The 57,671-nt window shown below is 42.0% G+C and carries 54 protein-coding genes and 2 pseudogenes (1 of these 56 only partly in view); 41 read left to right on the top strand and 15 right to left on the bottom strand.

Annotated features, from left to right (window positions below; all coding sequences use genetic code 11):
- The first annotated feature begins 120 nt into the window (after positions 1–120).
- The 7 genes from ACSAZL_RS03290 to ACSAZL_RS03260 all read left to right on the top strand — a co-directional run bounded on the left by ACSAZL_RS03290 (position 121) and on the right by ACSAZL_RS03260 (position 7,965).
- The gene (locus tag ACSAZL_RS03290) at positions 121–945 is read left to right on the top strand and encodes an ABC transporter ATP-binding protein (RefSeq protein WP_440948773.1); all 825 of its coding nucleotides are present in this window, start codon (positions 121–123) and stop codon (positions 943–945) included.
- A gap of 160 nt (positions 946–1,105) precedes the next feature.
- On the top strand, positions 1,106–1,900 hold the full coding sequence (locus ACSAZL_RS03285; RefSeq protein WP_440947312.1) for a DUF1638 domain-containing protein: 795 nt from the start codon (positions 1,106–1,108) through the stop codon (positions 1,898–1,900).
- Positions 1,901–2,404: 504 nt separating this feature from the next.
- Entirely contained in the window at positions 2,405–3,211 is an 807-nt protein-coding gene (locus ACSAZL_RS03280; RefSeq protein ID WP_440947311.1) for a DUF1638 domain-containing protein, read from the top strand.
- Between the two features lie 368 nt (positions 3,212–3,579).
- On the top strand, positions 3,580–5,373 hold the full coding sequence (locus ACSAZL_RS03275; protein WP_440947310.1) for a glycosyltransferase family 4 protein: 1,794 nt from the start codon (positions 3,580–3,582) through the stop codon (positions 5,371–5,373).
- A gap of 54 nt (positions 5,374–5,427) precedes the next feature.
- Positions 5,428–6,456, top strand: coding sequence for a galactose-1-phosphate uridylyltransferase (locus ACSAZL_RS03270; protein ID WP_440947309.1), 1,029 nt, complete (start codon positions 5,428–5,430; stop codon positions 6,454–6,456).
- A 107-nt stretch (positions 6,457–6,563) separates the two neighbouring features.
- The gene (locus tag ACSAZL_RS03265; RefSeq protein WP_440947308.1) at positions 6,564–6,797 is read left to right on the top strand and encodes a hypothetical protein; all 234 of its coding nucleotides are present in this window, start codon (positions 6,564–6,566) and stop codon (positions 6,795–6,797) included.
- A gap of 4 nt (positions 6,798–6,801) precedes the next feature.
- Entirely contained in the window at positions 6,802–7,965 is a 1,164-nt protein-coding gene (locus ACSAZL_RS03260) for a glycosyltransferase family 4 protein (protein WP_440947307.1), read from the top strand.
- Between the two features lie 130 nt (positions 7,966–8,095).
- Here ACSAZL_RS03260 and ACSAZL_RS03255 read toward each other — a convergent pair whose 3' ends face one another.
- The 3 genes from ACSAZL_RS03255 to ACSAZL_RS03245 all read right to left on the bottom strand — a co-directional run bounded on the left by ACSAZL_RS03255 (position 8,096) and on the right by ACSAZL_RS03245 (position 10,600).
- Complete coding sequence (locus ACSAZL_RS03255; protein WP_440947306.1) at positions 8,096–8,731, bottom strand: DUF2150 family protein; 636 nt, start codon at positions 8,729–8,731, stop codon at positions 8,096–8,098.
- Positions 8,732–8,801: 70 nt separating this feature from the next.
- Entirely contained in the window at positions 8,802–9,251 is a 450-nt protein-coding gene (locus tag ACSAZL_RS03250) for a UPF0179 family protein (RefSeq protein ID WP_440947305.1), read from the bottom strand.
- Positions 9,252–9,529: 278 nt separating this feature from the next.
- Positions 9,530–10,600, bottom strand: coding sequence for an NAD(P)-dependent glycerol-1-phosphate dehydrogenase (locus ACSAZL_RS03245; protein WP_440948772.1), 1,071 nt, complete (start codon positions 10,598–10,600; stop codon positions 9,530–9,532).
- A 756-nt stretch (positions 10,601–11,356) separates the two neighbouring features.
- Between ACSAZL_RS03245 and ACSAZL_RS03240 the strand changes: the two genes are divergently transcribed.
- The 19 genes and pseudogenes from ACSAZL_RS03240 to ACSAZL_RS03150 all read left to right on the top strand — a co-directional run bounded on the left by ACSAZL_RS03240 (position 11,357) and on the right by ACSAZL_RS03150 (position 29,765).
- Entirely contained in the window at positions 11,357–12,226 is an 870-nt protein-coding gene (locus ACSAZL_RS03240; RefSeq protein ID WP_440947304.1) for a DUF63 family protein, read from the top strand.
- A gap of 115 nt (positions 12,227–12,341) precedes the next feature.
- Positions 12,342–13,085, top strand: a complete 744-nt coding sequence (locus tag ACSAZL_RS03235) for a stage II sporulation protein M (protein WP_440947303.1) — start codon at positions 12,342–12,344, stop codon at positions 13,083–13,085.
- A gap of 355 nt (positions 13,086–13,440) precedes the next feature.
- Positions 13,441–14,604 carry a formate--phosphoribosylaminoimidazolecarboxamide ligase family protein gene (locus ACSAZL_RS03230; protein WP_440947302.1) on the top strand — a complete coding sequence of 388 codons (1,164 nt, stop codon included), beginning with the start codon at positions 13,441–13,443 and terminating at the stop codon, positions 14,602–14,604.
- Between the two features lie 374 nt (positions 14,605–14,978).
- A complete protein-coding gene (locus tag ACSAZL_RS03225) occupies positions 14,979–16,205 on the top strand; it encodes a translation initiation factor IF-2 subunit gamma (RefSeq protein WP_440947301.1) in 1,227 nt (408 codons plus the stop codon).
- Entirely contained in the window at positions 16,202–16,567 is a 366-nt protein-coding gene (locus ACSAZL_RS03220) for a PIN domain-containing protein (protein ID WP_440947300.1), read from the top strand. Before ACSAZL_RS03225 ends, ACSAZL_RS03220 begins: the two co-directional genes overlap by 4 nt.
- A 60-nt stretch (positions 16,568–16,627) precedes the next feature.
- On the top strand, positions 16,628–17,212 hold the full coding sequence (locus tag ACSAZL_RS03215; protein WP_440947299.1) for a DNA-directed RNA polymerase: 585 nt from the start codon (positions 16,628–16,630) through the stop codon (positions 17,210–17,212).
- Between the two features lie 31 nt (positions 17,213–17,243).
- Positions 17,244–17,429: a transcription elongation factor subunit Spt4 gene (gene spt4 / locus ACSAZL_RS03210; RefSeq protein ID WP_011023600.1), complete on the top strand. Its 186-nt coding sequence runs from the start codon at positions 17,244–17,246 to the stop codon at positions 17,427–17,429.
- Between the two features lies 1 nt (position 17,430).
- The gene (locus ACSAZL_RS03205) at positions 17,431–18,018 is read left to right on the top strand and encodes a GTP-dependent dephospho-CoA kinase family protein (RefSeq protein WP_440947298.1); all 588 of its coding nucleotides are present in this window, start codon (positions 17,431–17,433) and stop codon (positions 18,016–18,018) included.
- The gene (locus tag ACSAZL_RS03200) at positions 17,999–18,304 is read left to right on the top strand and encodes a 30S ribosomal protein S24e (protein ID WP_440947297.1); all 306 of its coding nucleotides are present in this window, start codon (positions 17,999–18,001) and stop codon (positions 18,302–18,304) included. The genes ACSAZL_RS03205 and ACSAZL_RS03200 overlap by 20 nt, the downstream gene beginning before the upstream one ends.
- Positions 18,305–18,325: 21 nt before the next feature.
- Positions 18,326–18,475 (top strand): 30S ribosomal protein S27ae, encoded by a 150-nt coding sequence (locus ACSAZL_RS03195; protein ID WP_048137678.1) that lies wholly within the window; start codon positions 18,326–18,328, stop codon positions 18,473–18,475.
- Positions 18,476–18,907: 432 nt separating this feature from the next.
- Complete coding sequence (locus ACSAZL_RS03190) at positions 18,908–19,048, top strand: hypothetical protein (RefSeq protein WP_440947296.1); 141 nt, start codon at positions 18,908–18,910, stop codon at positions 19,046–19,048.
- 1 nt (position 19,049) lies between these two features.
- Entirely contained in the window at positions 19,050–19,211 is a 162-nt protein-coding gene (locus tag ACSAZL_RS03185) for a hypothetical protein (protein WP_440947295.1), read from the top strand.
- A gap of 802 nt (positions 19,212–20,013) precedes the next feature.
- On the top strand, positions 20,014–20,274 hold the full coding sequence (locus ACSAZL_RS03180; RefSeq protein ID WP_440947294.1) for a hypothetical protein: 261 nt from the start codon (positions 20,014–20,016) through the stop codon (positions 20,272–20,274).
- A gap of 63 nt (positions 20,275–20,337) precedes the next feature.
- Positions 20,338–21,222, top strand: a pseudogene (locus ACSAZL_RS03175) (tetratricopeptide repeat protein); the annotation flags it as partial.
- 21 nt (positions 21,223–21,243) lie between these two features.
- A complete protein-coding gene (locus tag ACSAZL_RS03170) occupies positions 21,244–22,584 on the top strand; it encodes a tetratricopeptide repeat protein (RefSeq protein ID WP_440948771.1) in 1,341 nt (446 codons plus the stop codon).
- A gap of 48 nt (positions 22,585–22,632) precedes the next feature.
- Entirely contained in the window at positions 22,633–24,237 is a 1,605-nt protein-coding gene (locus tag ACSAZL_RS03165; protein WP_440947293.1) for a tetratricopeptide repeat protein, read from the top strand.
- 107 nt (positions 24,238–24,344) lie between these two features.
- Positions 24,345–27,407, top strand: coding sequence for a tetratricopeptide repeat protein (locus ACSAZL_RS03160; RefSeq protein WP_440947292.1), 3,063 nt, complete (start codon positions 24,345–24,347; stop codon positions 27,405–27,407).
- A 167-nt stretch (positions 27,408–27,574) separates the two neighbouring features.
- Positions 27,575–29,218 carry a bifunctional N(6)-L-threonylcarbamoyladenine synthase/serine/threonine protein kinase gene (locus ACSAZL_RS03155; RefSeq protein ID WP_440947291.1) on the top strand — a complete coding sequence of 548 codons (1,644 nt, stop codon included), beginning with the start codon at positions 27,575–27,577 and terminating at the stop codon, positions 29,216–29,218.
- Complete coding sequence (locus tag ACSAZL_RS03150; RefSeq protein ID WP_440947290.1) at positions 29,211–29,765, top strand: XTP/dITP diphosphatase; 555 nt, start codon at positions 29,211–29,213, stop codon at positions 29,763–29,765. The genes ACSAZL_RS03155 and ACSAZL_RS03150 overlap by 8 nt, the downstream gene beginning before the upstream one ends.
- Before the next feature lie 107 nt (positions 29,766–29,872).
- Here ACSAZL_RS03150 and ACSAZL_RS03145 read toward each other — a convergent pair whose 3' ends face one another.
- Positions 29,873–30,226, bottom strand: a complete 354-nt coding sequence (locus tag ACSAZL_RS03145; protein WP_440947289.1) for a hypothetical protein — start codon at positions 30,224–30,226, stop codon at positions 29,873–29,875.
- Between the two features lie 319 nt (positions 30,227–30,545).
- Here ACSAZL_RS03145 and ACSAZL_RS03140 point away from each other — a divergent pair, with 319 nt between their 5' ends.
- Positions 30,546–31,145, top strand: coding sequence for a hypothetical protein (locus ACSAZL_RS03140; RefSeq protein WP_440947288.1), 600 nt, complete (start codon positions 30,546–30,548; stop codon positions 31,143–31,145).
- Between the two features lie 32 nt (positions 31,146–31,177).
- Here ACSAZL_RS03140 and ACSAZL_RS03135 read toward each other — a convergent pair whose 3' ends face one another.
- Together ACSAZL_RS03135 and ACSAZL_RS03130 are read right to left on the bottom strand one after the other, a co-directional pair.
- Positions 31,178–31,915, bottom strand: a complete 738-nt coding sequence (locus ACSAZL_RS03135) for a cyclase family protein (RefSeq protein WP_440947287.1) — start codon at positions 31,913–31,915, stop codon at positions 31,178–31,180.
- A gap of 162 nt (positions 31,916–32,077) precedes the next feature.
- Complete coding sequence (locus ACSAZL_RS03130) at positions 32,078–32,263, bottom strand: DUF362 domain-containing protein (protein ID WP_440947286.1); 186 nt, start codon at positions 32,261–32,263, stop codon at positions 32,078–32,080.
- A 160-nt stretch (positions 32,264–32,423) separates the two neighbouring features.
- Between ACSAZL_RS03130 and ACSAZL_RS03125 the strand changes: the two genes are divergently transcribed.
- On the top strand, positions 32,424–33,485 hold the full coding sequence (locus tag ACSAZL_RS03125; protein WP_440947285.1) for a radical SAM protein: 1,062 nt from the start codon (positions 32,424–32,426) through the stop codon (positions 33,483–33,485).
- Between the two features lie 272 nt (positions 33,486–33,757).
- A complete protein-coding gene (locus tag ACSAZL_RS03120; protein WP_440947284.1) occupies positions 33,758–34,414 on the top strand; it encodes a metal-dependent hydrolase in 657 nt (218 codons plus the stop codon).
- A 245-nt stretch (positions 34,415–34,659) separates the two neighbouring features.
- Here ACSAZL_RS03120 and ACSAZL_RS03115 read toward each other — a convergent pair whose 3' ends face one another.
- The 7 genes and pseudogenes from ACSAZL_RS03115 to tnpC all read right to left on the bottom strand — a co-directional run.
- A complete protein-coding gene (locus tag ACSAZL_RS03115) occupies positions 34,660–35,793 on the bottom strand; it encodes a DUF362 domain-containing protein (protein WP_440947283.1) in 1,134 nt (377 codons plus the stop codon).
- 216 nt (positions 35,794–36,009) lie between these two features.
- The gene (nadE, locus tag ACSAZL_RS03110; protein WP_440947282.1) at positions 36,010–37,074 is read right to left on the bottom strand and encodes an NAD(+) synthase; all 1,065 of its coding nucleotides are present in this window, start codon (positions 37,072–37,074) and stop codon (positions 36,010–36,012) included.
- A gap of 134 nt (positions 37,075–37,208) precedes the next feature.
- Positions 37,209–38,231, bottom strand: coding sequence for a hypothetical protein (locus tag ACSAZL_RS03105; protein WP_440947281.1), 1,023 nt, complete (start codon positions 38,229–38,231; stop codon positions 37,209–37,211).
- Positions 38,212–39,690 (bottom strand): class I adenylate-forming enzyme family protein, encoded by a 1,479-nt coding sequence (locus ACSAZL_RS03100; protein WP_440947280.1) that lies wholly within the window; start codon positions 39,688–39,690, stop codon positions 38,212–38,214. Before ACSAZL_RS03100 ends, ACSAZL_RS03105 begins: the two co-directional genes overlap by 20 nt.
- A gap of 5 nt (positions 39,691–39,695) precedes the next feature.
- Positions 39,696–39,941 carry an acyl carrier protein gene (locus ACSAZL_RS03095; protein WP_440947279.1) on the bottom strand — a complete coding sequence of 82 codons (246 nt, stop codon included), beginning with the start codon at positions 39,939–39,941 and terminating at the stop codon, positions 39,696–39,698.
- 333 nt (positions 39,942–40,274) lie between these two features.
- The gene (locus tag ACSAZL_RS03090) at positions 40,275–40,955 is read right to left on the bottom strand and encodes a 4'-phosphopantetheinyl transferase family protein (RefSeq protein WP_440947278.1); all 681 of its coding nucleotides are present in this window, start codon (positions 40,953–40,955) and stop codon (positions 40,275–40,277) included.
- A gap of 687 nt (positions 40,956–41,642) precedes the next feature.
- Positions 41,643–42,517, bottom strand: a pseudogene (tnpC, locus tag ACSAZL_RS03085) (IS66 family transposase); the annotation flags it as partial.
- A 77-nt stretch (positions 42,518–42,594) separates the two neighbouring features.
- On the opposite strand from tnpC, the gene ACSAZL_RS03080 reads away from it, so the two are divergent.
- From ACSAZL_RS03080 to ACSAZL_RS03045, 8 genes are all read left to right on the top strand, one after another.
- Positions 42,595–42,861, top strand: a complete 267-nt coding sequence (locus ACSAZL_RS03080; protein ID WP_440947277.1) for a hypothetical protein — start codon at positions 42,595–42,597, stop codon at positions 42,859–42,861.
- A gap of 950 nt (positions 42,862–43,811) precedes the next feature.
- Positions 43,812–44,351 carry a DUF7344 domain-containing protein gene (locus ACSAZL_RS03075; protein WP_440947276.1) on the top strand — a complete coding sequence of 180 codons (540 nt, stop codon included), beginning with the start codon at positions 43,812–43,814 and terminating at the stop codon, positions 44,349–44,351.
- Positions 44,352–45,143: 792 nt separating this feature from the next.
- The gene (locus tag ACSAZL_RS03070; RefSeq protein WP_440947275.1) at positions 45,144–45,749 is read left to right on the top strand and encodes a TasA family protein; all 606 of its coding nucleotides are present in this window, start codon (positions 45,144–45,146) and stop codon (positions 45,747–45,749) included.
- A 275-nt stretch (positions 45,750–46,024) separates the two neighbouring features.
- Complete coding sequence (locus ACSAZL_RS03065; RefSeq protein WP_440947274.1) at positions 46,025–46,525, top strand: signal peptidase I; 501 nt, start codon at positions 46,025–46,027, stop codon at positions 46,523–46,525.
- Entirely contained in the window at positions 46,509–47,201 is a 693-nt protein-coding gene (locus ACSAZL_RS03060) for a hypothetical protein (RefSeq protein WP_440947273.1), read from the top strand. The genes ACSAZL_RS03065 and ACSAZL_RS03060 overlap by 17 nt, the downstream gene beginning before the upstream one ends.
- 147 nt (positions 47,202–47,348) lie before the next feature.
- Positions 47,349–48,380, top strand: coding sequence for a signal peptidase I (locus ACSAZL_RS03055; RefSeq protein ID WP_440947272.1), 1,032 nt, complete (start codon positions 47,349–47,351; stop codon positions 48,378–48,380).
- A 604-nt stretch (positions 48,381–48,984) separates the two neighbouring features.
- The gene (locus ACSAZL_RS03050; protein ID WP_440947271.1) at positions 48,985–50,136 is read left to right on the top strand and encodes a DUF5305 family protein; all 1,152 of its coding nucleotides are present in this window, start codon (positions 48,985–48,987) and stop codon (positions 50,134–50,136) included.
- A gap of 738 nt (positions 50,137–50,874) precedes the next feature.
- The gene (locus ACSAZL_RS03045) at positions 50,875–51,492 is read left to right on the top strand and encodes a TasA family protein (protein ID WP_440947270.1); all 618 of its coding nucleotides are present in this window, start codon (positions 50,875–50,877) and stop codon (positions 51,490–51,492) included.
- A 715-nt stretch (positions 51,493–52,207) separates the two neighbouring features.
- Here ACSAZL_RS03045 and ACSAZL_RS03040 read toward each other — a convergent pair.
- On the bottom strand, positions 52,208–52,402 hold the full coding sequence (locus ACSAZL_RS03040) for a hypothetical protein (protein ID WP_440948770.1): 195 nt from the start codon (positions 52,400–52,402) through the stop codon (positions 52,208–52,210).
- Positions 52,403–53,597: 1,195 nt separating this feature from the next.
- On the opposite strand from ACSAZL_RS03040, the gene ACSAZL_RS03035 reads away from it, so the two are divergent.
- Positions 53,598–53,867 (top strand): DUF2551 domain-containing protein, encoded by a 270-nt coding sequence (locus tag ACSAZL_RS03035; RefSeq protein WP_048173626.1) that lies wholly within the window; start codon positions 53,598–53,600, stop codon positions 53,865–53,867.
- A 506-nt stretch (positions 53,868–54,373) separates the two neighbouring features.
- On the opposite strand, the gene ACSAZL_RS03030 is transcribed toward ACSAZL_RS03035, so the two are convergent.
- Positions 54,374–54,556: a hypothetical protein gene (locus ACSAZL_RS03030; RefSeq protein ID WP_440948956.1), complete on the bottom strand. Its 183-nt coding sequence runs from the start codon at positions 54,554–54,556 to the stop codon at positions 54,374–54,376.
- A 368-nt stretch (positions 54,557–54,924) separates the two neighbouring features.
- Here ACSAZL_RS03030 and uppS point away from each other — a divergent pair, with 368 nt between their 5' ends.
- The 3 genes from uppS to ACSAZL_RS03015 form a co-directional block, all read left to right on the top strand.
- Complete coding sequence (uppS, locus tag ACSAZL_RS03025) at positions 54,925–55,821, top strand: polyprenyl diphosphate synthase (RefSeq protein WP_440948769.1); 897 nt, start codon at positions 54,925–54,927, stop codon at positions 55,819–55,821.
- A 614-nt stretch (positions 55,822–56,435) separates the two neighbouring features.
- A complete protein-coding gene (locus ACSAZL_RS03020; RefSeq protein WP_440947269.1) occupies positions 56,436–56,951 on the top strand; it encodes a rhodanese-like domain-containing protein in 516 nt (171 codons plus the stop codon).
- Between the two features lie 21 nt (positions 56,952–56,972).
- Positions 56,973–57,671: the 5' end (the start) of a thioredoxin domain-containing protein gene (locus ACSAZL_RS03015; RefSeq protein WP_440948768.1), read on the top strand. The gene runs 1,395 nt beyond the window's last position; the window shows 699 of its 2,094 coding nt (coding positions 1–699); it begins with the start codon at positions 56,973–56,975; its stop codon lies off the right edge, out of view.

Below are 57,671 nucleotides of genomic sequence, written 5' to 3'. Positions count from 1 at the left end.
CAAAGGTGATCATAATAAAAGAGATCCAGTAAAAGTGATCCGGTGGAATCCTGAAGTGAGAGCCTTACTGGAGATTCTATTTAATTGATGACTGAAAGTCGGATTTCAAACGAAAAGATGATGCTGATGGCTGAACAATTAGAAAAACCGGAGATGAAGAACTTACCCTCTCTGCTGGAAATGAAAAATGTTACGGTGGTCCGGGGTGGAAAAAAAATCCTTGACTCCGTATCCCTTTCCATCAAGCCCGGAGAACACGTTGCAATTATCGGGCCTAACGGTTCCGGCAAGTCCTCCCTGATAAAGACATTAACAAAAGAGTACCACCCACTTGCAGCAGCCGACGGGCTCGTACTGAAAATCATGGGGAAGGAAACCTGGAACGTATTTGAGCTCAGGAAGCTTCTCGGGATAGTCTCAGGAGAACTCCAGCAGACATGCTGCCGCCAGATCCGGGTCCTTGATGTGGTACTCTCCGGGTTTTTCAGCAGCATAGGTATATATTACAACCACAAAGTAACCCCGGAAATGGAAGCGAGAGCAGAAGAAGTTCTGGACTTCCTTGAGATTCCTCACCTTGCAAAGCGGCTGATGTGCGAGCTTTCCACAGGAGAAGCAAGGAGGGTGCTGATAGGGCGGGCTCTTGTACACGACCCGCGGGCGCTGTTCCTGGACGAACCCGCAAACAGCCTTGACCTAAAAGCCCTTCACGGTTTCCGTGAAAGCGTCCGGAAAATTGCGCTTTCAGGCAAAAGTGTGATTCTTGTCACCCACAACCTGCAGGACGTCATTCCCGAAATCACCCGGGTGATTCTCATAAAGGAAGGGAAAGTCTTCAGGGACGGGAAGAAAGAAGAAATCCTGACAGACGCAAACCTCTCGGAACTTTTCTCCCTCCCGGTAAAAGTCCTGGAAAAAGAAGGTTATTACCAGGCATGGAGCTGAAAAAAGCATATCTCCGGTGCAGCCCTGAAAATCCGCCCCTTTCAGAGCTTACCGGGACGGAGAAAATGGACTCAAAATTAAAAAACCCTCGTTTTCCGCTAAGAGTTATTAGCTCCCCCGATAAGGATATTCTTTAATAGTTCCGGGCAAAGTCTATATCATGACAGTGATGGGCATAATTGGCTGCAGGATATTCGAAGATGAAATTGTCCATGTGCTTGCAAACGACCCTGAAGCGGAAAAAATTTACCTCATAAAAAATGAAGAAAACATAGGGCTCCTACACAAACTTAAATCCCAGGGACTTGATCCGGTAGTCCTTCCTTTTTACGAGTTAAGAACCTACCTGAAGCAAAGTGACGAATTTAGCATTATTGTCCAGCTTCAGGAGATCGGACTCCATACGGACCCGGCCAGGCTAAAAAGTAAAACATATACGAACCTGAACCTGATGTCCAGATTTGCAGACGGAATCCTCCTTTTTTATGGGCTTTGCGGACATGCTTTTTCCCGGATGCAGAAAGATTTTTCATATTTCAGGTGTTCCCTGAAGCTACTTCAGGACAGAAGCGCAGGCGAACCGGCTCAGCCCCTTGAAGACTGCATTGCAGCAGCCCTCGGGGGCAACTCTCGCTACCGGGAGATTTTGAAAAGCAACAGTGATACTTTTTTCCTAACCCCTATGTGGGCTGGAAACTGGAAAACTGCTTTCAGGGCAGATGAGAAATTCTTTCCGGGCTTTGAATTCACCCCTGAAAATCTGAGAGAACTCGGTTATCGAAAAGTTGCAAAGGTCAACACAGGGCTTTCCTATGAACCTGATTTTGAGAAAAAAATTGAAGAATTTGCGCTTAACTTCGGGTTTGAGGTTGTAGAACTTAAAGGCAGTAAGGAAATAGCGCAAGAATCATACATCCTCATGCAAAAAATGCTGCTCAACCCGCTTAAAGCCTGAAAAAGTCCTGTCCAGAAAGAACCTTAAAAGCTTCACTACTTGCGGACTGGCTCAAAATGAGATTGGATCAAAGTGGAATTGATTCAAAATGGGATTGGATCAAAGTGGAATTGATTCAAAATGGGATTGGATCAAAGTGGAATTGATTCAAAATGGGATTGGATCAAAAGGATTAGCTTTTTTGAAATCATCTTGAAGATACCGAAAAATTGTTTTGAAGGCATTAAGTCAAGTTATTGAAGTTATTGAAATGTACCAGATGATTGATGAGTGCATTTTCTTAACGCTCAGATATATAAGGATACACGTAAAATAATAACTTAATATATTTAAATGCCGGGAAATTAAGTTGAATCTTTTTAGGCTTTTTAAAAAATCTGATTTTTAAAGCATATTATTTTTAAAAAACATTCTTCCGGAGATTACATGAAAATCCTTCAGGAGCTGCCCGGTCAGCTTTCAAAATATGGAAAATAATGAGCTGCACATACCAGAGGAGTACAGATGCCGGTAATGACCATAATAGGGTGCAGGATGTTCGAAGACGAAATAATGCACCTCCTTGAAAATGACCCTGAGATCAGAAAAGTGCTCGTAGTGGAAAACGAAGACTGCGGCGGGATCATGAGAAAGATGGCCGAAGCAGGAATTGAACATACAGCGCTCCCCCTTGAAGAGATTCCCGAAAAATCTTCAGGGGAAGCCGAAGGTTTAACCCTGATAATATACATGCTTGAGCTTGCCCTGCACGCAATCCCTGAAAACCTCAAAAAAACCGTTTATTCAAAAGTGGAACTTATGGCCCCCCGCTCGGATGGAGTTCTTCTCTTTTACGGGCTTTGCGGAAACGTGCTCGGGAAAATTGAAGAAGACTTCAAGGCCCTGGACTGCAGGGTCTGTATCCTGAAAGAAGAGAACGGAGAAATCGTGGACGACTGTATAGGGGCCGTACTCGGAGGCAGGGGGCACTACCTGGAAGTCCTGAAGAGCTGTAGGGGCGTAGGGACCTTTTTCCTGACCCCCATGTGGGCCGTGAACTGGAGGGAAATGATCCGGACTGCCGGCCTGAGCCGGAACCCGGATGATATTGAGATGTCGAAATTCGTCTTTGACTATGCGGGCTACAAAAGGGTTGCAAGGGTAAATACAGGCCTTGCCTATGAAAAAGACTTTGATGCCCGGGTAAAGGAGTTCTCTACTCTCTTTGAATTTGAGGTTACGGATCTCGAAGGGACGCTGCAGCTTGTGGAGAATTGTTACGCAAAAACAAAAGCTTCAATGTTCGAGGCTTTCCCTCACTCCCGGGCCTGAAAACCCGGATCCGAATCCTGGTCTGAAAACCGGGGCCTGAAAAGCTTCTATCCTGCTTCATTCCGGTTCCGGAATCATTTTCTATTTTTTTAATTCAATCCTTAAAGGTCGGTCCTGAAAGATAGGTTCTGGAAGACATATTGATACGATTTTCTATCTCACACATATTACTCACACATATTTGTCATATCTTCCAAATATTTGTCGTATTTTACATATCGTTATCACACTTTGCACATATTTATTATGCAGTTCTCTGCTTCACCGTATACATCAGTTTACTTTATAAATTGAGAGGCATTAATATTCATAGACAATAAAAGTTAACACGAAATCTAACGGCAAAAAACATTAGGGGGAATTCAGGAATGGGAAACCATTTCATTCTACTTGCCGGAGAAGAGGCAGGGCCTGCATCAAATAAAATGGGCGGGATCTGGAACGTCATTCATGAAGAGGCACATACCCTTGCGGCTCTTTTTGACTCCGGGAAACTTAAGGCAAAAGAAGACACAGAAATTCTTGTTGCAGGACCATATTTTGGGCACAGGGGTGCTGACTGGAACCGGGGCTTGAACAGAATTACGAATATGAACGGGCTTGCTCCCCTAAGCACTGACGGAGAACTCAAAAAAAGCTTGAAAGCCCTTGAAAACGAGGGCATTAGCGTTTTCACAGGAGAAGAAATGGTCGGGGAAACCAGGATAGGTTACCTGCAATTCCAGACCTCTGATTTTGGAAAAATCCGCTCAACCTATGGGGGGAAAGAGATGACTCTCGAAAGCAGGGTCAAAGCCGAAGCCTACGAACTCCTGGGGCTTGACTCCCTCAGATATGAAAGTATGCCAAATGGCGCGGAATATACTCATTACCTTTCTCTTTCACATTCGATTTCCGAGCTGATCCGGCTTCTTGTAAGTTCGGCTCCCAAAACTTTGGCAGAAGAGAAAGACCAGGGGAAAGAATTGATTCCCTGCCCCGGAGTTTCCCTGCACTGCCATGAATTTGGGGTATTTTATGCTCCTGCAAGACTTCGAAAATTGGGGATCCCGACAAATTCCGTTGCAACCCTGCATGCTACTATCCCCGGCAGAGCTGCCGGATACAACTCAATCCAGAAAAGGAGAAACAATGACAGCACGTGGCCTCCTGGAGTGCCGGAAAACCTTGCCTCCCTCGAAGCCCTTGCCATGTACGCAGACATGGTTACTGCAGTAGGAGAGTCCACGCGCCAGGAAGCCCGACTTTTCTACGGGATCAACGGAATTGTCATTAGAAACGGGATAACAATCGAAACCGAAAAAATAGACTGGCCCCGAAAAGAACTCTGCCTCTCAAAGATCCGGACTTTCCTTTCCGAAAACCTGTACAGATATTACGGAGGGGAAAAGATCGAGCCCGAAAAGATCATCCCCATTTTCACAATCTCCCGTATAGAGGTTGAAAACAAAGGGTACCCCGACCTTCTTGATTCCCTTGTAGCTCTCGAGCATATAATAAGGAACAGTATAATGGAAGGACATATGGAAGAGGGGATAAAGGTAATCTGCTTCCTTGTGGCTACGGAAGGCCCTAAAACCAACCTTCCGGAAGGGTTCCCGGTAAATCTTCCAAAAGATGTGCTTGTGGGAAACGAGCTGAGGCTTCAGCAGATGATAGAAGAGAGAGAGCTTGATTTCCCGAAAATGGTAAGAGGAAAGCGTTCGGTCGCGGCTATGCTCTATCCCCAGATAATCTCAACAGAGGACGGCGGGCTGGGAATGGGGGTCAGGGACTTTATGGCTGGCTGCTGCGCCGGAATTTTTCCCTCCCGCTACGACCCATTCCTGCTAACAGGACTCGAAGCCGGAAGAGAGGGGACCCCAAGCGTGGTAAGCCGGGTCTGCGGTTTCAGTGATGCCATAAAAACTATCGAATCCCTGGTCGAAGGCCTGGGCGGAGTAATAGTGGTAGACAACATAGACCTCTCTTACTACGAGACCGTCCTTGACTACGCCCTTTCGGTCAGTTACTTTACCAGAAATTTCATAGACGACCGGGTGAAATACAAACTTCTCTGCAGGGAGGCGTTTCTCCTTGCAAAGGATATGGGCTGGGAAAAACCCGCAGAACAGTATTATGAACTGATAAGCGGGGCACGCTTTTGTAAAAATAAAAAATGAAGACTCCTAAATGGATAAAAGAGGAAATCAGGAGTAGATTGAGGTTTTCCGAAAATGTCAGAAATCAGAAAGCACTATTTTCTCCCCGAGTACTGCATAATTGCCGAAGGGAGAGCTAAAAGACCTTCGGATTTTGCAGGAACAGCCAAAGATTCCGAAAAAAACCATTCCGAAAGCTGCGTGTTCTGCGGGGGGAATGAAGAAAAGACGCCTTCTGCAACTGCGGTATATAAGAAAGGGGAGATCTTTGCCGATACCGAAGAAAAAAGAATCCGCAACTGGGATTTTCGCTGTTTTCCAAACCTTTATCCTGCACTTTCTCCTGCCCCCCCTCCTCCCGGATTTCACGGAAAAGGGCTTGAAGCTTTTCCGGGGTTCGGTTTCCATGAGGTAATAGTGGAGTCCCCCGTACACGGGAAAAAACTTGGGGACTTTTCCGACACTGAAATATCCGGGCTTATGAAGGTCTATAAGGACAGGGTATGCCATTACGCAGCCCGCAAAAAAGTTCGTTATGTCTCCCTGTTCAAAAACTCCGGAAAAGCCGCAGGCGCTTCACAGAACCATCCGCACAGCCAGCTCCTCGCCCTGCCTGTTTTCCCTCAGGTTCTGGAAAGGGAACTGAAAGCTATCAGGGAAGAAGAAAAGTGCCCGTACTGCGCGCTCCTTGAAAAAGAAAAAGCTTCAACACGCCTTATCCATGAAAATAGCAAATTTGTGGCTTTTGCCCCTTACTATTCAATGGGACCCTTTGAAGTATGGATCCTTCCAAAAGAACATATCAGTTGCCTGGGAGATTTTAGTCCGGAACTCCTTTTTCCCCTTGGGGAAATTTTGAGAGCGGTCCTCAGGAGTTATGAAAAAGTACTCGGGAACCTGCCCTATAACTACATGTTCTACCAGCTTTTTGAAACCCCGGAGTACCACCTGAACCTGAGGCTGCTACCCAGGATCTCCACTGCCGCAGGGTTCGAACTGAATACCGGAATTTACATCAACACGGTTTCTCCTGAAAAGGCAGCCTCATACCTGAGGGGATATAATAATGAGCCGGCTCAGGAGGAAGCCGGGAAAGAGAAATAAACAGCTGGAGTGAAAGTATCCGCTGTAAAACATGGGGAAAAAAACGGAGATATATTTATGTACAATTAAAAAGGATAAAGTTAGGGAAGTATAGAGATGTATCCGTAATGCGAAAATTGCCTCCAGACAAGCAGATCTGGAGAATTCCTGTCCTGAATAGGTACGTGAAGGATTTTAGGGGGAGGCGGACAGAGGAATTGCAGCTAGAAAGGCACAACCCGAGTTTACCAATCTGGAAAACATATATAAGGAAACTGAAGGGTTTTAACAGCACAGGCTGGGGGATGCCTGTAACTTTTAGCAGCCATGATGTCCTTTACTTGACAAAAAGGAATGAGTGAGTCTATGAAAAAGATTCGAGTAGGAATGTTTAGCTGGGAAAGTCTGTATTCGATACGTGTAGGTGGTATTTCACCCCATGTATCCGAACTCTCTGAGGCTCTTGCAGCCGAGGGTCACGATATCCATCTTTTTACCCGAGGCAAAGATAATGGTGATGAAATCATCAAAGGAGTTCACTACCACAGGGTGGCATGCGACCGGTACGGAGGGATAGTGGAACAGATGAACAGGATGTGCGACGCCATGTACTGTCGGTTCCTGGACGTGAGGGAGGAAGTGGGAGAGTTTGATATCCTCCACGGGCACGACTGGCATCCTGTAAATGTCCTCTGCAGGATTAAAGCCCAGTTCGGGCTGCCTTTTGTCCTTACCTTTCACAGTACGGAATGGGGGCGCAATGGAAACCTCCACGGAGACTGGTGGGAAGCAAAGGAGATTTCACACAGGGAATGGCTTGGCGGGTATGAAGCTTCCGATGTAATTGTTACGTCTACGATTTTGAAAGAGGAAGTCAAGCACATTTACAAAATTCCCGATTATAAGCTCTGGGAGATCCCCAATGGGATAAACGTGGGAAAAATAAAGAGGAATGTTGACCCCGGAACAATAAAAAGAAACTACGGTATTCATCCATGCCTTCCCGTGGTGCTCTTCACCGGAAGGATGTCTTACCAGAAGGGCCCGGATTTGCTCGTCGAAGCTGCAGCAAAAGTCCTGAGGAAAAGGGATGCCCAGTTTGTGCTCATAGGAGAAGGAGAGATGCGGGCTCAATGTGAAAACCAGGCTAACAGGCTTGGGATTGGGGACTCCTGCAATTTCCTTGGTTATGCCCCGGACAACACCGTCATAGACTGGTTTAACGCCTGTGACCTTGTATGTGTCCCTAGCCGGAACGAGCCCTTCGGAATAGTCGTGCTTGAAGCATGGGATGCGAGAAAGCCGGTGGTTGCAAGTGATGCAGTCGCTCTTGTTGAGAACTTCAGGACAGGTATCATTGCCCATAAAGAACCCTCTTCCATTGCCTGGGGCCTCAATTACGTATTAGAAGGACTCGGCCGCAACAGGATGGGAGAGAAGGGGTACGACCTCCTGAAAAAGAAGTACAACTGGGAAACGATAGCCGCAAAAACCCTTGAAGTATATAAAAAAGTAATCGAAAAGACCTGAATGCCAGGTAAATAAGATTGCTAGAAAATGAGCTTACTTAAAAATAGGATTTACTTTAAAAATAAGCTTACTTAAAAATAAGATTGCAAAAAAAATCCTGAGTACTTAAAAAAGTTAGGAGAGGAAGATGTTATACGGCGTCTTCCTCGTCATCTTCATCAAATTCTTTGTAACTGTCACTTCCGACCATTGCTGCCGAGATAGAGTCAATCCCGTCAAGCCACTCTGCAACAATGCCGTACGGAAGCTCAGCCATGACCTCTTCAGGCAGGCTCTGTCCTTTGAGCACGATTGCGCCGCACTGTGCAGTGTAATCAAGAGCAAGTTCAAGGTTGTCCGAGGCTTCGGCATCGACTGCTGCTTTTATAAGTTCATCGATATTTGCTCCGTCCTCATAATCACCCATAACATAGCATTCGAAGGCGACAAGCGCCCCCATAAGAGAGGTCTGTACCGAATCGATCATAAGGTCGATATCTTCAGAAATGGGGTCGACCTCGGAAAGCACGATATCCCTTATCTCCTCAAGAATTTGCAGAGCTTTTTCTTTGGAGAGCATGGCTTTTTCAAAGCGAGCGGTTACTTTCAGGCAGGCAAGGATCACGTCGTCAACCATATTGACGAATACAGCGCTTTCCTTCCCGGCTTCTTCTTCTGTTTCCTTTATTTGAAAACCGCTTTCCCTTGCCCGTCCGAGCCAGTTTTCCCAGCGCTTTTGGGTATAAAATTCATAGGGGGGGACCTGGTTCATTTCATGTTCAGGCACTTATAACACCGCTTTATACCTTTTTTATTAATTATCAGTCTTACTATTACTAAAAGGTGTTTGTTTATGTTCACCAGGCAAGTTTCACTTTTTTCAAGGAATTGCCGGCTTCACATTTTGAGTCAAGGCTTTCAAGGACCTCTACGATTTTGCATTTGTCCCCTTTTAAAAGCCCTTCCGGATGGCAGACCTCATAAACGCTGCACTCTCTCTTTCCACATTTAGCGGGCTCATACATAATTTTTGCCCCTTCAACGGCTTTTCTCGATTCCACGGTTGTCAGGATAGGAGCCCTGCTGACGTCCACAGCAAGCACCCCGCCATCGTGCAGGAAACACTCGTGTACGTCTTTACTTTTTATCCTCTCGACTCTATATCTGCGTCCGGGTTCAAGGTTAAGGCAGGTATTCTTCAACCGGCATTTCTTGCATTCAGGCATTTCACCTTTGAATATGAATTCCAGCCCTTCCCTTGCCAGCCGTGATCCTATGAGTGTTATTTTGGTATCGCTTTCTGTCATAATAGTTCTTCCATTTAAATTTATTCCGGCATTTGTTAGTTTTTCGGGATCCTGGAGCTTGTCCCGAAATATTTCGAATTAGTATTGAGATTAGACCTGAAGTCAGGCACTTAAGACGGATTATCCTGAATAAATTGAATTAACTTAAACTCAAATGGGCCGTTAACACTTATCAGATCCGAACCCTGACCTGAAAGATTCTGATATATCATTGTTTATCTTTATGATATTTCAAACAGTTGCTGATTTTTTGCTTCAGCCTGAGTTAGAACAACTTTTCAATTTATGACCTTTGTGATTCTTGCAACTTTCTCGGCTGCCGAGGGAGTAAGCCCGTTTCCGAGAATTGTATAGCGGTCCGGGCGGATACTGTGTGCATGTAACAGGGCTTCGATTATATATTTATCTTCTATGCCCATTTCTTCTGCAGTTGTAGGAGCCCCGATTTTTTTTAAGGCATCCCGGATCTCCTGCCAGTTTCCTCCGTGCAGGTACATCATCATGATCGTACCCACTCCGCACTGTTCACCGTGCAACGCAGGTTTTGGAGCAATCCTGTCAAGGGCGTGGCTGAACATATGTTCCGATCCCGAAGCCGGCCTTGAAGAACCTGCAATGCTCATTGCAACCCCGTTTGAGACCAGGGCTTTTACCACAAGCCTGGCAGAGGATTCATGCTCGGGCTTTATCGAATCGGCATTTTCTATTACCACCCTTGCTGCCATGCGGGAGAGAGCTGCAGCGTATTCCCCGAAGTACTCGTTCCGGAGCCGGCTTGCAAACTCCCAGTCCAGGACTGCCGTGTAATTGGAAATAATGTCTCCACAGCCGGCTGCTAGAAATCGGAAAGGAGCTGCCGAGATGATTTCGGTGTCCGCAACCACGGCAATAGGAGCCTGGGCCTGTACGGAAGCATTTTTTCCGTTGTCAATTATCGAGGCACGGGAAGAAGCAATGCCGTCATGAGAAGCTGCCGTCGGCACACTGATAAAGGGGATTTCAAGCCTCGTGGAAGCAAGTTTTGCAAGGTCGATGGATCTGCCGCTTCCTATCCCAAGAAGAAAAGTCGCCTCTATCTCGAGGGCTTTTTGCATTATTTTCTCGACTTCTTCCATAGTTGCCCTGCAGGTAAGCACCGTTTCTGCGCTGCTCCCTGTGTTTTCCAGGAGTTCACTAACTCTTTTACCCGCAACGCCCCGGGTGGTGTTCCCGGTCACTATCAGCGCATTTCCTTTCAGTTTCAGGTCCCTGCAGACATCTCCGATTTCCTCAAGCACACCATGCCCTACAAGCACGTCCCGCGGAAGCTGCATCCATTTTGCGCTGTTTTTATTGATGGTCAATTTTATACCCGCATGAATTTTTAGTTGTAATATTGAGGTGTAATAAGATATAGCTTAGACTTGACTTAATTAACACGGCAGGCACATGCCATCCGTTATTGAAGCTTACTTACTGAAGATTTACATCTCAACTATCTCTGCAGATATCTCTAGTCATCCGGGTATTTAACACCAGCAGATAAGCATCAGGCATTATGTCGACAGATGATAAGATCTTCAGGAAATTTCGACAACTTATCAAAACAACTTATCAAATATAGGTTTAATAGGAGAACTTAATTCATTAACTTAATTCTCAGACAGGATTAAGAATGCAGTGCTTCTGCCGGTTCATTCCGCACCTTTCTTTCTGGACTTAACTTTTCGCCCGGAAGAATTTCTTTCATCCGGAACAACCTCAGGAATTCCGGGACCTCACTGTGAACTAAATATGGTACTTCCCCAGGGTAATTTACTTAAATCAATTCCTTCTCTTTTGATAGACCTATTGACTCTTACTCATTAACAGATACAATTACATAGGTTAATTATAAAAATATAGTGATATAATACTTACCATATAACATTCATATACATATTTGCTTTTCCTGAAACATAGCTTCGAGAAGGCAAAGAAATATCTGCTATTAAACCGAACACCGTTCACCTTTAAGATTATCACATTTATATTTAAGAAGGAAATTTGTTTCAGATATATGAGCCAGTACGCAAATTCGGCCATTTACAGTAAGTATTAATTATATTAGGTTATTGCCATTTTGAATGAGTGATAAGATGAGTATTTTAACGGATAAGATTTCACAATTTATCAATACCTATTATCTGAATCCCATAAAAACCGATGACGGGTATAACCTTGTAAATACCTTTACCTGGGCAATGGTACTGGGGATCTGTATTTTCGGGATTTTCAAGCTCCTTAAAAAACTGGAAGTAAAAATAACTCCCGGGTTTATTCTCTCAATCCTGCCGTTCGTACTTGCGGGTTCTTCCCTGCGCGTGCTTGAAGATTCCCCTGCCGGCATCTTTCACCCCCCATTCTCCTATTTGCTTATAACCCCGAATATTTATTTCCTGGTCTTCGGGGTAACCGTAGTCTGCCTCTGGCTCTCAATCAGGCTGCAGAAGACAGGGCTTGTGGAGGATTATCGCCCGGTATTTGCAGGCTTCGGACTGGCATGGTTTTTCTTAAACCTTGGCACCCTGCTATATTTCGAGAATATCGTAGCCGCGTACGTTCCGGTCTTTGTGATCGGGGCGGGGACAGGGTTAACCCTGGCCTTTTACGCGGTTGCCCGTCACTTTAAGTCCTCGATTTTTACCGACCCTCTGAATCTCTCCATCCTGCTTGCTCATATGATGGACGCTTCTTCGACATACATAGGTATAGACAGACTAGGCTACTTTGAAAAACACGTGCTCCCATCTTATCTCATTAAACTTACGGATACCGCATTGGTTATGTATCCATTGAAGCTAATTATCTTCGTAGGGGTTCTTTATGCACTTGATACCCAGTTTGAGAAAGATGAGGAGTCAGAAAACTTGAAAATGCTTATTAAGATGGTTATTTTGATCCTCGGGCTTTCTCCGGCAACCCGAAACACAATCCGCATGATGCTGGGAATCTGAAAGGGATGGGGAAACAGGGGTCTGCAGCCGGAAACATGGAATCTGAAAGGAATGAAAACATGTGCCTGCAGCTGGCACCTGAATTCAGGAGGTTAAATCTTTGTTGGGGATAAACATGGAAAGAGAGGAAGACTACAATTTGGGGGAGAGGAGCGGAGAAGGGAGGGCAGAAACTCCCGGAGGGAAGAGGAAAGAAGAAGTATATGCTCCCGCGGAAAATGCCTACTTAGCTGAGATAGGAGGAACAGAACCCCGGCCAGGGGAAAGAACCGCCCCACAGGTATCCGGGTTTACCAGCTACCTGCGTTTTATCTGGCCGTATTTCCTTATCATTGCCGGGGTATTCTTTGTGGCTCTACTCGCAGGCTATAATTCATCGGCAAATTTTCCGAATATGGCTGACGAACTCATGAAAGGGTTCAGCAACCGTTTCGAGCCCCTCCTGTCTATGCCCCCGATAGTTATTATGTTTGGAATATTTCTTAACAACGCCTCTGTTAGCCTGATCTTTCTTGTACTCGGGCTCGCCTTTGGGGTTCTTCCGGTACTATTTATCGCCTTCAATGGATATGTTGTAGGAGTGATCTCGCACCTCGTAGCCCAGGAAAAAGGCCTGCTTTTTATCACACTTGCCCTGCTCCCGCACGGGATTTTAGAACTCCCCATGGTCTTCCTATCAGCTGGGATAGGGCTCAGACTCGGGCACCAGGTTTTCGCTGCACTTATAGGCAGGCACACTGAAATTAAAAAAGAATTTAAAGGAGGGCTGAGATTTTACTTCCGCTGGATTGTGCCTCTCCTTTTCGTGGCAGCTGTAGTTGAGACCTTTATTACACCTTTGATCCTGAGTTTCCTCTAAAAATCAGATAAAACGAAGCTGCCGTGAGAGGGCGCACCAGCCCTTCACCTTACCCTCTATTATATAGCCTTTCACCTTACCCTCGATTATATAGCCCTTCACCTTACCCTCGATTATATAAACGATTACTTCTATTAGAAAGGGTTTTAATAGGTAAAGCTGTTAATGGGGAAAAATCCAATCGGAGCTTTTATTTCATAATACGTGGAAAACAACCGCAGGGACCCGTATTTCAAGCACGACCCGTATTTCAGGTATCTCATCTCGAATGTCAGGGAAAGAATCACACGGGATCGCATCTGATCCCCATCTTACTGAAGTATCAATACCTCGAAAAAACTTAGGGACATCATATATGATTGACAGGAAAGAAATTAAGGAAATCGTTGAAGGCTATTACGCACATGCTGATAAGATTAAAGTGGGGACAATTGCCTCTCACTCCGGACTTGATATCTGTGACGGGGCAGTTGAAGAAGATTTCAGGACCCTTGCAGTCTGCCAGGCAGGCAGGGAGAAGACTTACACCGAATACTTCAGGGCTCAGAGGGATCCCTACGGGAGGATAAAGAGGGGAATTGTGGACGAAGCAGTCGTATATAAGAAGTATAATGAAATCCTCCTGCCCCAGAACCAGCAGAAACTGGTTGACGAGAAAGTACTTTTTATCCCTAATCGCTCTTTTACCTCATACTGCAGCATCGATGAGATCGAAGATAACTTCGGAGTGCCTATGGTAGGGAGCAGGAACCTCCTCAGGAGTGAGGAAAGGAGCGAACAGCAGAGTTACTACTGGATCCTTGAAAAAGCCGGGCTTCCGTTCCCGGAAAAAATTGAGTCTCCAGAGGACATAAACGAACTTGTAATGGTAAAGCTTCCCCATGCCGTAAAGAAACTCGAAAGAGGCTTTTTCACGGCATCAAGCTACAGGGAATACCAGGAAAAATCCGAAGCCCTTATAAAGCAGGGGGTTATTACGCGCGAAGCTCTCGAAAACGCCAGGATCGAGCGTTATATCATAGGTCCTGTGTTTAACCTTGATATGTTCTACTCCCCTATCGAGCCGAAAATGAGCAAGCTGGAACTCCTTGGCGTGGACTGGCGCTTTGAGACCAGCCTTGACGGGCATGTAAGGCTTCCTGCCCCCCAGCAGATGGCTCTTGCCCCGCACCAGCTCACCCCGGAATACACGGTCTGCGGGCACAATTCGGCAACTCTTCGCGAGTCTCTCCTTGAAAAGGTATTCGAAATGGGAGAAAAGTATGTGAAAGCCACTCAGGAGCACTACGCCCCTGGAATAATAGGACCCTTCTGCCTGCAGACCTGCGTGGACAAGGACCTGAATTTCTATATTTATGATGTAGCCCCGAGAGTAGGCGGCGGGACCAATGTGCATATGTCAGTCGGGCATTCCTACGGCAACTCCCTCTGGAGGAGACCGATGAGTACGGGCAGAAGGCTTGCCTTTGAGATCAGGCGCGCTCTGGAGCTCGAGAAACTTGATATGATCGTCACATAAATTTATTAAGGCTTTCCGGCATTAGTAGATATGAGTTGTGCAGGATACCGTAAACTTTAAAAGTATCATCCAAATCTGCGAGATTCGAGCCATAACTAAAAATTTAGTTACAGAACTCTCTCGGGTTTCCAGCCTGTAAATTCAGAATTTGTCCGGAAGAAAAGGTTCGAGCTCATGTAAAGCCCGTTCCTGCAAAATCCCGCTTCATCTACAGCTTATATAACACCAAGGATCACATAGTGAAAATTAAGAATCAGACTGGATTTAGAATTGAGATCTGCAGACCCCGGAGTTAAAATCCCCGGAGGCACAGATTTCGAAAAAATACCTGCCTTATATCAGATTATCTTCACTCTACTGGAGGAAACTACAACTTGAGTCAGCCCTGTGTTAATATCGGCATGGTAGGCCATGTCGACCATGGAAAAACCACACTTGTTAGAGCTTTATCCGGCGTGTGGACGGATACGCATAGTGAAGAAGTAAAAAGAGGGATTTCGATAAGATTGGGGTATGCCGATTCCCCATTCATGAAATGCCCTAAATGCCCTGCTCCTCAGTGTTATACTGTGGAAAAGACCTGCCCCAACTGTGGAGAAAAAACAGAAGAACACAGGACAGTGTCCTTTGTAGACGCCCCGGGGCACGAAACCCTTATGGCAACAATGCTTTCCGGTGCTGCAATTATGGACGGAGCAGTGCTTGTAATTGCCGCAAATGAAGACTGTCCGCAGCCCCAGACAAAAGAACACCTGATGGCTCTGGACATTATCGGAATCGAAAACATTGTTATAGTCCAGAATAAAATAGACCTCGTATCAAGGGAAAAGCTTGTCGAGAACTACCACCAGATAAAAGAATTTGTTAAAGGTACGGTTGCCGAAAACGCACCTATAATCCCGATTTCTGCCCAGCAGAATATTAACATTGATATCCTGATCGATGCTCTGGAAACCCAGATTCCGACTCCAGTGCACAAGGTGGACAAGCCTGCAAGCATGCTGATTGCCCGGTCTTTTGACATTAACAAACCCGGAGCCTCAATTGATGAAATCCGCGGAGGAGTTATCGGAGGTACCCTTACGGAAGGCGTACTTCACCCCGGAGACGAACTCGAGATCAGGCCGGGAATAAAAGTCACAACCGAAGGCAGCACCAAATGGATTCCTATCCTGACCACGATTTCATCCATTTATGCAGGCTCGACAAAGGTAGAGGAAGCAACTCCGGGAGGGCTTCTGGCTGTCGGAACCTACCTTGACCCTACCCTGACAAAAGGCGACTCTTTAACCGGGCAGATCGCAGGCGTTCCGGGCACCCTGCCTGAGACCAGGCACCAGTTTGTCATGGAACTGCACCTGCTCGACAGGGTTGTGGGAGTCACCAGGGAAGAAAAGATCAACGAAATTAAAACCAGTGAACCCCTTATGCTCAATGTCGGGACTGCAACGACCGTAGGGGTCGTCACAAGTGCCCGGAAAAATGAAGCCCAGGTAGCCCTCAAGCGTCCGATATGTGCAGCTGTTGGGGCGATGGTTGCTATCAGCAGGAGAATTGATTCCCGCTGGAGGCTCATTGGAGTAGGGGTAATAAAGAGTTGAAAATCATAATCGATACTAACGGGTTCATGATCCCTGTCCAGTTCGGAGTGGATATTTTCGAAGAACTGAAAAGGCTGGGTTTTGATGAGTTCTATGTGCCTGAAGCTGTTGTATTTGAAATAGAAAAACTCATAAAGCGGGAAAAAGGTTCAAACAGAACAGCCGCAAAGGTTGCCAGGTCCATGATGGACAGGTGCGAGCGAATAGCCGGCACGGGCCCTGCGGATGACGTGATTCTCAGGCTCGCGGGCGAGATGGAAGCGGCTGTTCTGACAAACGATATAGGGTTGAAGCGCAGGCTTGCCGAAAGCGGAATCCAGACCGTATCCCTGCGCCAGAAAAACAGACTTGATATTGTCTGAAAACCCCACCGGACATTTCCGGGCAGCAGTTCCATTGATTAACTTTAGGGTGATTAGCAGATGTATAAATTAATGAAACTCGTTGATACTGTTCGCATTCCTCCCACCCTTCTCGGGGAAGAAATAATGCCTACCATTAAAAACGCGTTACGGGAAAAACTTGAGGGGCAGGTCGACAAAAAGCTTGGCTCCCTTGTCGCTGTTTACAATATCGACGAGGTAGGAGAAGGGCACATCCTCGTAGGAGACGGGGCTGTATACTATGATGTGACATTCGAAGCCGTAATGTTCATTCCGGAGCTTCAGGAAATCATTGAAGGGGAAGTCGTGGAAGCTGTCGGCTTTGGAGTTTTTGTCGGAATGGGCCCGATGGACGGGCTGCTCCACGTCAGCCAGATTACTGACGACTTTATTTCTTATGATGCTAAAAATGCAAGGCTTGTCACGAAAAACGGAGGCAAGTCAATTGCCGAAGGGGACCATGTAAGAGCGAGGATTGTTGCGGTCAGCATCAATGAAAGAGAACCAAAGGAAAGCAAGATCGGGCTTACCATGCGCCAGACTGCCCTTGGGAAACTGCAGTGGCTTGAAGAAGCCCGCAGAAAGAAGCAGCCTCAGGAAGCCCCAGGCGAAGAGACTGCCTGAATAAAAAAGAAAGCAAAAAAGAGGATTTGCAATGTCAGAAAAAGTCTGTCGACACTGCTTGAGGGTCCTGGAAGGGCAAACCTGTCCTGTTTGCGGGACTTCGGACCTTGCAGAAGAATGGAGTGGACTTGTTATTATCCTTGACACAGAACGCTCGGAAATCGCAAAAAGACTCGGGGTCGACATCCCGGACAGATTCGCCTTGAAGGTGCGCTGAGTTGAGTGTTCACATCGAACTTCCGATAGAACTTCGCCCACTTATGAAAAGACCCCTGGGCACTTTATACAGGGGAAAGGGCAGGGATACCATAGAAAAGTTTGTAGGAGAGCTTGCAAGCCCCACAAAACTTATATCCGTAGGGGATGTTACTACCTTCCACCTGCTCGAAGCCGGGATTATTCCGGACATCTGTATCGTGGATAACCGTACCAAAAGGAAACCGGTGTCCAGAGATGTGTCGGACCGGAACAGGGATAAAGTCTATGAAGAAGTTTCGGTTGACAACCCTGCAGGGATTATCACCGATGAGCTGATAAAAACCCTTTGTGAAGCGTTCGCCTCAGAAAAGCTTCTCCGCATTTTTGTAAGGGGAGAAGAGGATCTGGCAACCCTTCCGGTAATTCTTCTGGCTCCACTGGGGTCTGTGGTCCTTTACGGGCAGCCCGACGAGGGTGTGGTCTTTGTGAGAGTTACGGAGAAAAAGAAAGAAGAAATAAGGGTACTTTTTGAAAAGCTCATCAGCAAAAATCAGAATACTGAATTGGATAAGATACGGAGAATTCTAGATGGACATAAAGATCCTTAAAGATAAAAATAATTCACTTTTAAACAGAAGGGAACTGGATTTCATCGTGAAATATGAAGGTTCGACTCCTTCCAGAAGTGACGTCAGGAACAAACTTGCTGCAATGTTGAACGCCCCCCTTGAACTGCTGATCATCCAGAGGATCAAAACCGAATACGGGATGCAGGAAAGCAAGGGCTATGCAAAGCTCTACGCAGATGAAGCCCGCATGAAACAGGTAGAACAGGAATACATCCTGAAGAGGAACCCTGCCCCGGGAGCAGAATCTGAGGAAGAAGAGGCTTAAGCCTTACCGAGGTGTATAAACATGGCAGTAAAAGATTACTACAAAGTCCAGGGCGACTCCGTAACCAGACTCAAACAGTTCTGTCCCAGATGCGGACCCGGCGTATTCCTTGCCGAACACAAAAACCGCCTTGCCTGCGGAAAGTGCGGCTACACCGAATTCAAGAAATAACCCTCACGGGAAAAACATAACTCATTTTTCAACCCGGACCGCAGGAACTTCCTGCGGCTCCTTTCATTCACGCTCTCTTCCGCGAGAAAAATCTATCAAACTTTTTCTTCGTACGCCCAGGTACCACCATTAAATATTCGAGTCTCCTCTTTGCAATTTTCAACAAATTCGACTACTTTTTCTTGGAAGTTGCCGCAGGGCTCCTTTCAATATTTATATTTTTCCAGACCCTAATTATTTATCATATAAATGATAATTAAGTGAGATTTTTAGGTTATTTTCATGCAATAATTTATCTATTTTGTATGCTAATTTATATTAGAAAGTAACATCTCAGATTTATGTCATTTTTGAGAATATCTACAGGACATCTACGGAAAGACTGACACCAGATAGCTGACAGGAGCTGTTTTGCAAGGAGGAGGATAAAATATGCCTGATGAACGTGCGAAAACAAAAATCGTCAGAGTAAAGAATATTCACATAAAAAACCTGAAAGTAAAGGGTTTGAGACCAAAACCTCTTATTATAAAGAACCTGAATTTAAAGGACATCAGGAAAGCAAAGGGGTAACATGTCAGAGAAAAACACAAGAACGAAAATCATCACAATAAAGGACTCGAACATAAAAAACTTTAGAATAAAAGGTCTTGGGCCAAAACCCTTTATCATAAAGAACCTGACCTTAAGGAATGTCAGGCTGATCTTCAAACTCCCGCCGGAAAAGAAAGAGTAAAATGAAAAGGAGTTAAAAGGTTAACTTTGGTGAGCGAACTCCGAAAATAATAATTTGATTCATCAAACATAGAATTTCGGGAGCTAATAGAGCTTCAGATCCTGGTAAAAATCTACAAATCATAATTCTCTAGGATAAAGCGAACTTTTTGATAGATCGACAAGGAAAAATTCTAACGAGATAAACGTGTTTATCTATTATGCATTTAAATATTCAATACATATAAAGAGTTAATCTTTTTTGAAATTGTATTCAAGATGTTAGTAATCTAAAAATGAAACAAATTCAAATCTCAAAAAGATTACTTGTTTTTGAGATCGTGGAACATTACAAAGAATTTGAATCATAGGTACTAATTCTCAAATTTTATTATTTATCTCTTTCTCCACAGTAAATTTTCGGACATTCAAGGCGTCAAGCTATTGATTTCCAGCAATAACATGAATTGATTGGATTTCTGAGCAGGAATAAAAATGAATAGAATGGGGTTAGAAACCTAAAACAGAGTATCCAATTTCATCAAGTTCAAATTTGATCCTCTGTTATTTGAAGATGATTTGAAGACGCTATCTGGAAAAATATTCATTTTCGAAAAAGTATTGCAGAATGTAGTATTTATACGCAATTTCTCGAATTATAAATAAGAATTAGAACTAAGAATTAGAAATATGGTGGCAAATATATAATATTAGAAATATATCCTATTCGCGATATTAATCGTACGCATATAAGAACATGGGAATCCATTATGAATCATTCGAACGCGAGAGCATGGTACAGAATAGGACTTGCGCTTCAAAAGATGAAAATGGAAATGCAATCAAAAGAAGCTTTTCAAGATTGTTTGATAATCCTTAATGATTGCATCAAATATAATGAGAAAGACAAAAATAAAGAAAAATTTAACCTATGGAATGACAGGGGTCTTACTCAGGAGATGCTTGGCGATCTGGAGAACTCAGTAAAGGCATATGATAAGGCATTGGGAATAATAGAAGCAAAAATAAAAACATTAAGTCGTAGATCAGATAAAAAGACCAAACGAAAAATTAAAGCAATATAGAAATATGCAGTCAACATATAGAATAATAAAGGGAATGCACTTTATAAATCAAAAAATTATAGTGATGCCTTTGAAATTTTTAATAAAGTACTTAAGCTAGACCCCAATAATTGCTTTGCACATAAACTCTTAGGTAATGTATATTATCAGCAAAAAAAATATGAGGAAGCTCTAAAAAACTATAAGAAAATACCAAAAAATGCTTCTGAATATGCAGATGCCTTGTATAACCAAGGTGCAGCCTTTCGTAAGCTTAAAAAATATAAAAAATCGATACAGGCTTACAATAAAGCTTCTGAACTATATAACAAAAATTTAGAATTATACAGTAAGGATAAGAATTCTGAACAGTACATCAGGGATCTTGAATCCTACAGTAAGCGTTTTAGAGATTACAGTGAGGATCTTGAATCCTACAGTAAGCGTTTTAGACTTTACAGTAAGGATCTTGGACCCTACAGCAAGCGTTTTAGAGATTACAGTAAGGATCTCGAATCCTACAGTAAGCGTTTTAAACTTTACAGTGAAGATTTTGATAAGGATAAGAATTCTGAACAGTACATCAGGGATTTTGAGTTTTACAGCAAGCGTTTTAGAGATTACAGTGAGGATCTCGAATCCTATAGTAAGCGTTTTAGACTTTACAGTGAAGATTTTGAGCTTGATATTAAGTGTTCTGAGGCTTTATACTGGAAAGGTATCACTTACCAAGAATGGCCTACACGCACTAAATTAAAGCCTACGTTTTTATGTTTTGACTCTAAGCTTACTAATGAGTATAAAGCAAAAGAGTCTTTTAACGAATCTTTAAGACTACTTGATGAAAAATTGAATCAGTGCTGGGAAAATGCAGAGATCTGGAACTTAAAAGGTTTTTTACTTTATAATACCAGGCAGTATAAATATGCTATTAGTGCTTTTAAGAAAGCAACCAAAATAAATCCAGATTTTGCTGAAGCTTTTTATGGCATGGGAATAACCTATTATCAGCTTGAGAACTACTTTGAAGCCCATACTGCTTTTTCTAATGCGGTAAAAGTTAGTCCTATTTTGTACATAGAAGCTAAAAATTACATTGGCCTTACTTTTATAGCGATTGGCGAACATGAGAAAGCCATAAATTGCTTCGACGAAGTAATTCAGAAACTTGAGAAGTTGCCGAAAGAAAGCAATGATCGCAACGCAATGGAGAATTTATTGAATGCAAGAATTTATAGAAGTACTGCTCTCGAGGTGCTTGAGAAATACGAAGAAGCAATAAATACTCTTAAATTAGTATTTGAAGAAGAGAAGTCAGAGAATAAAAATATTTTGAGTAGAATAGAATTTACTCCAAAAGGGCTTGATAGATATAAAAAGTCACTAGACAAGTCAGTATGTGACATGGCAAACAGAGAAAAAAAAGCAGATTCATTGAATAAAATCGGACTTGCACTATTAAACATGCAAACTTCCTCAGTCTCTGGAGATCAGCTTAGAGAAGCTGCCAAATTCACTTTTGAGAAAGCCCTTGAATATGACAATGGGAACAGCCAGATTTGGTACAATAAAGGAGTTACTCATTCTTCTCTTAAAAAAGACAAAGAAGCCATGAAGGCTTTCAATAATGCAATAGTACTTGATCCAAGAAGCTCACTTGCTTGGTATAAGAAAGCCCTTTTATACCATAAACTTGGTGAAAACAAGAAGTCTAGAGAAACTTTTGAAGATTTTATTCATTCATCGTATGAAAGTAAGAATAAAGATCTCGAACATTTATTTCTCAATAAATATAAAAACGTGATCGAAGCCATAGATAATATAAATATTCGTTCCTCTAAAAGTAAGAAAAGAGAAGATTTCACACTTTTCTCTGCACAAGACGCCAAATTTCTACACGATAAGGGTCTTGAACATTTTTTTCTCAAAGAATATAAAGATGCAATAGAAGCCTTCGAGAAAGCTTTAAAACTTAATGAGAATTACACCAGCGCCTTGAAATTTAGAGGACTTGCATATTGTTATCTGAGAGAAAATGAAAAAGCTCTTGATTCTTTTGAGCAAGCAATAAAAATATATGATAAATATTCCGGGATTTGTAAATCACTTAAAGATGAATCAAGTGAAGATATTGCTGACATATTATGCTTTAAAGCACTTATTCTCAAGAGAAATGAAAAATACAAACCTAAAATAAAAGAGGAAATGTATAAAAAAAGTTTAGAACAATCTATAAGAACCTTACAAAATATAAAGAATAGTTCTCACTCACATCAAAAATATAATTTTTCTTTGAGTGTATTCAAAAAAATAGGGATTATTCAAGAATAGTTCAAACTACACGATGAAGCTATCGAGACTTTCAACGAGATATTGGAATTGTGTCCTTATGATATTGATACTTTAAACTATAAAGGGATAGCCCAGTATGAGCTTAAACAATACCCCCAGGCATTGGAAACATTTGAAAAAGCAATTAAAGTAGATGGGAAGAATCCAGACGCGCTAAACAACAAAGCAATAATTTTAGCTAAAATGAGATGCTGTGATGTTTTTGTTTATGATGCACTTAAAATGTGTAAAAAAGCTACTAGACTGGACAAGAAGCATCACGAGTTATGGAGTGATAATGGTGCTGCATACTATTTTCTAGAAAAATACAAGCCAGCTGCTGAAGCATTCAAAAAATCCACTGAACTTTATCCTAGCTGCCCTTATGCATGGAGTATGAGAGGGCTTTCACATTTTAAGCTCGGAGAGTATAAACCAGAAGAATATAAAAAAGCCTATAAATGCTTCTTAGAAGCGTTAAAACTAGATCCTTACAATACAGAGGCTCTAAACCTGAAAGGTATAACGCTTTATAGGCTTAATGAACCAACCAAAGCTAAAGAAGCCTTTGAAAAAGCTAAATTAATAAAACCAGAGGATCAACTCACACTTAATAACTTGGGATGGCTCCTTTTCAATTTTGGGAATTTAGATGAAGCTCTTTTGCAGATAGAAGAACTTGAAGAATACTGTAATACTGAAGATACAAGAGAAATATCAAGAGAATATGATAGGTATGCCCGGCAGATAAGCTGGGGATGGTGCCTCAAAGGTCAAATTTTAATTAAGAAATTAAAGTATTCTGAGGCAATTAAATCTTTTGAGCAAGCCATCAAATGGGATAACACATTCCCAATTTATACTCTCTGGCATACATATGCTAGATATCTCAAAGCAGAGTTTAACTATGGAAAAGAAAAACAAAAATATAAAGAAGAACTAGCAGTTAAATATCAAGAAGAGATAGCCTCAATTATCTCTGATCTGGAAAAAGTAAAATCATATGAAAATAACGCCGTACAGGCGTACGTTCTCTACTTTCTAGGCGTCTACTACTGCAAAGCACAAAACTATTTTCGAGCTAAAGATAAGCTGAAGGAATGTATCGATTTAAAGCCAGGTAAGGACAGTCGTCTAAAAACCAAAGGTAGACTTATTCAAAATATTACCTCCTTAATGCCAAGAAATTCATCAATGAAAGTACAACCTTGTGCACGTAAACTTCTTGGTGAGATATGGATTTATCAGATAAAACCCTCTTGGTGGCAATGGTGGCTTTACCATCCATTAAATGGAATATGGAATATAATCTTGTTTACAATTATTGTTAGCATTTTCATAATAATAATATTGTTGAGTATCGTGTACTCTGATGAAAATAATATAAACCAATATTTGATGATTGAAGTAATAATATTATTTATATTATTTTCTCCTAGTATAAGTCGTATTAAGGCAAAAGATATAGAGATAGAGACTCAATCACCAGCTTTTTCTTCGATTGAATTTTATCCAGAAATGCCACCCTTCGATCTAGAAGATTCCCGCCCTATAAAAGATCTTAGGAAGAAGCTTTTAGAAGATATACCTGAAAAAATGGCAGAAACAAGATTATACAGAAAGTCTTCGATAAATAATCCAAAACAGCTTTAATCCATTAATACTTGGTAAATAAGTAACTCTTTTCTGTAGACGTATATATAGCCGTGAGCAGATATAATTCTACACAAATATTTTTAGAAGAGAACTCCGGGGGGAATATGCAATCTCTTTATGCCAGAGCCTGGTACAGTAAAGCCCTTGCTCTTTTGAACCTGAAAAATCCAATCGAGTCAGAGAAAAATTTTGAAAAGGCTCTGGAAGCTTTCGATGGCCTGCTCGTGATAAATCCGCAGGACACGATAGCCTGGCAATATAAGGGAAATATATTGCGATATCTGGACCGGCCTGAGGAAGCTCTGGAGGCTTTTGAAAGGGCTCTTGCTTTTGACCCGGATAATGCTTCTGCCCGCTATTTTAAGGGGCTTACACTCGGGTACCTGAACCTTCCTGAGCAAGCTCTGGAGGCTTTCGAGGGAGTTCTTGAAAGAGATCCGAAACATGCCGGAGCTCTTTACTACAGCGGGCTTGCCTTAAACCAGCTTGAGAGACATATCGAAGCCGTTTCAGCCCTCTCGGGAGCTCTTGAAATAAATCCCGAAAACCCTGGGGCCTGGTACTACAGAGGAGAATCCCTCTACATTCTGGGAAAGAGTGCGGAAGCTCTTAAAGCTTTTGAAGAAACTCTGGCACTGGAACCCTCACACGCAGGGGCATGGGAAGGCAAGGCAAAAGCATGCCTTTCCCAGGGGAAAAGAAGGGAAGCTTTGAAGGCATGTGAAAAGGCTCTGGAGCTTGGACCCTCTTCTGCAGAAGCATGGGAAACTCAGGGGAAAATCCTGGAGGGCATCGGGAAAAAAGAAGAAGCGCTCGGAGCTTTTGAAAGAAGCCTTATGCTTGAGCCCATGAATGTAGAAAACAGGGCCAAAAAAGGCAGGCTGCTCGGAAGTCTGGGAAGGTATGGAGAAGCACTTGAAGCGTTTGAAAGTGCGCTCAGGATGGACAGTTCTCTTCCAGAGGCAAAAATCAACAGGGGAAAAGCCCTGCTTGCTCTTGGAAACTTTCAACAGGCGCTTGACTCATTCAGGAAAAACCTTGAAGAGAACCCTGAGGATTCGGAAAGCTGGGGAGGGGTGGGCAGCTGCTCCCTTGCCCTGGGGAAATATTACGAAGCAATGAAAGCTTACGAAAAAGCCCTCTCCTTCGGGCCTGAAAACGGCTGCATCATGAGCGGTATCGGAGAAATCTATTCTCAGCTCGGGGACAGTTCCAGAGCTCTGGAGGCTTTTGAACAGGCTCTGAGGCTTGATATCGAAAATGCCTTTGCCTGGAACGGGAAGGGAAATGTGCTCTGCAGGCTCGGAAAATACCAGAAAGCCCTCGAAGCTTATGAGAATCTCCTTACACTTGATTATGAAAGCCTGCCTGCCCGCTACAACCGCGGAATTGCCCTCTCCAGGCTTAAGGCCCTGCAAAAGGAGGCTGAAGAGTCTCTTGAAAGCCAGCTCCAGACCGCTTTTAAGAAATACCTTGAACTGTCCGGGAAGCTCCCTGAAGATAAAATAGGGGTTGAAGGCTGGAAATACAGGGGGCTTGCTTTTGCCGAACTCGGGGAGTATAAAGAAGCCCTTCAAGCTTTTGATAGGGCAGCGAAGTACAGGTCCGGGGATATCTCTCCCCTGACCTGCCGGGGAATTGCCCTTATATGCCTTGGAAAATATGAGGAAGCTCTGGAAGCTTTGGAGCAGGCTGAAGAGCTTTTTTACACAGGCATAGGCGCAGAAATAACCGGAGAGCCCGGGGAAGAAAGAGAAGCGGAAATGTCCTGGGCTCTGGATACCGCCGGAAAAAAACCCGTTCTGGAAAGGCTAAGGACCGCGAAAGGCTTTGCCCTTGATGCACTCGGAAGGTATGAAGCCGCCCTGGAAGCCTTTGAAAGTGCCGGGAAGCTTTCGGGGAACGGAAAAATAGCCTGTTCAGGAAAAGGCCTTGTTTATGTACACTGCGGAAAATGGGAAAAAGCCCTCGAAGCCTTTGATACGGTCCTTATCTTTGATCCGAAAGATACCCCGGCTTCGATAATGAAAGCCTTTGCCCTGATAAGGCTTCAGGAGTTTGGGAAGGCTATTGAACTTCTCAATCGACTCATAGCAGAGAATATATACCCCGATCTTTCCTCCTGCCTGCTGGGTTTTGCCTGTTCAAGGCAGGGAGATTTTGATCGGGCCTTGAAAGCTTACAGGACAGCAACCGAAAAAAACCCGAAAAATATTCATGCCAGAAACGGGCTTGCAGAGATTTACTTCAGGCTTGGGAACGGCAGGGGGGCATTAAAAGAGCTTGAAGCTTCAATTGCAGAAGCTCCGGAAAATGCATTTTCAAGGAACCTGAAAGGCAGGGTGGAGCTTGAAGAACAGGCATATGAAGACGCTCTTGAGTCTTTCAGGCTGGCTCTTGCCCTGGATACGGAAGACCAGAGACTCCTGCTCTGGGACGCATATGCCAGGTATATGTATGCAGAAGCTTCTTTTGAGGAAAACAGTGCACGTTTCAGGTATATGCTCCTTGCGGCTGCCGGGAAACTCGAAAAGGCAGCCATTTGCCAGGCCCCCGAAGACGATGAACTGAAGGCTTACGCCCTGTACTTCCCTGGCCTTTTTTACTGCAAGGCCAGTTACTTCCGAAAAGCTTCCGAAAGGCTTGAAGAATGCCTGAAGCTTGAGAATTCCGGGAAGGTAAAACAGCCTGCAGCCCTCCTCCTTAAAAATATCCGGACAGGACGTCCGGGATCGGTATGGTGGGAGTGGTGGCTTGCTCCGGGAAAGCACGGGACTATCAAAAAAGCAGGCTTCGGGCTGCTTTTCCTTTTGATCTTCAGCCTGCTGCTGTCCCATCCTGCAGCCTCAACCCTTCCCCTCATATCCTGGCCTGCATCCATTATAAGCCAGGTTTTTTACCCGGCCGGGGAAAACAGTGCCTTATGGGCACTTTATGGAAAAGAGTATCTAATCTCGATTCTGATTTTGTCCGCCCTCCTGCTCCTCCCGGCGTTCGGGTCAGGCAAGCCGGAAAAAGAAGAACTTGAACTTGAAACGCTTACCCCGCCGCCTCCGGACTTTGACATCCCTGCATCCGTTCTGGAAAAATTTAAGGAAAAACTTGAAAAAAGCCTGTTCTCTCCGGAACCCATGAGAGAAAGCGTGGAAAAGCTCGGGAAGTTTTGAAATCCGAAAAAGAATGTGAAGTCCATAAAAGAAGGGAAAGCCCATAAAGAAGGAGAACTCAAAAACCTTCAAGAAGGTCCGAAAAGCAAATGTATATAACCCCCTCCGATATTATCGAAGGCAGTGACAGCAAGTAGAGGAGAAGGACTGGAAGGAGACCGGAAGCCTTGAAAAACACATTTATCCTTGGAATCGAAGGCACTGCCTGGAACCTGAGTGCCGCAATCGTGACCGAGACCGAGATCATTGCAGAGGTCACGGAGACCTATAAACCCGAAGTAGGCGGAATCCACCCAAGGGAAGCCGCCCAGCACCATGCGAAGTACGCAGCAAGTGTTATCAAAAGACTCCTTGAAGAAGCAAAAGAAAAAGGAGTGGAACCTTCAGATCTTGACGGAATAGCTTTTTCACAGGGACCCGGACTCGGACCCTGCCTGAGAACCGTTGCAACCGCAGCCAGGATGCTTTCCCTGTCCCTGGGTATTCCTCTTATAGGGGTCAACCACTGCATCGCCCATATAGAAATAGGGATCTGGAGAACCCCTGCAAAAGACCCTGTAGTCCTTTATGTAAGCGGGGCAAATTCCCAGGTGATCTCATATATGGAAGGGCGCTACAGGGTCTTTGGCGAAACCCTTGATATCGGCCTTGGAAACGCCCTTGACAAGTTTGCGCGGGGAGCAGGACTGCCCCACCCCGGAGGACCTAAAATCGAAGCCTGCGCAAAAGACGCAAAGCAATATATCCCTCTGCCGTATGTGATTAAAGGGATGGACCTCTCCTTTTCCGGGCTTTCCACGGCTGCAAGCGAAGCCCTGAAAAAAGCCTCTCTTGAGGATGTCTGCTACTCATATCAGGAAACAGCTTTTGCAATGGTTGTGGAGGTTGCGGAACGCGCCCTTGCCCACACCGGAAAAAATGAAGTGCTGCTGGCGGGCGGGGTTGGAGCAAACACCAGGCTTCGCGAGATGTTAAATGAGATGTGTGAAGCCAGGGGAGCGAAGTTCTATGTGCCCGAAAAACGCTTCATGGGCGACAACGGGACTATGATCGCATACACCGGACTCCTGATGTATAAGTCCGGAAATATTCTCTCCCTCGAAACTTCGCGTGTGAATCCGAGTTTCAGGACCGATGATGTGAACGTTACCTGGATAAAGGAAGAGGAGATGAAAAAGGTCCCTGAAATCTCTCCCGAGACTTTCCTCAGGGCACCCCCCGGAGAAAGGCTGGACAACGGGGCTGAAGCTGTTATTTACCTTGACGAGGGTCCGGAAGGGAAAAAGGTGCTTGTCAAGGAAAGGGTCCCGAAGGTTTACAGGCATAAAGAGATAGATGAAAGGATCAGGAGGGAAAGGAACCGGACAGAAGCCCGCCTGATTTCTGAAGCCAGGCGCGCAGGAGTGCCCACGCCGATCATCTACGATGTTGAGGAATTCAAGCTCAAAATGCAGTTCATCGAAGGAGTCCCCATAAAGTACCTTATAACTCCCGAGCTTTCCGAAAAGGTCGGAGAGCTTGTAGGCAGGCTGCACAGTTCAGGGATAGTCCACGGCGACCTTACCACCTCAAACCTCCTGCTTGCAGGGGAGCGGCTTTATCTCATTGACTTCGGGCTTGCCTATTTTGACAGGAGCCTGGAAGCAAGAGGGGTGGACGTCCATGTACTTTTCCAGACCTTTGAAAGTACGCACCGCGACCACGAAACCCTTGTCAAAGCTTTTGAAAAAGGGTATGGAAGTACTTTTATAGATTCAAAGGATGTACTCAAGCGAGTTGAAGAGATAAAAAAGAGGGCTCGCTATGCATAAGATCGTTTTTGTTACAGGAAATAAGGGCAAGTTTGCCGAGGTAAGGGATATCCTCAAAACTTTCGGAATCGAAGTCATTCAGGAGAAAAATGGGTATCCGGAACTCCAGGAAGACGAACTTGAACCGATTGCCGCTCACGGGGCACAGTATGTTGCAAACAAACTGAACATGCCTGTGCTGGTAGACGACTCCGGGATCTTCATAAATGCCTTAAACGGCTTTCCGGGCCCCTACTCCCGCTTTGTGGAAGATAAACTCGGAAACCTGAAAGTGCTCAAGATGATGGAAGGAGAAGAAGACAGGACCGCGTACTTCAAAACCGTAATCGGGTACTGTGAACCCGGAAAAGAACCCCTGGTTTTCCCCGGGGTAGTTGAAGGGAAAATCGCATACGAAGAGCGGGGCACTGGCGGCTTTGGATATGACCCTATCTTCGAGTACCAGGGCCTGACCTTCGGGGAACTCGGGGACGCCGAGAAAAATAAGGTTTCCCACCGACGCAGGGCTGTTGATAAGTTTCTGGAATGGTTTACCAGCAGGGCTTAAAAAACCCTGCACAAAAAACCCTTCATCCTCAGAGAAATTACCGGCAGAAACCTGTTTACTTAAACTTACTTAAGCTAACTTAACTTATTCTCTTTTTCCACTTTCATTTATTCTTCCAGTTTGTGTTTAAGCATATCAAGAGCCACGCTGAGCTGATTCAAACCCAGTTTCAGGGCAACGGTAATGATCTTGTTATTTGAAGTATGGCCAAACTCTCGTTTAATTGCAAATAAATCCATTATGCACTGCTGGTCCAGGACCAGAGGCCCGTCGAGAAGGTCTTTTGAGGTAGGTTTTTTACTTTTAATCTCAACTTTTCTCGGCTCGGCTTTTGACTCACTTTCCGATTTTGCAGCCCCGCCCCCGATTTCCGGGGCTTCTGGTATCTGCCCCTGGAAATATTCCATTTGCTGGAGACAGTGAGTCAGACAAACGTTTATTACAAATTCTTCAACTTCCATGTCATTAATGGCTGCATACTTTTTGATTTCCTCAAGCTGCTCCTCAGTAAAAGGGATACATAACAGATTTTCATCGCATTCTTTGTTTATCCCAAACCCTCCTGTGTTTTCTGATAATTACCTTTCGTTTTCGTTATAATATTATTTTTAGAACATTATTTTATTCAAGCTTTCTTTTAGCAGTCGTCTCCTGTTACCCTTTAACCGTCCTCTATCTTCAAGTTTTCCTTTTAGTTTTTTTGCTGCCGGAAAAAATACTCACTATATTCCATCTTCCTTAAGTAAAATTTTTTATTGTGTTAAGAGGATTTATCTCTATATGAAGAAAATTATTTCCGACACTGTAGCCGCAGATACGATTCCTCTTAAACTCGTAGTATATCTCGGACTTCTGGCCGCAGTGGTGTTCCTTCTGGCTCAGGCCTGGAATATAGCTTCGCCTGTCCTTCAGGAAGCGGAAGTTAAAAATCAGGTCGAAACCGCTTCCCTTTCCCTGCTCTCAATCCAGGAAGGGTATGCCCGAGATCCTGCAGACAGATACGGCCCTGAAGGCAGCATGTGCACCCTGAGCTTTTCGCTTCCTTCCTCTGTCAGGTACATCAGTTTCGGAGTGGACCCCGATCAGGAATGCAACGGCAACCTGACCGACTCCGGGTGGGTTCCGGAAAACAACACCCTTATCTACCAGTACAAAAACGGAGTTAAGAAGAGGGTACTGATCGAAGGAACCCCCGTTCACTTTATAAAAGGCACCCGGAATTCGGAAGGCAAATGGGTCCCTGCCGAAGATCAGGACATCAGCCGAAAGGTTTCAGGGCTCGAAAGTACGGGAATAGTGATAGAATCCCCGGTTTCAGGCGAGTTCCTGTTCGAGATGGTTACCCGGGACGGCATAAGGTATACAATGGCCAGGTTCTGAACAATAGTCCAGTTCTGAAGATCAGGAACAAATCAGGAGTAAGAAATCAGTAACGCTCTTGCCGGAGCCCCATCGCAGCCCTCAACTTTCAGGGGGAGGCATAAGAAAAAATACATTCTTGCCTCGACTGAACTGAGGTCAAGACATTCCACAATGTTCACGTTGTTTGAAAGCAACATGTGATGGGCAGGCAGGCTTTCTGAGGAGAGGCTGTCCACAGAAAAACCATCGATTCCTACTGTTTTGAACCCGTTCCGAACAATCCAGGCTGCACCGGTTGCATCAAGGTAAGCAGAATTCTCTGATGACTCCTCAAATTCCCTTTCTCCATCGGGTTTCCCTGCCTGAAAGCTCGAAATCTCGGAATTTTCTTTGTTTCGGAAAGAAGCCTTTGTTTTCAGGAGGAGAATAGAAACACCTGAACCACTTTCAGTTGCTGTCCCGTCCGGATAAGCTTCATCAAGGATGGAACCTGTCAATGCCCCGCCTTTCCGGGAAAAATCCAGAACGACTGCTTCACCTATAAGGCTTTCAATGGCCAGGCTGTCAACCGGAAGCCCGCCTTTCAGGACATGAGACGGGGCATCAACGTGCGTGCCCGTATGGCTTCCGAAACTCAACCTGGATACTGCACAGCCGTCCTTTTCGAGAGTGAGAAACCTTTCGATTGAAGGCTCCGGGTCTCCGGGAAAGATTGGCGTAGAAGAAGAAATAGGGACTGTGATATCCAGGATCTTTCCTTTAACCGGTATTTTTTCAGGGGAAAACATCTCTTCCGACCTTTTCCTGATTTTGTGTTATAATTTCATTCTGACTTTGTGCTGTTTCAGTCCTTCTTTGAGTTCATGTCACGACTTCGTGTTTATATCATTACGACTTCGTGTTCGTGTCATTCCGACTTATTTCCGATGCCGTTCCGCTCAATTCTCGGCTCATTCCATATAAATAATGGACCTGTTAGTACATTCATCTATGCATTTCATGCAAAGGTTACACTTTTCAGGATCAATTTTTGCAAGTTCGTTTTCTTCGTAAATGGCACCCACAGGACAGATGTCCTTGCATTTGCCGCACCTTTTGCAGCCGAAAACTACAACATAGCCATCCATATCTGACATTAGTGAACCTTTGGCACCTGATAGATATATTCATTTCTGAGCCATCGTCTCCGAACCGGCTCCGGAAAAATTCTTTTTCATTGCTTTTCCCTCATAAGACGTAAGGGACAACATGAGGAAACAAGCCTTATATAGGACTAAAGAATATGCAGTTTCAGGTATGGAAAAGTTCACCGAGGATCAGACAGGCTCTTTTTGCAGCTACCTTTCTGAAGGCTGCAGGCTCTGCCAGCAGGGTGCCAAAATGGTGCTATTTATAACGGGGCTCTGTCCTAAAAGCTGTTTTTACTGCCCTCTTTCTGACGAAAGGCGGGGAAAAGACCTGGTTTTTGCAAACGAAAGGCCTGTAAAAAGTGATGAGGATTTGCTGAAAGAAGCCGGGCTTATGGACGCCCTCGGGACAGGGATTACCGGCGGGGAGCCCTTACTTAAAGTTGAGAGGGTCCTGTACTACATCCGCCAGCTTAAATCTTCTTTCGGAAAAGGTCACCATATTCACCTTTATACCTCGCTTGCTCCGGACCGGGAAACCCTTGAAAAGTTAGCAGAAGCAGGCCTTGACGAAATCCGCTTTCATCCTCCGCAGGCGGTATGGGGAGAGCTCGGGCACAGTCCTTATGCAGATGCTCTTCGAAATGCAAAAGCGCTGGGAATGGAAATCGGAATGGAAATCCCTTCCCTTGAAGGAGCAGAGAAGGTTGCGGCTTTTGCAGAGGAAATGGGAGTTTTCCTAAACCTGAACGAACTGGAATTTTCCGATAATAACTCGAAAGCCCTTCTTGAAAACGGGTTTTCCCTGGAATCAGATACTTCCTGCGCTGCTGCAGGTTCCCATACGCATGCTGAAAAGGCTTTTCAGGCGTGCAAAAGAGTGCATTTTTGTTCCTCGACCTATAAGGATGCAGTCCAGCTGCGCAAAAGGTTTCAGAGAATTGCAAAAAATACAGCAAGAGAATTTGATGAAATTACGGAAGACGGTACCCTCATCTATGGGGTCATCAACGGCGGGAACCAGTCGCTTGCAGAAGAGATCCTAAGGGAGATCGAAGTTCCGGATGAACTTTTCGAAGTAAAGGAGGGAAAAATCGAGGTCGCCTGGTGGGTGCTTGAAGACCTTAAGGACGGGCTTAAAGAAGAACTCGAACCCCTCGGAACAAGGCTTTTCATAATCGAGAGGCATCCTTTTGAAGATGGACTGCTTGTCGAACTGATCCCCCTCTGAGGAAATCCGGCCTGAACTATATCCTTATCCATTTTAAAGAAAGCAGAGGGAATTTTTTTAAGTAAGTCCGAAGGGAGGCAAAATTTTATAGAATATCGGGTAATAGAGTCTAAGAGTCAAATAGAGTTCAAGAGTTAAAAATCTCTGAAAGCTAAGTCTGAAAGCTAAGTCTGAAAGCTAAGTCTGAAAGCTAAGTCTGAAAGCTAAGTCTGAAAGCTAAATCTGAAAGCTAAATCTGAGAGCTAATAATCTCCTTCCGGATTAGATAGGAGATGGGAGACTCTGAACACTTTCAGATCCCTTTCGTGTGGAAAAAACGCTATACATTTGAAAAAGGGTCCCTTATGCCGTATCCTGTTGTACATGTCCTATTTTTTTGGTTTTGTGTCAGCGCCGTAGCTGTATTTGCCATAGCAAAAACGATCTCTCGCAGAGAGCTCTCATCCAAAGACTCAAAGAAGCTACTACTGCTGATGTTTGTCGGAGGTTTATGCACTCTATTTCCGGATATAACGGCTGTATATAATTTGTTCGTAAACGGCACTCTGGATCATTGCTCTATTGGCCCGATCCCCACACATTCACTTCTGTTCGGTTCTACTGCAATCTTTTTCGGGATGCTTGTCGGATATGCAGCATACAGGGAGCTCGATAAAGCACTGTACATGGCAATTTTTGCCGGGGCTGCCTTCCTCACTCACCTGCTGTTAGACGATATCTCAGAAGGAGGCATCGCTTATCTCTATCCGCTGTATGACGGACGTATCAGCGTATTCTCATTAATGGATACAGGGTTTGCAGAGGCCGGCCTGTTTAAGTATCTGATAGGATCTTTTGTATCCGTTTTCTGTGTTTTTGCTGTAATATTAATGGCATTATTTGCTTTGAGTCGCTTCGGGTTTGAATTCAGTTACAGGTCTGAAAAATAAAAAAGGACTGAACTCTGGACTTTCCGACCCATACAACTTTATTCACCACCCTCTTCCTTCAATCTATTTCTTTTCACTTCTTCCTGCTTTTTTGCAGTGGAACCAGGCAGGCTTACGGAGGCGCTTATCTTTGCTGGGATCGAAAAGCAGGTATGAGGGGTGTTGACGCATTCATCCCATGACTGAAGTCACAGGTTGTCCTGCTTATTTTGATCATGAAGGGTTTCCGTCATGTGAGGGTCTTATCAGGTTCCGCTTCGGGTTACGATTTTCATGAGTAAAGACTTTTTTATTTCTACCGCATCATTCGGACACAGTTCGCGACAGCAGTAGCACTGAATGCATTTTTGCTGGTTGATTTTGAGGGATCTCCCCACTTCCTCAATCGCGTTCGCCGAACAGTTCATGACGCAGGCTTTGCAAAATGCACAGCTTGAGGTGTTGATGAAAGGCTTTACAGTTAACTGCTTTCGAAGAATTCCAATAAGAAAAGACGGCAGATAGGCAGTAATTCCGCCTTCCGACCTTTTGAACCTGACCTTTACTTCTTCCAGAGGCGTGCCAACAACCTCCGGATGTTCAGTCCCAAACCCCCTTGAGAGTGCAACTTTGTTTGTAGGGACTTTTAAAGGGTCGATTCCGATGAGCTCGGAAGCCACGATGTCCAGGGCTACACAGTCATAACTTGCCATGACCACGCCTGCAAAGACAGGGATGCCGTTCGCAGGACCGTTCCCCTCCATTCCCAAAACACCGTCCATAACTGCAAGATGAGGTTTGACGATAGAGTAGATATCGAGAACTGCATTTCCAAAAAGGGCCCGGTCTTCCAGGGCATGTGCCTGTTTCCTGTTTTTCTGAGGTATGGTTCCAAATAAGTTTTTGACTGCCCCTGTATAGAGTGTCAGTTCATGCGTCTTGAGTTTCGGAAGTGAGATTACAACATCAGCCTCAAGGACTGCTTTTGCAATATACAGGCGCGGAAACTGTCCGGCGTCGGGCACAGCGACCTCGGTGTAACCCGAGGTCTCGAAATTGATAAGTTCCACACCGAAAGCGGATGCGACACCTTCGGTTCCCGATGCGCGAAAAGCCTCCGAAGTCGTCGTGGAACCCGGTTTCGCAATCCCTGACCCGTCTCCTATAACAGGAATACCTCCTGCCTCCATAACCAGTTCACACATTGCAGCCACTACTGTGGGATGAGTGGTGACAGCATCTTCCGGAGCCCGGATAGCAAGCACGTTGGGTTTAAGAAGCACTCGATTACCCGGAGATATAACACTCTCAAGCCCGCCTATCAGGGCAAGTGCCTCCTTAATCGCAGCTTTTACACCTGAATAGTCGGAACAGCGTACTATGGAAACTCTTGGGTTCATGCTTATCAATCGGAATTGTTGATAGAATTAAAGTTGGCAAGAACGCTGGTATTGTTGCCTTTCGAGAGGAAAAACATTTTAAGAGAAGGTATCTCTTAAGGGAAAAATGCCTCTTAAGAGAAAGGTACCTCCTGGGTATCTCTTAAGAGAAAAAAAATCTCAATGGTTTTTGTTGCACGTTCCATACGGCCCCATTCAGTTTAATAAACCTGTGGGTTACCTTTCCAGATAGAAGACCGGGGGAGCAGCCCGTATATATTCTGTGGTATCTTTTACCCGGTTAATATGCTTCCAGGCTTTTTCGATAGTACCTCTTGGAAGCCCGGTGTTCTTTTCAGTTGTCTCCAAAGACAGTTTATGTTCCTGGGCATACAGGAGCTGGTCTATAAGATGCATGGGCATACGCCAGTAGAACTCCTCGTCAGTCGTATAGTGGCTCCAGGTGTCGGCACTTGGCGGGCGCTTTATGATTTCCTCATTTACCTTGAGGTGTTTTGCCAGAGCATAGATCTGAGTCTTATAGCAGTCTGCAAGCGGTTCGAGATCCACGCCACCGTCTCCGTATTTCACATACTGGCCCAGGACAACTTCGGTTTTGTTGGTTGTGCCGCAAACAACGTAGTTCATCTTTTCAGCATACATATACTGAACTAACATTCTGGACCGCTGTTTGACACCCTGAAGCCCGATAAGTTCAAGATAGTCATTCGCCTTCAACCTGTGTTTGGAAACCGTTTCCCCGTCCTTTATCAGTCGAATATAAGGAACATTCAAAAGTTCCAGGTCAAGGAAATTAGGCAGAACAAGTGAAGTCTTGTGGATTCCGGGATCATATTCGGGACAGGCACGCTTTAGAACCTGGTCTTTCTTCTCATAAATATTAAGGGCTTCCAGAATTGGAGAAATGGGGACTTCCTCATATGCAACCCCCAGGTTTTCGCAGATTCCCGCTCCCAGGGTTTTGCTGGAAGGAGCCGACTCCATCTCAGGGAGAAGAAGGCCGTATACGTTTTCCTTGCCAAACTCCTGTACACAGAGGGTAAGGGCTACGGCTGAGTCAACACCTCCGGAAACTCCCAGAACAACTCCTTTTTTCTTAAAAACCGTGACCTGCTCTCTTATAAAGCCCCTGAGGTTTGCGGCAAGCTTATCAATATCTCTGTTCAGTTCGTCCAGAATCTGCACATTACTGCTATCCACTAACTTCCCGGTATTACTTCTTGTTAACTGCCCTTCGTCACTCTCTATAGTCTGCCCTACACTACTTTCAGTTATCTGCATAAATATTACTCTCCTGATCGATTATCCGTTAGGTAATTAAGTACACGTTTAAACTGCCGGCTATTATGTATCGAATCACCGAATTTCTGATGAATGGCCCTTTGCTAAGATAATATCAAAATAAATTTTCAGCATTATTTTTGCGAATTATTGATCTTTATTTCAAGCTTCTCTGCCGCATCATCTATCAGCTGCTGCGAGAGTTCCTGATGAAGTTTTTCCAGCCCTTCCTCCCTTGACATTTCCCCGCTTCGGACAAGCCCTGCTATATCAAAGGCATATGGATGGAAGCCGTACTTTTCCAGATGGTTATAGCATGCAAAAGAATTCAAGGTACAGTTGGTTGAATTACTGTCATTGAGAGCAGGAGCTTTCCACCCGAGATTCACTACTGTCTCAAGTACTTTGTCTTCACTGTAATCCCATAGACATAACGGGTGCAGAATGGAAGGGGCAACCCCGCCCATATTTTTGATTACCTCATTTTTAATAATGAACTGCTCATCCCTATCATCAACGCCTATTTTTTGAAGCTGCTTTTCAAAAAGGTTCCTTGACCACTGTATGAAATTAGCCGATAGATTGATTATGGGATTGGGAGACTGCCCCGCTGTAAAAGCAAAGACGATAAAAGGCGCGTTCTGGACTATTGCCTGTTCCATCAGTTTCTGTTTGATGATGCTGATACAGATATTGCATATGTCACTTGCCCTGTATTTGGCAAACTTCGGGAACGCATCACAGGATTCGGCTGCCTTTCGGAAGAGCTCGTACAGGACCTCCTTTTCCATTGTCAGCTTAAAATAATCGCATCCCGTGATCTCGCACATTTTCCTGGCGTTTACTACGGCATAATCCGAAGTGAACCCGTTATCAAACTGGACAGCAAGGACTTTCAGGAATGGATAGTCTTTTTTGAGTTTGTAAAGTGTGTATGAAGAGTCTTTTCCACCTGAAAGTGCGAATATGACATCATAATTGCCCCTGCCACTGTATTCTTTGAAGAGTTCTTCAATCCTGTTAAGATACTGCTCCTTTTCCTGTGGAGAAAGAGGAGAATAAGTCTCACAGAAATGGCAGAGACCGCTTTCTTCGTTAATTTCTATGCCTGGAATATCCGAATCCAGAACACACTTTTTACATACTAGCTTTGACATGCTGGTACTCCTCTAAAATGGACCTGTTGGATATTTTCCCGTTCTCACTCAGCGGTAGATGGTCAATGAAGAGGATCTCTCTGGGGTAAAGGTAGCCTGGCAGGTTTTTCCTGCAAAAAGCAAAAATTTTATCGACTTCGGTTTCCTGATTCGGTATGACCATGAGGCTGATAGCGTTGCCCATAAGCTCGTGGGATACGGGCACAACAAAAACACTGGAAACCTCATTGTTCATCTCGATCTCTTTCTCGATTTCCCTCGGGTTAACCCTGTGGTCACCTATTTTGATGAGGTCATCCTTACGGCCAAGCAGCCTGAGGTATCCTCCCGGAAGTTTCTGCGCCAGGTCTCCTGTATGCATCCATCCGTCGATGATCTTCATTTCAGTTGCTGCTTCATCATTCAGGTAACCCAGCAGGATATTGTCTCCCCTGGCAACAAGCTCACCTGCGACTTCAGGTCCTACCGGCCTGTTTTCAGAGTCAAAGACATCCAGTGTAACCCCTGGAATCGCCTTTCCTATCGTATCGATAAATTCGTCCACGTCCTCTGCCGGCAGGTAGGCAAGCCTTGCTGTGGCTTCGGTCTGACCGTACATTGGCAGAATCTGTGTACACGGACTTAATTCCCTGATACTCCGTACGATAGCCCGGTCCATGGCTCCGCCAGCAGATGCAGCGGTCCTGACATTCGCAAAGGCTTTTCTGAACCTTTCCGGGTACCTGAGAAGAATACGATAGGTGCTGGGAACTCCATAGAATATGGATACTCCGGATTCAACGAGATTAAAAACCGGGTCTATGAAACTCATTGTTCCGGTATGGATTGCCCCTCCGGCCATCAGGTGGGAATTTATTATCGAATTCCCGAAGGCGTGATGGGGAGAGATTACAAGTGCGGCTTTATCTTTTGAGGTTATGTTCAGAACCTCGATTATTGATCCGGCATTCGAGACCAGGTTTTTATCGCTTAACATAACCCCTTTGGGAGTGCCTGTTGTGCCGGAGGTGTAAAGCACCAACCTCAGTTCGGGATTATTTCTCTCGCATATCACTCTTTTGCTGAGGGTTTCCACTGCAGTATCATCCGAAACAACGATCACGGTTCCAAAACGCTCAAAAAATCCGTCTCCGAACCTTAAGTACTGTTTTTTCGTTGCAATTATGTTGTTGATGCAGGCAGCGTCAAGGATTCTTTCAAGGCTTAACCCCGGCAATTCGATTGGCAGGGGGATTGCAATGTTACCTGACCGGTATACTGCCATAAGTATTTTTATATAGTTCATGCCGGGCTCGGCGAGTATTGCAAACCCGCAGTGCTCAAAGTCAGTAAGAGATAAGGCAATCGTGCTTATATCCTCATCAAGGCGACTGTAAGAAATGGACTTTTTACCCTCTTCGAGTGCAGTCTGGTGAGGAGCATTTCTGGCATGCTCAGCGATATAAGCATCAATTCTCATACACGTCACTTCGCCAGTCTGGTTATCAGGTTGGTAATCCCTTCTAGAGAATCGAAATTTTCCGGAGTCAGCATATCTTCAGGAATTTCGATAGAATACGTTTCACTGATATAGTCTATCAATTCAAGTAAACCGATAGAATCTATGATACCATTCTGGGTGAGCGAGTCACTATCCCCAAGAACAGTCCCCTGCTCCATGAAAGAATTGTCCTTCAAATAACCAAGTATACCATTCTTTATCTGTTCCATGCAATCTTACCCCTTTACTCAAATTATATAATTATACAAGTAACACACACTTTGCCGTATTAGTTCAAAGCCTAGAGGTAATTATGCAATACAACTATATAAAGAATTTGAAACATTTGAAACAACTTATTGACGGAAAAATCACTGGAAAAAAGTTCGGAAGAGCTGAACAGCATCAAGGTATGGTACTCGGTTCACACAGGTTTAGCAGTAACATGACCGGAACTATGAATGAAATGACTTGAATTATGAATGGAATTAATTTATGAAACCATATATACACAATTTAACAAAAAATAAAGTTTCCACAAAAAAGTATCAAACATGCTTGCTTCAATCAGAACTAATTTTCCCAAGGCGGCTGATCTTAATAGCATGTGAGTCCGAATTGGTAATGAGAGAAAAGATATATTTATTGTCAAATAAATAGCTTGAATAAAAAGTATTATTGAAGTCCGTCTCTTTACTGAGAATTGATAACATGGGCTTATTGGAAAATTTACAATAGGCCTCTTTCAGAGTCCACGCCATCAAAAGGTCGGCATCACGTTCTGATTTGTCAGGAAATGGAGATGCTGGTTGAAGGTATTTCAAAGTATTTTTTAGTGCCAGCGGTCTTTGAATTTCAATATCAATCCCAACCTTGACTTTTGAGATTGCAAGAGTTGCGACATTTTCAGTGTAGGATATGCAGATATACAGCTCTTTATGGTTGAGTATATGCACTTCTCCGAACTCATCCTTATAAGTGGAGATTTCCAGGATAGAACTTTTGTTAAAGAGCTGGCACAGGACATGTTTCAAAACCGTTCTGGAAACAACATATCTTTTTTTGAAATATGTAGTTTTTAGTTTTTTTAGACATTCTCTTTCGCTGTCGTTGAGACATTCCGTGTCCGATGCGTCATAATTATCCAGATCAATAAGAAAAATAAGAACATCGTTTTGTGCCCATAAATGAGGGAGGTTTTCCAGAGGAACGGAGGAGAGTGTAATTGAATTCTCAGTGTACATACAGCTCACAGCGTATTTACTATAATTACTAAATTGACCGTATATAAAAGCCCGTATCCCCAACTTATGAAGAAATATAATAGAACTTTTTATTTTCTTTCCGCTAAAAAACTCAGGTTCTATTTTGGGGATTCGTCCTGGAACCTCCAAAAAGATGGGAATTTAGTCTGTATATATCTACTTCTATCTTTCATTCTTCTTATACATCAAGCTTTACCCGACAATTTTTATTTGCTGTTTTTCTCCCAACCTCATTCACAGCCCCGCTCTGAAACGGTATCGTGGTCGTGAAAAGCTTATTGTGGACAGCAGAAGAAAGCCCCTGAAGGGGAGAAGAAAGGAAGAAAAAAAGGCCTGAGAAGTCAGGGCAAATTCTCTCAATCTTCTCCAAACTTCGATGAATTGGCAGATATCAGAAATAATATGTAAATTAAAAGTTAAAAGTGCTTTTTTAAAAAAGAGATATATAGACCTCACATTAAAGATAATATTTTCTTTAAAGATGGGAGCTTTAAAAAAAATGATGTGGGTAGATCAATGACATTACAAAGAAAAACAAAAATTTCCGGAAGTATATTTCTAAATTTAATAATTAAGATTGAATCTGTTTGAAAAATATAATTGAGGAGACCCTTTTGCATTCTGAACAGGCATATAATGTTTTGAAAAAAAGTAACTATTCAGGGTAGTTAACGGCGCTCCCTTGAGCGCCGCTATAATATCCTCTAAAACAAGCAACCCATTCTTTCTGATTGTAGAAATGTAAGCTCTAATTCTGCAGAAAGCTTCCGCTCCTTATGTTGTTCTGAAAGTTCCTGATATTTTCTGCTGCAATTTCATCATCCTGATCTCTTTCTGCCTGATTATTCTCAAACGGAACTTTCAAATCTGTGAGGAATCTCAGGATCTCCTCTTTGTGTTCCATAAACCTATCCAGCAGATTCTTTGCTTTAGTTTTTGGATTCCTACCACGTTTTCCTTGCTTATCAGGATTTAGAGAATGTGGATTTTCTTCAATTCCTTTCATGACTGCAGCATCAAACCTTTCTTTCAATGCTTTAATTTGCTCAAAATCCAGTTCTTTGACTAGCTCTTTGCATTCGTCAGTATACTTTTTCATCTCAGCGAGCAATTAATTCATTTCATTAGCCCACTGCTGTTTATAGTTCTCTTCAATTCCGGTAAGTTCCCTCTGAAGATGAGCATTGCAAAGAGCATGATCACAATCATAAACGTTGTAAAGTTTCCATCCATCATGAACTGCTGTTCCCTTAAACTCCGGAAAAATTCCCATAGCATTTATTGCTTTTGATCCTCTTTTACGATGAGCAAAATAACAGGTGTATTTGTCATTAGAAGCTACATGAAGCCAATGTCTCTTTCCTTCAATTTTCATTCCGGTTTCATCACAATGGATAACAGGAGAAGTAATTAGCTTCTCCCTATTCATGTTCTCAAATTCCTCTAAATTCCGGAAACATTCTCTCTACTCTAATTATCGTAACAGGACAGATTTTTATTTCCATAATGTTATTGAAAAATTCAGAAATCCTTTCATACGGGTTAAGATACTTTTAAGTATAAGTTCATAAGATTATTTTGGTAGTAGAGTTCCTAAATTTTAGCTGAGGGGGTTTCTATGATTGAAAACATTTTAGATCCAATGATTGCAGAGAAACAAAACAAAAATGGAATGGGTTTAACCGTATTTTTAACGTTAAAAGATGGTAAACAAATTTCCTGTTATGATGTTGAGGATTATCATATCACTTCTGACCCTGATGATATTCCTCAATGGATCGTTATTAAATCAAACCAAATGAGTGAAGTAAATGCTGTTAAAGTGGAAGATATAAGTAAAATACATGCTCACTTTAGTGAAATTAAAAAATCCAGTATTAACTAATTATCCAAAAATTTTTTTTCATTAGTTCTTTTTAATCGGCTCGGGATGAAAAATCTGTTTTTTAGGTTCAAAGGGTTTTTTTGTTTTATCCCAAAATTATTTCGCTTTTTTAATTTCTTTTATTGCAGTTATATGTCGTATACAGATGACTCACTTTTTACTTCAACTTCAAATTTGTTTCATTTTACATGATCATTCCACAGTACCAAAATGGAATTGGAATTTACCCAACATTTAACCTTTTAAGTCGCCTGCTGTTGCATCGCGTATTGAACTTTAGAATGGTTTTGAATCTGCGAAATAATTTCAGGATACAACAGTATTTATGAATGAGAAATATCTGTTTTCCAAGCTCAAAAATGGTACTAAAAATGTTTAAAAGGATAAATTGAGAGAAATATAATTTTGAAAAAAAATAAAATATATTTTTTTGAAAGGGATGCACATTTAATCTTTTTGAAGGAAATAAATAATTAATATACTTTTTAACCACATAGCGTTTTTTTAACTATCTAAATTTCTAACGAATTTACGAAACAATAAGTAAAATTTATATCGAATGATCGAGAAATCTGGACATATCAGTCAAATTAAAATTATAATGTTGTTGCCTGTGTTAAATTTCTAGTTTAATTACCTAAGCTTAAACTTTCAGATTGTCATCGGAACTTCACATCGCAGTGAATATATTTTGGAACATGTGACTTAAAATCGAAATCAAATATGAAGATATAATAAAATTATAAATTATATTGGAGATGGCTAATAAATAGGTATAATTCTTATAGTAGAACATCATTACTTTATTAAATTTAATCACAAGTTAGGATATTAAATAAAACTTAATTAATCCTCAAATTTGACTATAAGTGAGTTATATAATTAATAGCACAAGAATATAAAAATAAAATGTTTAAAAATATTCTATAAGTATTTTTGAAGGGATGTTTATGAATGCGGAGGGAATTAATGCGATAGACGTCAAAACAAAACTCCAATATGTGCAGTTGTCTAAAAGTGATATTTTCGGAATCCTTCAAAATGACCGAAGAAGATGCGTTCTTGAACTTCTCCGTGAGAAGGGGAGTCTGAGTGTGCGCTCTCTTTCAGAAGAAATAGCACGCATAGAAGCCGGATCCGAAGAACCAAAAAGTAATACCAGAAAAAGCATATATGTATCCTTGATCCAGAACCATATTCCAAAAATGGAAAGTCTGGGAATAGTTGTTTATAATAGAGAGCAGGATAGTGTGGAACTCCTTCCCACATCCCGCAATTTTGACATATATATGGAAACTGTCAAAAAAGGTGACATCCCGTGGAGCCAGTTTTATCTGGGTTTCAGTGTTCTCACCATTTTCGGTAATGTAGCAATCTATGAAGGGGTTATTGAATGGATATCAAACTTTCAATGGATGATTTTTGTAAGCTTGGTTTTTTTATTGTCATCATTAGTTAATCATTTACATATTCAGAAATTTGAAGAATAGCTGATTTTAAAATACACTTGTTTTCCTATATGGATAATGAGGTCTCATGATAATGATAACAAACTATTGCCTGGATACGATTTCTTTATCTGTTATTTTTCCAGATTCGATTTCTTTTCTTCCGGATATTAGGCATATTCATAGCAAATTTTTTATTTCAGTCGAATACCCCGCTAGCTTGCAGCGGGGATGGAAAACTTCCCCGGTAACCGTCAATGATAATATGACGTATCAATTTCCTTTTCAGGCTGTTAATTTTTGCTCAAACTAAATTGTTTAGGGTTATTGTCTACTATAACGAAATTTTGAGCGGTGATACGCCAGCGCAACTTTGATTTTTGGATCAGCAACAGACATTGAAAATCATATGAAGAAATCTTTTATATCTTCAAAATTTATAGTGTAATTTTCTATATATCCAGTAATGTACCTTTTTTTGCAATAGTCCAACAGAAATTCCCTATTACCATCATATTAAGTTAAGATGCTTCTCGATATCGTTAATATCCCATTAACTGCCCAAAATCCAAGCTAATTAGCCAATAACTATCTTCAAAAGATTCATAGAAGATGGTAGCTCAGATCAGCGGGAGTGAAGGAAGGACACCAAAAAATTAGAAGGAATCAAATCCATAAACGGATTGAAATCCGGAAAAATGGGAGGCAGAAGAATTAGCAAACGGAATCTTATTTTTACCCTTACCTTTCGATGATCGGCTAACATATTGACAATTTAAATATCAACAAATATGGGGGTACAAACAAATGTTTAACAAGAAAATACTTTTGAGCGTGCTCATCATCGGCCTGGTCAGTGTTATGGCAGGGTCTACGACATGGGCATACTTCCAGGATACAGAAATAAGCGCAGATAACACTTTTACCGCAGGAACTCTTGATCTTTCTTTAACTAATGCTCCGTTTTCAATTGGGAATATAGAACCCGGGGATGCTGGCGCAGAAAATCAGACAATCCAAAATGTTGGATCCCTTGCGGGGGAACTCGATATTCAATTAGGTGCAATCGCAAATATAGAAAGTGACGGATCTACTGAGTTCGAGAATGACACTATTGGTGGTGAAGGGATAGGGGAACTCGGAGGAGTAGCAGAGATGGCATTGTGGCTTGATTGGGCTGGAAACGGAATTTTTGATTCGGGTACTGACATCACACTGTATCCTAATGGAACCACCACTACGGCCAGCACATACTTCGGTACAATAAATTCATATTCCGGAGCTGACTGGGATGCTGTAACAATCATGGATAGCGGAGACGATTATAATTTCACTGTCCAATGGGACTTCCCGACGGGAACTGGTATCGACAACACAACTCAGGGAGACAGTGTTATCTTTGATGTCACATTCATTCTTGAACAGGCTGACTATGATTAAGGCAAATAACATGGATTAATTAAAACACGGATTGAGAAAATAAATAGTGGGTTAAACCCACTATTTTTATTTTAATACTTAGTACAAAATTTTATATAGTAATACTGCGATTGTCTAATTAAATATAGGGAATCTTTCCTATCAAATAGCTTTCTCGGATGAAATATAAGTTGAAATCTGGATTCTACAAACCGCAATCCGAAGGAAAATCTTGTATCCAGACTGCTAATTTAAAATTTAATACTCATTATGATACAAACTGTTTCAAAAATAATATGAACACAAAAGACATACTTAACGTAATACTGCTGATTATTCTGATAGCTCCCATCATCAGCACCATGATTCCGATGGACTCGCTTCATTTTATGACTGTAACGGGTACAAGCATGGAGCCTGTGATAACTTCAGATGATATTATTGTTATCAGTTCCGGGGAGAATTCCATTGAATCAGGTAACATCATATCATATTATTACCATTTTGAGGATAATCCCTTTCCATTCATAATCACACACAGAGTAATAGGTTTTGCACCTGAAGGTTATATAACAAAAGGAGACGCATGCGCAAACGCAGACAATTACGTGGTGGCACCTGAAGATGTAATAGGAGTTATGCACTTTAAAATTCCTTATCTTGGTGCTCTTATACATTTTGCCAATACCTTAACGGGATTTTTCATACTTGTTATTGTGCCAGCTATTATCCTGATAATTCAAGAGATAAGAAATTTAATGAGAATGGAGAAAGATAGGGATGAAGCCTGCAAATAGATTCGTACTTTTCTGCTTATTGCTTACTTCATTTATGTCACTAAATTATATATGTGTCAGCGACGACATCGGCACATTAGCACATTGTTCTGATTCTGAATCCTGTACTGGAAACATAATTATCGCTGGAGTATGGAATTCTGCAATTTCTTCTGCTGAAAGTAAATCCATTAACGAAGTTGACTCCCCTGAAGCGATTGAGTTCTTTAATAATAGCGACTCTAATGATGATGAATCCTTTAATAATAGTGACTTTAATGATGATGAATCTTCTAATAATAGTGACCCTTCTGCTAATAGCGAAGCTGACTTGATCGAAGTATTAAGTAGCGTTCTTGTGATCCCTTCCGGCAATGAAAAACAATCTTACTGGAAACTTGATATAAAGGGAACTTCAAATGGAACTTCAAATATAACTATTGATATAATTCAAGTATGGTGGAATAGTTCTCAGGTTAATGACAGCCATCTGATAAAGATAACAATAAAAGAAAGCGAATTCTTCAACGGCAGTAAATCGTCAGGAGAACTTATTGACGGCACTGATCATTCTTTTCCTTCCAACATTACGGTAGATCTCAAATCATATTTTGATAGTGATGTATCATATCTGACTCCATTAACTATCAATATAACTATGGGAGACGGGTCTGTAAAGAATTATTTATCAATATAAATATTAGAGATACGTACATATGAAATTATATGTCAAAGTGCATACGGATTACTGACTGTAGTGTTTTACACTGGATATTTTATAATTCATACCTTGGGTCGTTGTTGAAGTTTCAGCCAAGAATAGCAGATAGGTTGGTATGAAGGCATGGAAAAAAAAGAAATTCTTCAGGTAGCGATTGTACTTGTAACTGCGCTATTCCTTATAAATACTTTAATTCCACTATTAACAGGATCAGAAAAGGCTATGGTAGTGCTAAGTGGGAGTATGACACCGATAATGCTGCCTGGAGATATGATAGTTGTAGAGTCCGTCAATCCGGAAGAACTTACAGCTGGAGATGTCATAGCTTTTCTGGATCCTGGTGGCAAAGATACATTTGTAACACATAGAATTGTCAAAATAGAGGAAGAAGGCGAGAAACGAATTTTTAGGACAAAAGGGGATGCAAACGAGGAAGAGGACTTCTTTAAAGTCCCAGATTCGGATGTAGTTGGAAAATTAATTTTCGTTATTCCTTTTGCAGGATATTTGCCTGAGGCTACAAAGAATAAGGCAATTTTCTTACTCACAGTGATAATTCCTTCAGTCATCATAATACTGGATGAAATCAGGACAATCATAGAATATTCCAATCCTGTTCGCGCTCGTAAAATTGAACAGAATAATATAAAAGTTTCCAGACGTTCATATTCTATGATTATGGGAAAACGGCTAATAGCAATCTTTTTGGCAAGTGGCTTCATATTTTCAGGAATCGCCATTATTAATTTAGGGGAGACCGGATCTATGTTTCTTCAGAAGGACAATAAAGTAGAAAATACAGGCTTTCTTCCTTCTGTATGCGTGCTTCTGCCGGAAGATTATAAGAATAGGTTTGCTATTGAACCATGGTATGCAGTGATTCCTCCGAATTATGAAATTCAGGTTATTGCTTCTGAAAACATGCATGTAACGATTAGCTCAGCACCTTATGTTCTGCCGGTCTTCTGGATAATATTACTAGCCGAAATAAACCCTTATCTACCTGCAGTTGCCGAGATTGCGCTTTATACCTCAATTTTTACGGTATTCATGTTTCCCCTGTGGTATAGAAAGATAGTACTCGGAAGAAAGATTAAACGAATGAGATATAAGCGCTTGCTTATGCTGTGGAAAAGAACTCTCAATTTAGTATAAACGTTCCGTAAGCATAGTTACTGTCTTAGTTAATTAGTATAGTAGGAGCGCAGAGGATCCCGAATACCTCGACTTTTGGAGGCTGTCTGACAATTACCTTCGGTAATAAAAGAATTCCTTCTTTTTTGATTTAAAGGGCTTATTTGCTTTCTTTTTAGCACTTTTTTATTACTATTAATAATTGTTGGACAGCCTGTTTGGGTCGGGGATTATTTTCAAGCTTCATCCCGAGCTGAAAAAAACGATATTGAGGTGGAAATCTGTACTCATGTTACAAATTCTATCGATCAGTTAAAAATGTAGTAGCTGACACAATCAAGCATTACATCAAGGATTCACAGAAAAAACAGAAAGCAGAAGTCGAGTCCTGCAAATCAGTAAAACTAGGTCAAAGAATGATTGACGATTTCTGACCCCGGAAACATAGTGTGTGGCCTGAAGCATACCCGCCATTTTGGGTGGGGTGACTGCGCGTAATTTGACTTGAGGATGAAATGTTTCCACCCGTTTGTAATGAAAAAGAGATTTCGTCCTGATCGAAATGTAGACATTGTTTATCGAATTCTGAATATAAAAATACAATAAAAATAAAGAGTCAAACTGTATGAAAAAAATTAAATACTTGCCAGTCATAACTTATACAAAAAATATCATGTGTGTTGCAGGAGATAATATGCTGGAAATATTTTTCCTTAAACTGAAAAATACACTAATAAACAATTCCGGAATATTCATTGTAGTATTAGGGATGGCAGTAATATTATCCAGCTCTTGGGCTTATGAAGCATATACGCAAGATGTGTATGAAGAACAGGAAGAGTTGATTTCTTCTTATACACAACATGGAAAATATACCTATACAGCTCCTGTAACAGAGAAAAATCCTCTCTATCCTAAAGGAAGCAGGCTTGAAATGGGAAAACCAATGTATTTTTTCGCTGCTTCTCCTACTCTTAACGTTTCATTGGCTTACAACCTGAATGCTACAGATTCCGCCTCTCTCCAGGTAGAATGTGAGACTGTTGTTGTTGCAACCAGTGAGGAGAATTCGGGGGGAAGTCAAAAAATAATATGGAAAACAGAGTTTCCTGTGGAAGAGATGGGATATGTTAACATTGGAAATAAAGATGTACTTATCCATGAATTTTCCGTTAATGTGTCGGAAATTCGGTCTAAGGTAATAGGAATACAGGACCAGCTAAAATACTCATCAGATACAACGATAGAAATTGTTACTCATGTCAATTATAAAGGAGAAATAAACGGAGAAGAAATTAACAATACCACAGATTTTGCTTTACCCTTAGTGATCAATCCTGCATATTATAAGATGCCCGAAAAACTGGAATTTAATGAAAATAACTATACATATGAAAAAATTATCATTAAAAAAGAGCCTTCAGTATCAGCAATAAAACTCCCTCTTTCCTTATTTCTGCTCAGCACATTTTCAGTAGGAGCACTTATTCTATGCACAAAAAAGAATGACGTTGATCCCGAACTCATAAAAAGATTGAAAGAAGAAGAAAAATATTCACCTTTTAAAGAATTTGTTAGCAAAGGTAAAGTTCCGGATAACTGGAATTCTCTTATTCAGGTTGAGATATATTCCCTCCAGGACCTTGTGGATGCTGCTGTTGATATGAATGAACGCGTAGTCAATGATATCGAATCTGGTGTGTATTTCATAATTCATGACAATGTAGTATATGTTTTCTTGGATGTGCCTTCAAAAGAAAGTGAAGACGAAAACTGACGGAAAACCAAGAAATGTTTCATATTTCTGTCTATACAAATGTAAAATTGCAACCTGTAATATATTGGCAACGTTTTAATTTTTTATCATATGTTTAAGCGGTACGTGGTATTGTTTATAACTCGGATAACATTTTAGTTTTTTATCATATGTTTAAGCAGTGCATTGTATCGTTTATAATTCGGATAACATTTTAATTTTTTATCATATGTTTAAGCGGTAAGTTGTATTGTTTATAATTCAGATAACATTTTAATTTTTTATCAGATGTTTAAGCGGTAAGTTGTATTGTTTATAATTCAGATAACATTTTAATTTTTTATCAGATGTTTAAGCGGTAAGTTGTATTGTTTATAATTCGGCAATCATAACCTGACTAATTAAGAATGGCTCTTAACAAGGATCAAATGATTATTTTAAATTAAAAAATAGTCCATTCAATTAAAAATGACAGCTGAAAACGATGAATCGAACAAGAAATCAAAAAGATTTAATCTAAAATTTCGAGATATGGATTGATCTCAATTACTGAGCTCATCCCAAAACCTAAAATTGATTTTCCAATCTTGAATTTGGAGAATCAATCGAATTCTTGGTAATGAAAAACAATTTTGAAACTCTCATTGATCAGGGACAAAACTGGTTTTGGGGTTAGTTCACTATTAAAGAAGCAAATTAAGACAATAATCCTATCTCCCATTCAAAAACTATGGGTATAAGCACAGGAGAGGCGTAAAGGTGGAAAACAAAAGGATAATCTTGAGTGTATTCATCATCGGTACAACGTTAGTTTTAACAGGTGTTGAAACAGGGGCATATTTCAGCGACACAGAGATAAGCGAAAGTAATAAATTTATTGCAAAAGTTTTGGATATTAATATCACCCACAGTTTCAACTTTGAGAATGTTCCACCGGGTCTTTCCAAAAAAGAATCAGTATTAATTCACAATAATCCAGAGTCTGTAGAAGCGAATGACGTCTATTTGGAAATTACCGTTACTAACCATGAAATTAGTGACGATACGGATGCTGAGCGAGACTCTGAGATTTTGCTTGGAATAACCAATGAAGCTGGAACTAATAGAGGGGAAACTGAAATCAGTAAGTGGATTCAAGTAACTAAAATGAGATATAATAATAATAATATCCTCAATCTTTACACTGATCTTAACGGAAATGACTACATCGATCTCGATGATCTTAATCAAGCTGGTCGAGTTAAAGTCAACCGTAATGATGAATTATCTCCTGATGAAATTGCTTACATCAATATCACTATGTTACTCGACCCTGATACCGGAAATGAATTTCAGGGAGACAGAGCTGTAGTAGACGAAATTATCACAGCTATATGAAGCTCGTGACCACAAATAGTCATATCAGACCATTTGATGGAGAGCGTATCGATATAAAGAAATAAGTATAAATACATCATATATTTATTAAGAGTGAACTGAGAAATGGATTTAGATTTGAAATCCTCGTTTGTCTCGCAACTCCTGATGAAATAAACCAAAAAAAACCAATTCTTTTCTCACTTACTTTCAGCAAGCTTGATTATTTTTCATATATATTTAGAATATTTTTAACTCTTAAAAGAGTGGGTAAAAGAAAAAAAAGGAAGGAGTCGGGAAAAGTGAATGGGGAGAAATAGGATATGGAGCAGAAGATTTGAGAGTTTCTTCTGGACCTTTTCGGGAGAAAAAAATATCTATTTTTCAGGTTCAAAAGGTTACTTAAAAGTTATAGAATGGGTCGGAATTGAGAGGAAAGGGTTTTTCTAAATTTTTAGTTTGATGGCGTGGAAGAGGATTAAATCCAACCAGCTCTTATATTTTTTCCTTTTTTCAAGCTATGAACATTTATATAGAGCTCATCCCAAAACTTGATTTAACCACATTATTGCTGCTAACATTACAGCACCAAGGTACGATATTTCTTTGATTTCATACTTTGGCAAGACTTTCTTGCATGACTCTATCCAGCTAAAAAACCCTTCTATTCCACTTTTCTTTTTAAAGTTGTTCCAATATATCTTTATTGGTCCTTCTCTTTTCTTTTTCTTCTATTTCATATGTTCACTGGTATGTTGGACTTTATTCCTCTTCTTCTGATATATTTTCTGATGTTATCTGTGTCATATATTGCATCTGCTGTTACTTTGGACGGCCTGTTTACAGGCCTTCCTTTAGGTCTCTTTATCCTGAAATTTTTAAGTGTAGGGATATAAAGAGTTGAGCCATTCTCATTTGCGAGAACAACAATAATTGAGAGAGGAACCTTTTCTAAATCTACTAAAACGCTTAATTTTACTCCTTTTTACTTTCTTGTAGCCATCGTTAACCAATGTTTCCCCTTTTTTAGCAGGAACATCTTTCGTATCATAAAGCAATGTGAAAGATCTATTTTCTTCAAATAAGCTGATCCCAAAAGTGATTTCACTTCTCCTTAACAATTACCATAACTGCTTTCAAGATCAGAAACTTGACTGATTATGCGGAACATAAGATTACAAGAAGCAAATTCTGAGTATTAGGATGAACTCAACAAATAAAATTCAATGCCTGCTCGGAGTGTTTTAAGCAGGAAGTTCATTAAGGGATCAGAACTTCTAATCTTTCCTTGTTGTCTTTATGCTTGCAGGCATTAAGGGACCAGAACTTCTAATCTTTCCTTGTTGTCTTTATGCTTGCAGGCAGAACTGGAAACGTTAGTTCGAATTGTTTCCGCCACTTCTACTGTAAATATTTATACATAAGATATTATTCTTCAATAATAACGTACCTTCAGGCAGGGAACCATTTCAGTATATGGCACTGATATTTAACCTTCGCTTTAACGGTCAACCTTCACTTCATTCCTTTGTTGTGAAGCTGAAGGTCAGAGAAACAAAAACTACGGGATTTTCAGCTTTTCCTAATTGATCAGGGGAGCTGCATAACAAATCAGTACATCCATAGTATACTCCAATATATTTATTCAAAAAAAAGTAATCCTAAAATATATAAACGATAAGGATATAGGGTATTCGATTCTTAGCGCTCCTATTTCAGGGTCGCACCTGTTTGGAAATAGCAAACATAACGGAATGAATACAGTATTAAAAGAGTATAATTTAAATCAATATTAAAAGAGTAATTTAGATCAATATTAAAAGAGTAATTTAGATCAATATTAAAAGAGTAATTTAAATCAATATTAAAAGAGTATAATTTAAATCGATATTAAAAGAGTATAATTTAAATCAATATTAAAAGAGTATAATTCAAATTAATATTAAAAGAGTATAATTCAAATTAATATTATAAGAGTATAATTCAAATTAATATTAAAAGAGTATAATTCAAATTAATATTAAAAGAGTATAATTCAAATTAATATTAAAAGAGTATAATTCAAATTATCATTAAAACTGAGGTGTCCGAAACTGCAGACTGCGGAAGAAAGGGTAAGAGCGAGATTGATAAAGTATCTCGGCAGGGACGAAAACGGGATACGCAAGGTTGTGCTCAATCTCTTCCTGACCGGAGACAAGTTCACCACCGGTGAAGTTTATGACTTCCTCGATAAAGGAAATTTCGAGGTAAGCTACCGGGGAGTGTCAGCTATGGTCGGGCTTATGAATACCAGGCTTGGAATCCTGAGCATAAATGTCACCGGGGATCATAACGTGTATTCCCTGAAAGAGAGTTATAAAAACATCGTCGGCTCTGTTCTTGAGAATTACTGACTTTTTATGTTTGAAAGTTGTATTATACCTGCTTTTTGAGAGGATCTGGATAAAACCCTGAGCCACGGGCGTCTATTTCGAGCGAGAATCAAAGTTGTGCCGGCACACCCGCTTCAAGCAGGTTTGGTTCGATCGAAACAAACAACCTCAAATCAAAGGTTTTCAAAATCCTCCTACCATTTACAAATATTTTTGTGGAAAATCAAATCGAAATAATTTTATATTAAATCGTATTTTCCTTTAACAGTTTTCACACATGTTAACTTTCGTGTGCAGAACATAATTCGTGAGAATAGTGTAAAAATCCTGAAAACCCCTCTTAAAACCCCCAGTTTAAGTAAAATTTTCCTGCTCTAATCAAGCCCCTCAATTAGAGTTTTCGGAAAAGGGTTTACCAGAATGCTGATCTCATGACTCGGAATTTGTTTCTCTGGATCCCATCTTTAGGGTGAGCAGTCGGGTTTCCGACTTAAAAAAATTCAAAAAAAACTCCCGATAGTTCGGAGTCAATAACTTCGGGATAAAGCAATTATATAGCAAAGAGCGGTAAATAATATCTTCACATTCACTCTTTCAACAGTAGTATCAAGAAATTTTCCTGCATTAAATATGTTTTTTGTAACCGCATAAACTCTTTTCCCCCAACTCCTTCCGACCAATCCCCTATCTGAGTATATCTCTGTTCCCACGGATATCCCCTAACCGCATATGCTCAGAGAATCCAGGAAAATTTCTGAATAAAATGATTTTGTATTCCTCTTTGGGAGTAAATCAGTAAAGTATTTCATGAATTAAAATTAATTTAGTAAGAAATGAATTCCCATGAGAGATGAATTCCCTCTATTATGAGTATGCTCATAGGGGTTGATACTCTCCATATTACGCTTTCCCAGCAAAAAAGATATTAATTATCCAGAACTAGAGGGAATACTGAATTTCGCTTAGTAAAGGATCTACATAGACAAGCCTGGAACCGATATATTTTAGGGGGAAACAGATTATTAGCCTAAAAATGGTACCGTGGAACACAGGAGCCTGCCGGGCAGGGCTTCGCGTTATGAAAAACAGGACATTCAGCATGTTCTACCGAGAGTATGAGCAGCTGCTTGAAAAGGAGATTTTAAGTTCCGAAATCCCTGACCACATAGCTGTAATCATGGACGGAAACCGCAGATATGCGGGGCATCTTGGAAGGGCTCGGAGCTTCGGACACGCCATGGGAGCGGAAGTCACCGAACAGGTTATTGAGTGGTGTTATGAGATAGGAGTAAAACAGCTAACCCTCTATGCCTTTTCCACGGAAAATTTCCAGCGTTCGGAAGAAGAGGTTGACGGACTCTTCAACCTGATCAACGAAAAGTTTCTGAAGCTTTACAATGACAAAAGGACCTACGAAAAAGAAATGCAGGTAAGGGTGATAGGGGACAGAACAAAGTTGCCGGCTTTTCTGAACGAGTCCATTGAAAAGATTGAGAAAGCCACCGAACACCATCGAAAGTTTAACCTGTACGTGGCTATTGCTTACGGGGGCAGACAGGACATAATGCAGGCAGTCCGGGATATTGCAGCCTGCGTTTCAAGTGGAAAACTTTTGCTAGAAGATGTTGATGAAAACCTGATCTCAAAACACCTCTACCCTGCTCCGGGAGTGTCTGTCCCGAATGTTGATCTGATCGTCCGCACCGGAGGAGATGAGAGAGTCTCCAACTTCCTGCCCTGGCAGGCTAATGGCAGCGAGTGTGCAACTTATTTCTGTGCTCCTTTCTGGCCCGAATTCCGAAAAATCGACCTGCTTCGCTCGATCAGAGTGTATCAGGCTCGAAAAGACGAAAAAAAGAGAGAGCAGTCATATCGGGTCACAAAAGTTATAAATTTCCTCAGAGTGGGAAAATACGGGGAAAAAAGCGAAGAACTCGGACAGCTCCTTCCGGTAAAAAAGCAGGGAGTGTCCTGAGACATTGAAAACCTGCGGAAAACAGGCACGGAAATAACTATGAATAACCGATCCCCCTGTTAACCCGTGGATATCATATTGACCGCAAGTATAATGTTGATCTGAAAGTTCCGGAACCACAACAAATCTCTTTTTGTCTGTACAGACACCACAATCCTTTTTTTAGAAAATTGTCTTCCTTACATGCAGTCTGCCAGAAAAAAACCCTGAAAATACCGATAAACCCTGAAAATACCGATATATTGATATTCCGGTGACGACTATGTAAATTGGGGAAAGTTTGGCCATACCTGATTTTTCAGTTCCCGGGGATATGGATCGTCCTGTGAACTTATCACACCCCCGGAAAAATAAAAATCTCTTAACAGGATTAAAGTTATCCGGTAAGGTTATCCGGTAAAGGATCAAATATCTGGTAGTTACTGATTAGATAAGGGGAGTCATAGCGGGTAGTTTCAGGAAGTTAAATCCTTACTCCTGCAGAACATGTATTCAGGATTCGGACTGAAGGCGTATGCGGCTGTTCAGGAGAGATTTCAGCTTCTACTCCCAAAAAATCTGCAAATATATCATGAACGAAAAAAATCCTTTCAGGATCGAGGGAAGAGAAAGAGATGATTTTTCAATTCGGATTTTACGGAAAAAGCAGGAATTCTAAAATAGCTGAGGAACTTGAGGTAGAGGGTGCAAACTGGATAAAAAAGATATTTAAATCAAAAGATGCCGGCATCAGCGGTTCTCAGGCTTCCGGAAAGGCTATGGAGTCCGGCAGTTCGGACGCAAGAAAAGCTGCATCCCGGAATGGAGAGAGTCTGAATAAGGAAACGATCTCAGCCTCTGAATTGAAAAGGGAACTGGATTCCGGAGCTCCCATTCTTATCCTGGATGTAAGAGAGGAAAGTGAACTTTCCGGAAAATTGGGGCACCTGGAAAATTCGGTAAATATCCCTGTTGGAAGCCTGGAAAGCAGGATTTCGGAGCTTAAAGAGGCAAAAGACAGGGAAATAATAGTAGTATGCCGCTCCGGAAAGCGAGCGGAAAGAGCTGCGGAGATTCTTATCCGAAATAGTTTTGGGAATGTAAAAGTCCTGAAAGGCGGCATGATTGCCTGGCAGGATCTGAAAACGTGAGGAAAAGCAGGAGGGATTGTACTGGGAAAAGAACAAAGAAAACCTAACAGCCTGATTAACGAAAAGAGTCCTTATCTTCTACAGCACGCCTATAATCCTGTGGACTGGTATCCCTGGGGAGAAGAAGCTTTTGAAAAAGCCAGAGCAGAAAACAAGCCCATTTTTCTCTCAATAGGATACTCTACCTGCCACTGGTGCCATGTGATGGCACATGAGTCTTTTGAGGATGAAGAGGTTGCAAGACTCATGAACGAAGCCTTTGTTTCCATAAAAGTGGACAGAGAGGAGCGACCTGATATTGACAATATCTATATGACCGTTTGCCAGATTATTCTTGGAAGAGGGGGCTGGCCCCTTAATATCATTATGACGCCGGACAAAAAACCTTTTTTTGCAGGCACATACATCCCGAAAAAATCACGCTTCAATCAGACAGGAATGATGGAACTGGCACCCAGGATAAAAGAAATCTGGGACCAGCAACATGAGGAAGTGCTTGATTCGGCTGAAAAGATCACATCCACCATCCAGAATATGATCGTGGAATCGGCAGGGGAAGGGCTGGGAGAAGGGATCATCGTAGAAGCCTATGAGGACCTGCTGAATTCGTTTGATGTCGAGTATGGGGGCTTTGAAGGGGCCCCGAAATTCCCGACCCCGCACAAAATTTCCTTTTTGCTCCGTTACTGGAAACGTAGCGGAAACCCGGAAGCTCTTCAT

The sequence above is a fragment of the Methanosarcina mangrovi genome (assembly GCF_052057765.1).
In the GTDB taxonomy this organism is placed as follows: Archaea; Halobacteriota; Methanosarcinia; order Methanosarcinales; family Methanosarcinaceae; genus Methanosarcina.
This window is presented reverse-complemented; position numbering and strand designations above follow the sequence as displayed.

Excerpts from the sequence above, each read along its gene's own strand:
- ACSAZL_RS03170 (WP_440948771.1), top strand. The coding sequence starts at position 21,244 with ATGGGAATAACCTATTATCAGCTTGAGAACTACTTTGAAGCCCATACT.
- ACSAZL_RS03215 (WP_440947299.1), top strand. The coding sequence starts at position 16,628 with ATGTATAAATTAATGAAACTCGTTGATACTGTTCGCATTCCTCCCACC.
- nadE (WP_440947282.1), bottom strand. The coding sequence starts at position 37,074 with ATGCAGATAACTGAAAGTAGTGTAGGGCAGACTATAGAGAGTGACGAA.
- ACSAZL_RS03240 (WP_440947304.1), top strand. The coding sequence starts at position 11,357 with ATGAGTGATAAGATGAGTATTTTAACGGATAAGATTTCACAATTTATC.
- ACSAZL_RS03185 (WP_440947295.1), top strand. The coding sequence starts at position 19,050 with ATGTCAGAGAAAAACACAAGAACGAAAATCATCACAATAAAGGACTCG.
- ACSAZL_RS03065 (WP_440947274.1), top strand. The coding sequence starts at position 46,025 with ATGAACACAAAAGACATACTTAACGTAATACTGCTGATTATTCTGATA.
- ACSAZL_RS03230 (WP_440947302.1), top strand. The coding sequence starts at position 13,441 with ATGATTGACAGGAAAGAAATTAAGGAAATCGTTGAAGGCTATTACGCA.
- ACSAZL_RS03260 (WP_440947307.1), top strand. The coding sequence starts at position 6,802 with ATGAAAAAGATTCGAGTAGGAATGTTTAGCTGGGAAAGTCTGTATTCG.
- ACSAZL_RS03130 (WP_440947286.1), bottom strand. The coding sequence starts at position 32,263 with ATGTCAGATATGGATGGCTATGTTGTAGTTTTCGGCTGCAAAAGGTGC.
- ACSAZL_RS03275 (WP_440947310.1), top strand. The coding sequence starts at position 3,580 with ATGGGAAACCATTTCATTCTACTTGCCGGAGAAGAGGCAGGGCCTGCA.
- ACSAZL_RS03115 (WP_440947283.1), bottom strand. The coding sequence starts at position 35,793 with ATGAACCCAAGAGTTTCCATAGTACGCTGTTCCGACTATTCAGGTGTA.
- ACSAZL_RS03090 (WP_440947278.1), bottom strand. The coding sequence starts at position 40,955 with ATGTACACTGAGAATTCAATTACACTCTCCTCCGTTCCTCTGGAAAAC.
- ACSAZL_RS03195 (WP_048137678.1), top strand. The coding sequence starts at position 18,326 with ATGGCAGTAAAAGATTACTACAAAGTCCAGGGCGACTCCGTAACCAGA.
- ACSAZL_RS03080 (WP_440947277.1), top strand. The coding sequence starts at position 42,595 with ATGATTGAAAACATTTTAGATCCAATGATTGCAGAGAAACAAAACAAA.
- ACSAZL_RS03060 (WP_440947273.1), top strand. The coding sequence starts at position 46,509 with ATGAAGCCTGCAAATAGATTCGTACTTTTCTGCTTATTGCTTACTTCA.
- ACSAZL_RS03285 (WP_440947312.1), top strand. The coding sequence starts at position 1,106 with ATGACAGTGATGGGCATAATTGGCTGCAGGATATTCGAAGATGAAATT.
- ACSAZL_RS03250 (WP_440947305.1), bottom strand. The coding sequence starts at position 9,251 with ATGACAGAAAGCGATACCAAAATAACACTCATAGGATCACGGCTGGCA.
- ACSAZL_RS03235 (WP_440947303.1), top strand. The coding sequence starts at position 12,342 with ATGGAAAGAGAGGAAGACTACAATTTGGGGGAGAGGAGCGGAGAAGGG.
- ACSAZL_RS03270 (WP_440947309.1), top strand. The coding sequence starts at position 5,428 with ATGTCAGAAATCAGAAAGCACTATTTTCTCCCCGAGTACTGCATAATT.
- ACSAZL_RS03290 (WP_440948773.1), top strand. The coding sequence starts at position 121 with ATGCTGATGGCTGAACAATTAGAAAAACCGGAGATGAAGAACTTACCC.
- ACSAZL_RS03050 (WP_440947271.1), top strand. The coding sequence starts at position 48,985 with ATGAAAAAAATTAAATACTTGCCAGTCATAACTTATACAAAAAATATC.
- spt4 (WP_011023600.1), top strand. The coding sequence starts at position 17,244 with ATGTCAGAAAAAGTCTGTCGACACTGCTTGAGGGTCCTGGAAGGGCAA.
- ACSAZL_RS03020 (WP_440947269.1), top strand. The coding sequence starts at position 56,436 with ATGATTTTTCAATTCGGATTTTACGGAAAAAGCAGGAATTCTAAAATA.
- ACSAZL_RS03120 (WP_440947284.1), top strand. The coding sequence starts at position 33,758 with ATGGGAGACTCTGAACACTTTCAGATCCCTTTCGTGTGGAAAAAACGC.
- ACSAZL_RS03190 (WP_440947296.1), top strand. The coding sequence starts at position 18,908 with ATGCCTGATGAACGTGCGAAAACAAAAATCGTCAGAGTAAAGAATATT.
- ACSAZL_RS03055 (WP_440947272.1), top strand. The coding sequence starts at position 47,349 with ATGGAAAAAAAAGAAATTCTTCAGGTAGCGATTGTACTTGTAACTGCG.
- ACSAZL_RS03125 (WP_440947285.1), top strand. The coding sequence starts at position 32,424 with ATGGAAAAGTTCACCGAGGATCAGACAGGCTCTTTTTGCAGCTACCTT.
- ACSAZL_RS03100 (WP_440947280.1), bottom strand. The coding sequence starts at position 39,690 with ATGAGAATTGATGCTTATATCGCTGAGCATGCCAGAAATGCTCCTCAC.
- ACSAZL_RS03280 (WP_440947311.1), top strand. The coding sequence starts at position 2,405 with ATGCCGGTAATGACCATAATAGGGTGCAGGATGTTCGAAGACGAAATA.
- ACSAZL_RS03160 (WP_440947292.1), top strand. The coding sequence starts at position 24,345 with ATGCAATCTCTTTATGCCAGAGCCTGGTACAGTAAAGCCCTTGCTCTT.
- ACSAZL_RS03105 (WP_440947281.1), bottom strand. The coding sequence starts at position 38,231 with ATGTCAAAGCTAGTATGTAAAAAGTGTGTTCTGGATTCGGATATTCCA.
- uppS (WP_440948769.1), top strand. The coding sequence starts at position 54,925 with ATGAAAAACAGGACATTCAGCATGTTCTACCGAGAGTATGAGCAGCTG.
- ACSAZL_RS03140 (WP_440947288.1), top strand. The coding sequence starts at position 30,546 with ATGAAGAAAATTATTTCCGACACTGTAGCCGCAGATACGATTCCTCTT.
- ACSAZL_RS03145 (WP_440947289.1), bottom strand. The coding sequence starts at position 30,226 with ATGGAAGTTGAAGAATTTGTAATAAACGTTTGTCTGACTCACTGTCTC.
- ACSAZL_RS03180 (WP_440947294.1), top strand. The coding sequence starts at position 20,014 with ATGAAAATGGAAATGCAATCAAAAGAAGCTTTTCAAGATTGTTTGATA.
- ACSAZL_RS03135 (WP_440947287.1), bottom strand. The coding sequence starts at position 31,915 with ATGTTTTCCCCTGAAAAAATACCGGTTAAAGGAAAGATCCTGGATATC.
- ACSAZL_RS03150 (WP_440947290.1), top strand. The coding sequence starts at position 29,211 with ATGCATAAGATCGTTTTTGTTACAGGAAATAAGGGCAAGTTTGCCGAG.
- ACSAZL_RS03200 (WP_440947297.1), top strand. The coding sequence starts at position 17,999 with ATGGACATAAAGATCCTTAAAGATAAAAATAATTCACTTTTAAACAGA.
- ACSAZL_RS03075 (WP_440947276.1), top strand. The coding sequence starts at position 43,812 with ATGAATGCGGAGGGAATTAATGCGATAGACGTCAAAACAAAACTCCAA.
- ACSAZL_RS03095 (WP_440947279.1), bottom strand. The coding sequence starts at position 39,941 with ATGGAACAGATAAAGAATGGTATACTTGGTTATTTGAAGGACAATTCT.
- ACSAZL_RS03265 (WP_440947308.1), top strand. The coding sequence starts at position 6,564 with ATGCGAAAATTGCCTCCAGACAAGCAGATCTGGAGAATTCCTGTCCTG.